Here is a 56,086-nt window from a genome sequence, read left to right as displayed (position 1 = left end):
GGGCGGTGGCGATGAGGGTGCGGGCGACGTGGTCGGCCTCGGGGCCGGGCGGCATCAGGCCGGACGCACGGTAGCTGCCGACCAGGTCGGCCCAGGCGGCCCGCATCGCGGTGTAGCCCTCGTCGAGGGCCGCGGCGAGGGCGGGGTTGCGCAGGGTCTCCGTCCAGACCTGGACGATCAGGCGGGCGAAGGCCTGGCGGTCGCCCTCGGGCGGGGCCTGGTCGAAGACGGCCCGCAGGACGCGGCCGAGCAGCACGTCCGGGGTAGGTGGCGGCACGGTCGCGGCGGCCTCGGCGAACGCGGCCCGGATCACGCCGAAGGCCTCCGTCGCGATGGCGGCGACGATCTCCTCCTTGCCCGCGAAGTAGCGGTAGACGGCCCCGGCGGACAGCTCGGACTCGCGCAGCACGTCCTGCATGGAGGTGGCGTGGAAGCCGTTGCGGGCGAAGCAGCGGGCGGCGCCGTCGAGGATCTGCCGGCGGCGGGCGTCGAGGTGTGCCTGGGATACGCGGGCCATGGGGTCCACCGTAAAACGAACGTTCATTCTTGACAAGCGCGACGGGCGGCCGGAGAGTGGGCCATGTAAAACGAACGATCCTTCTCTTTGAATCGAGGGGCTGCCATGTCCGCCTCCGCCGAGTCCGCCTCTCCCGGGGCCGCACCCGCCTCCCGCCGCCTCGTCGCCGTCTGGCTGCTGGTGCCGCTGCTGGCCGCGTTCGCCCTGTGGGCCTTCGCCTGGCCCGCCTCCCGCCTCGCCCCGCGCGACCTGCCGATCGGCGTCGCCGGACCGGCCGCCGCCACGGCCACCGTCGACCAGCGGCTGGCGGCGCACCCCGGCGCCTTCGAGATCCACCACTACACCGACGCGGCCGCCGCCCGGCACGCCGTCGAGGACCGCGAGGTCTACGGCGCCCTGGTCACCACCCCCGGCGGCCCCGAGCTGCTCACCGCCTCGGCCGCCGGCCCGACCGTGGCCCAGCTGCTGCGCACCGCCGCCGAGTCCGCCGCCCCGCCCGGCACCACCGTGCACGTCACGGACGTGGTGCCCGCCCCGGCCACCGACCCGCGCGGGGCGGTCTTCGGCGCCGGCCTGCTGCCGCTGGTGCTGGCCGGGGTGGCGACCGGCGCGGCGGTGACGGTGCTGCGGCTGCGCGGCGGCCGGGCGATCGCGGCGCTCGCCGGGGCCGCACTGCTCACCGGCCCGGTCGGCGCCGGGGTCGCCCACGGCTGGCTGGGCGCGCTGACCGGGGAGTGGTGGACCGAGGCCGGGGTGATCGGCCTGACGGTGCTCGCGGTCGGCGCCACCTCGGCCGGGACGGCGGCCCTGCTGGGCACGGCCGGCCTCGGGGTGGCCGGGCTGCTGATGGTGCTGATCGGCAACGCCTTCTCCGGCGTCGCCTCCGCGCCCGAACTGCTCCCCGCCCCGGCCGGCGTCCTCGGACAGCAGCTGCCCCCGGGCGCGGCCGGGACGCTGCTGCGGTCCGTCTCCTACTTCGACGGCGCCGGGGCGGCCGGCCCGCTGCTCACCCTCTCCCTCTGGGCCGGCCTCGGCCTCGCCGCCGTCGGCCTCACCGCCGCCCGCCGCAGCCGCCCGAGCGGGCAGCCGGACGAAGGGCGCGTCGGCGCGGCTGCCGTGCCGGTGTGACGGAACCCGGTCCGACCGTCAGATGCGGTACAGCGTGAAGGTGTCGACGGGCGTGCCGGCGAAGAGCAGGTCGATGCGTCCGTCGAGGACGTACACACTGCCCGCCGGGCCGGGGGTGAGCACGGTCGGCGCCGGGTCGGCCAGCGGGTGGACGGTGGCGCGGGCGGTGCGCCAGCCGTCCGGGGAGCAAAGTTCGACGCGGGTGGTGGCGCCGTTGCCGCCGAGGTGGTTGGTGATGCCCTGCAGGGTGCCGTCGGGGCGGAGCAGCAGTCCGTCGAGGCCGGTGAGGGCATCGGCCGGGCCGCCGACGGCGACGCGGGCGAGCTGCTCCGGGTGGTCGATCGGCAGCCGCCACAGGGTGCCGTCGTCGTACTTGCCGACCACCAGGGTGCGGCCCTGCCGGACGATGCCGTTGAGGCCGAAGCCTCCCTGCGGGGCGGCGAGCCGGCTGTCCCGGACGAGGATCCCGGCGGTGCCGTCGGGGGCGACCCGGTAGACGACCGGGGCGAAGGAGTCGGTGACGTAGGCGGTGCCGTCGGGGCCGACGACGAGGTCGTTGGCGAGGTGGGATCCGCCGTCGGCGGCGGTGGCGGCGAGGTCGGTGTAGAAGAGGCGCCGGCCGGTGGTGAGGTCGTAGGCGCCGATGCCGGCGACGTGCCCCGAGCCGCCGGGGGCGGTGCGCAGGGAGACGCCCGGGTCCCCGTTGGCGACGAGGACGCGGTTGCGGGCGGCGTCGACGTGGAGGCCGACGGTGGAGACGAGCACCGCGGGGTCGTCGACCAGGGTGGTGACGGAGCCGTCGGGGCGGACGGCGGAGACGGTGCCGTGGCGCAGGGAGCTCACCAGGAAGCGGCCGTGGGCGGCGTCCCAGGCGGCGCCCTCGGGGTGCAGGGTGTCGGCGCTCGCGGTGATCGCGGCGGTCCGGTGGTGGGCGGGTGCCGCGGCGGCGGGCAGGGCCGGTGCGGCGGCGATCGTGGCGGCGAGGGCGGTGAGCAGGAGGGCGCCGCGGGCGCGCTGGTTCATCTGTCGTCCCGTCAGGAGTGCTTGTTCGGACGGTGTCCAGCCTTCCGCCCGGTGCGGCGGCGCAGCAGTGCGTGGCGATACTGGTAGTCGGGCTACCAGGAGTCAGGGGGAGGATCCATGGCCGAGGGGGACGTGCGCCGGCAGGCGCTGTCGAACTTCCTGCGGACCCGCAGGGCGTCGCTGACGCCGGCGGACGTGGGCATCGCACCGGGGGTGCGCCGCCGGACGCCGGGGCTGCGGCGGGAGGAGCTGGCGCTGCTCGCCGGGGTGGGGGTGACCTGGTACACGTGGCTGGAGCAGGGCAGGGACATCAATCCCTCGCCGGAGGTGCTGGCGAGCCTGGCCCGGACGCTGCGGCTGGACGCGGCGGAGACGGCGTACCTGTTCCGGCTGGCGGGCGCGGGGCCGCACCCCGCGGACGCACGCGGGGCGGACGGTGCGGACGTGCCGGAGGCGCTGCTGCGGCTGGTCGACGCGCAGGAGCCGGCGCCGGCGTTCCTGATGGACGCAGACTGGGACATCCGGGTGTGGAACGCCGCGGCCGAGGCGATGTTCGGCTTCTCCGGGATGCCGCCCGGGGACCGCAACCTGGCCTGGACGGTGTTCGCGGACGACCGGATCCGCCGCCGCACGGTGGACTGGGAGCGGCACGCCCGCCGCACGCTGGCGGAGCTGCGGGCGGCGTACGGGGAGCGGGGCGGGTCGGGTTCGCCGGCGTCGCGGCGCCTCACGGAGGTGATCGGGCGGCTGCGGGCGTCGTTCCCGGAGGCGGACCGCTGGCTGGACGAGCACCGGGTGAGCGAGAAGACCGGCTGCGGGAAGGAGGTCCGGCACGAGGCGGTGGGCCTGCTGCGGCTGGACCAGGTGGTGCTGCGCGCACCGGGCGGCCTTCAGCTGGTGGTGGCCGCGCCGCGCGACGAGGAGACCCGCGAGCGCCTGCGGCGGCTCGTCCCGGTCCCCTCGTCGGCGGCAGCCGTCTGACCGGCCGTCAGCCCGAGCGGGCAGCGGCGGCGAGCTCGTCGGCGGTGGAGGGCATCGGGGTGGTGATGCCCGCCCAGGACCGGTCGGCGAAGTGCAGGTCGATCCGGCCGCGCTGCAGGACGCCGGTGGGGTTGCGGTGCAGCGCGACGGCCTGCCGGGGCGCCTCCCAGTGCAGGGCGTACTGCTCCTTGAGCTGCCACAGCTTGGAGTTGTCGACGACCACGAGGTGGCGCCGGTCGGTGACGGCGAAGGTGCCGCCGCCGTTGTTCTCCTCGCGCATGCGCAGCACGAACCGGCCGGCCTCGCCGTGCCAGCCGCCGCCCATGCCCTCGCCGTGCCAGACCGAGTCCGGTACGGCGTCCACGGCCCTGTCCTCGACCGCGCCGACGGCGGCGGAGACCGGGTTGACGACGGCGTAGGCGCGGCGCAGCACGTTGAACGGCTTGCCGAGCTTCTGCTCCAGTTCGCTGGGCCGCCGGGGCGGGAGGAGTCCGGCCGGCGGGTGCGGGATGCCGGGGGCGAGGTCGACGGAGGCTGCGCCGAGGAGCTGTTCGCCGGGCTGCAGGAAGGGCGTGACGATGTCGCGGTCGCGGTTGAGCACGGTGTCCTCCCGGTCAGCCGAAGGCTGCGTCGAAGCGGGCCTTGCGTTCCTCCGGGCTGAGCTCCGGCTCCTGGCGGGGCTGGGCGATGCCGGCGTGTTCGCGGGCGGCGGTGGAAGGGTGGGGGTTGCCGGCGATCCGGTCGTCGATCTCGTCGGCGACGATGCCGGCGCCGGACTGGACGGCCTGCTGGACGGTCTGGCCGACCGGGTCGCCGGTGAGGCCGATGCCGTGCAGCGCGGCCTTGCCGATCATCTTGGTGCCCTTCTTGGCGAGGTAGGCCGGGACGTCGATCGGCCGGTTCCAGGTCCAGGGCTTCTTGGGGTTGAGGTGGGGGCGCTTGGAGACCGCCTTGAGGGCCTTCATCGCCTCCTCGATCTTCTTGAGGGCGCGGGCCAGCTTGGCGACCAGGTTGGCGATCCGGGCGCTGGCGATGGTGCCCTCGGCGGCGGCCGCGGCGGCCTCCGCCGCGAGCGAGATGCCGGCCGTCACCACGCTGAAGGCGAGCGAGGCGGCGAGGGTGATGATCGCCCACTCGATGAGTTCGCGGATGACCGTCTCGACGAGGTCCTGGGCCATCCGGCTCTCGGCGGCGGCCTCGTCGAGGAGTTCGGCGGTGGCGTCCATGTCGTCCGCCTCGGCCTCCAGGGCCGTCTCGTACTCGGCGAGTTCCCGCAGGAACGCCTCGGCGGCCTCGCCCTGCCAGTCGTGGGCGAGGGCGGCGCGGTCGCGGCGCTGGTCGGCGACGACCTCGCGCAGTTCGACGGCCTGGCTGCGCCACAGCCGGGCGGCGGCCTCCAGGCCCTCGGGGTCACCGGTGACGAACTCCAGCGGCTCGGCGAGCGGTTCGACGATGGGACGCATGATCTCGTCGATCACGCTGCCCAGCGGGCTCATCCACTGGTTGATCTTGGTGTAGGCGTCGACGGCGCCGGACACGGGACCGGTCATCACAGCCCCCTGGCGATGGCGTTGAGGGACTCCGCGGTCTCGGCCTCGGCCTGCTCGTAGGAACGGGCGACGCCCTGGGCGTGCTCGTCGATCCGGGCCATGGTGTCGGCGGCCGAGGTGAGGTTCTCGACGGCGGCGTCGGCACGCTCGGCGTAGTCGCGGCCGGTCTGCTCGGCCTCGGGCAGCTTGCCGAAGGCGTCGGGCGCCAGCCGGTGGGCGCCGAGTTCGGCGCGGATGGCGCGCAGTCTCTCCGAACGGTCGGCGGAGGTGCGGGCGAATCGCCGCAGTGCCTCCGGATCGACGCGGTACTCCCCTGACACGACGTGTCCTCCCCCGTGCGGTGCGCCCGGTACGGCGCCGAATTGACGGAACCTCTGATCCAGGTCATGGAAAGCCCATGAACGGACAAAGAAGCTAACACACCTGTTCGCAGGAGGTCCGGAGGGTGATGTGAGGGTTCGTCGGCGATCCGGCGGATCCGGAAAGGCCGAAGGGGCGCCACCCGTGGCGGGTGGCGCCCCTTCGTGGTCGGTGGATCAGCCGACGTCGCGGCGCTGGCGGCCGGTGCCGTAGTTGGAACCGCTGCGCGAGCCCGAGCCGGGCTTGGCGCGGCCGGAGGACCGGCCGATGAACCCGGCCGCGGTGCGGCTGCCGGCGCCACCGCTGCCGCCGCCGATGCGCTGCTTGGGGCGGGGCTGGCGGGCGTTGCCGTTGGCGTCGACGTCCTTGGGCAGCGCGGAACGCTTGCCGGGGCGGCGGCGCGGTGCACCGGAGCGGGCGCCGGCGGGCTTGTCGCCGGTCTGCTCGGCGGACGCGGCGGGGGCGGCCGGCTCGGCCACGACGATGCTGACCGGCACGCCGCTGGGGGTGCGGGCCCCGGTGATGCGGCGCAGCTCGGCGTCGTCCGGGCGGACCTTGGTGACGGTGGGACGGATCCCGGCGGTGCCCATCAGCCGGTTGACCTCGCGGCGCTGCTCGGGCAGGACGAGGGTGACGACGGTGCCGGACTCGCCGGCGCGGGCGGTGCGGCCGCCGCGGTGCAGGTAGTCCTTGTGGTCGATCGGCGGGTCGACGTTGACGACCAGGTCGAGGCCGTCGATGTGGATGCCGCGGGCGGCGACGTTGGTGGCGATCAGCGCGGTGACCCGGCCGTCGCGGAACTGGTCGAGCACCCGGTTGCGCTGCGGCTGGGACTTGCCTCCGTGCAGGGCCGCGGCCCGCACGCCGCTGGCCAGCAGCTGCTTGGCGAGCCGGTCGGCACCGTGCTTGGTGTGCACGAACATGATCAGCCGGCCCTCGCGGGAGGCGATGTGCGCGGTGGTGGAGGCCTTGTCGGCGGGGTCGAGCTGGAGGACGTGGTGGTCCATGGTGCTGACCGCACCGGCCGACGGGTCGACGGAGTGGGTGACCGGGTCGTCGAGGAAGCGGCGGACGAGCCGGTCGATGTTGCGGTCGAGGGTGGCGGAGAACAGCATCCGCTGGCCACCCTCGGCGACCTGCTCCAGCAGCTTGCTGACCTGGGGCAGGAAGCCCATGTCGGCCATCTGGTCGGCCTCGTCGAGGACGGTCACGGCGACGTCGCCGAGGGCCACGTCCTGCCGGTTGATCAGGTCGTCGAGCCGGCCGGGGGTGGCGACCAGCACCTCGACGCCGCGGCGCACCTGGTTGGCCTGCCGGCCGATCGGCATGCCGCCGACGACGGTGGCGATCCGCAGCTGCAGCGCCTGCGCGTAGGGGCTGAGCGCCTCGGTGACCTGCTGGGCCAGCTCACGGGTGGGCACCAGGACGAGGGCGAGCGGGCGCCGGGCGGCGGCCCGCTTGCCGGCCGTGCGGGCGAGCAGCGGCAGGCCGAAGGCGAGGGTCTTGCCGGAGCCGGTGCGGCCGCGGCCGAGCACGTCGCGGCCGGCCAGCGAATCCGGCAGGGTCGCGGACTGGATCGGGAAGGGCTCGGTGACGCCCTGCCGCTCCAGCGCGGTGAGGAGCGCCTTCGGCATCTCGAGTTCGGCGAAGGTGGCCGCCGGCGGGCGGGCCGGGGTGCCCTCGACGACGGTGAAGTCCTGGCTCTCCGCGGGGCGTGCGGCGCGCGGTGCGCGCTGGACGCGGCGCTCGGCGCCGCCGCGGGGGGCGCCACCGCGCTGGGGGCGTCCGGCGCCCGGGGCCCGGCGGGAGGTACCGCGCTGCGGGCGTGCGTGATCGGTCATGCTGCTCCGTCCTGATCGGCCGGCGGGCACGGCGGTACCGTGCGCCCGGACCTTTGCGGGTCGGCCGTCAGGAGTGCATCAGGAGTGCATGCGGGGCCGCCCCGGCCGTTCGGCGGCAATGGGCGAGGGCCCGCACCCGCAGGTGCGGACCCTCACTCGTCAAGCGTGAGTCGGCTGGGCCGGACTCAGAGGGGGCGAATGTTCTCCGCCTGGGGGCCCTTCTGGCCCTGGGTGACGTCGAACTCGACCTTCTGGCCCTCGATGAGCTCACGGAAGCCCTGGGCGTTGATGTTCGAGTAGTGGGCGAAGACGTCGGCGCCGCCGCCGTCCTGCTCGATGAAGCCGTAGCCCTTTTCGCTGTTGAACCACTTCACGGTGCCGGTAGCCATAACCGTCTCCTCATTCTGGGGCATCAGGGGCCTGCACCTCGCAGACCCCGAGTAGCCGCGATCCCCATCCGGAGACAAAACACCGGATAAAAACAAATGCGCCTGGCGGTTGGAACCAGCAGGCGCACACGCACGTTCATGGGACCAAAACTGCAACTGCTTCGACTGTAGCACGGTGGCGCCTTCAATGATCGGGAGAGTTCTCCTCGTCACACCGCGGGCGCCCCGGGATTGAACGGCCCGCGAACGGGGCACGCACAGCCGATCGTGCGCCCCGCCCGCGGGTCCGTGCGGACCGTGCGATCAGATCCGGCCGGCCGGCTGCGGCTCCGCCTCGGGGACGGTGGGGCCGTCCCGGTCGGCGGCGTCCTGGTGGCCGGGCCACCAGGCCGCGCGGCCCAGCAGCGCGGTGATCGCCGGGGTGAAGAACATCGCCATCACGAAGGCCGAGATGATGATGCCGAAGGCGATCGAGAAGCCCATCTGGCTGAAGAGCGAGTTCCCGGCCAGCAGCATGGTGCCGAAGGTGGCCGCCAGGATGAAGCCCGCCGCGGCGACGGTCGGGCCGGCGTGCTCGACCGCCTGGCCGGCGGCCTCGCGGGGGCTGCGGCCCTCCTTCACCTCCTCGCGGAGGCGGGCGATCATCAGGATGTTGTAGTCGGTGCCGATCGCGACCACGAACAGGTAGATGAAGATCGGCAGCATGAACATCAGGCCCGGCTCGCCGCCGATCCTCTGGAAGATCAGCGAGGTGGCGCCGAGGGTGGCGCCGAAGCCGAGGCCGACCGAGGCCATCAGGTACCAGGGCGCGACCAGGCTGCGGAGCTGGAACGCCAGGATGAGCAGGATGAGCAGCGCGGCGACCGGGAAGACCAACTTGTAGTCGTGGGCCATCGCGGTGTTGATGTCCTTGAGGACCGACGTCTGGCCGCCGACCAGCACCTTGGTGCCGCTCGGGGCGGAGCCGTGGGCGGTCTCGCGCAGGCTGCCCATGGTGTCGATGGCCTTGTTGGTCGCGGGAGCGTCCTTGAGGACCACCGTGATGTCGGCGGTGAGCCCGTCCTTGCTAAGGCTCGTCCTGTCTGCGGGCACCGCGGCGACACCGGGGGTTCCGGCGAGCGCGGCGCGGTAGGTGTCCAGGCCGGCGGCGTCGAGCTTGGCACCGTTGGTGGAGGCCAGGTAGACGTGGCTCGGGTCGGCGGCGCCGGCCGAGAAGGCCTTCATCATCCGGTCCTGGACGACCATCGACTCCTTGGTCTTCGGCATCGAGCCGCTGGTGAGGTCGAAGGTGCCCTTGTAGCCGAGCGCGGCAACGGTCAGGGCGACCAGCACCAGACCGGACGCCAGTGCGGCGACCGCCGGCCGGCGCTGCACGCCGCCGCCGAGCGCGGCGAAGCGGGTGCCCTTGGACTGGCGCATCCAGTGCTCGGGGAAGTCGCCGACCGGGCGCGGGGCGCGGGCGCCGCGGACCAGCCAGGCCAGGTGGCGGCCGTCCCAGCGGAGCCACTCGACGACCCGGCGGAAGAGCACCCGCTCGGGGACGACCGAGAGCACGGCCGGGACGAGGGTGATCGAGGCGAGGGCGGTGACCGCCACGGCGATGGCCAGGGACGGGCCCAGCGCGGTGAACATGCCCAGGCTGGAGAGCACCAGGACGGCGAAGGCGACAACGACGGCGCCGGCGGCGGAGGCGATCGCCTCACCGACCCGGCCGACGGCGTTGACCACGGCCTCCTTGCGCTCGTCCCCGGCCCGCAGCCGCTCGCGGTAGCGGAACATCAGGAACAGGAAGTAGTCGGTGCCGACGCCGAAGAGCACCACGATGAGGATGGCGGACATCGAGTTGTCCGCCTTCAGGCCGAACAGCTTCCCCGCGTAGCCGATCAGACCGTTGGCCACCATCGAGTAGACGATGATCGACAGGATGGGCAGCAGCGCGACGGTCAGGCTGCGGAAGATCAGCCAGAGCGTGAGCAGGATGATCACGAAGGTGCCGACACCGATCAGGGCCTCGGCGAGCTTGGAGGAGTCCTGCTGGTCGAGGATGCTGGCGGCGGGGCCGCCGAGCAGCATCTTGACCGGGGTGTCGGCCGTCAGTTCGGCGCCCGCCTCACGCAGCGCCTTGGCCGCGTCCGCGGCCTCCGGCTTCTGCAGGACCTTCTTGTCGATGGCGATCATCGACATGCCGAAGGTGCCGTCCTTCGAGTAGGACTTGCCGACCGGCAGGACGGTCTCCACCGACGTGATGTGCTTGGCACCGAGGCCCTTGACGGTCTTCTCGGCGGTGGCCTTGTCGGCCTCGGTCAGCTTGCCGCCGTCCTTCCGCTCGAACACCGCGTAGGCGCCGGGCGAGAAGTTCGCCGGGAACGCCTCGGACTGGAGCTTGCCGGCCTGGACCGACTCGTAGTGCTTCGGGAGGAATTTGCTCTCGTCGGTCTGCGCGGTGATCGTCGGAGCGGTGGAGATGATCGCGACGGCCGCGATCAGCCACGCTCCGATCACCCACCAGGCCCGCCTGACGACGAAGTCTCCGATTCGGTGGAACATGCTCGTGATGCCTCCTGGGCATGGTTCACCGCAGCCCTCGGGGGACGGAAACCGGGCAACGGCAGGACCGGCCCGGGAGGAATCCCTAGCCGGTCGGCAGGCAAGTACGTGTGGAGGCATCCTATGCGATGCCACTAGCCGGTCGGCAGGTAACCCCGCCCGCGACGGGCACCCCTAGGGGGTACCGGCTGCCTCCCCGGACCATCCTGACCTGCGCCCGCGCCGTGCACCTCCTGCTCCGGGCGGATCCGCCTCCCCCTCAGGGTGGAGCCGAAGACCGACCCCGAGGAGGAGCGCGGGGTGGGGAAAACCCCACCCCGGCCCTCCGGGCAGGCCCAGGGTCGACTCACCCGCCAGCCGGATACTCCGTCAACTCCCCGCTTCCTAGGGTCGTTCCAGCAGCCGGGAACACCGGCACCAAGCTCCGGCGGACCGCACCCGCCGCTCTCCCTGGGGGACCCGTGACACCCAAGCTCGGCCTCGCCGCCGCCATGGGCGCGTGGAGCGCCGGACACCGCAAGACGGCGGTGTTCGGCTGGCTCCTGTTCGTCGTCCTGGCCGCCTTCCTCGGCGGCCTCCACGGCAGCACCAAGGTCACCGACTCCGAGATGATGCCGGGCGAGGTCGCCCGCGCCGCGAAGATCCTCGACGAGGCCGGCATCAAGACCCCGGCCGGCGAGACCGTGCTCGTCCAGAGCGCCGCGCTGACCGCCGACGACCCGGCCTTCCGCGCCGTCGTCGACGAGGCCGCCGCCGCGGTGCGGGCCACCGGCAAGGCCGCCGACCTGCGCAGCCCGTACGGGACCGGCGCCGTCTCGGCCGACCGGCACTCCGCGCTGCTGCAGTTCACCGTGGCCGGGGAGGACCGCGAGAAGGCCCTCGAGAACGTGCCGGCCGTGCTGGACGCGGTCGCCGGGGTGCAGGCGAAGCACAAGGACCTCACCGTCGAGGAGTTCGGCGAGGCCAGCTCCGGCAAGTGGTTCCAGGACCAGTTCTCGAACGACTTCCAGCGCGCCGAGTGGACGGCCGTCCCGCTGGCGCTGGGCATCCTGCTGATCGCCTTCGGCGCCCTGGTGGCCGCCGTGCTGCCGGTCGTCCTCGCGCTCACCGCCTTCATCGCCGCCGGCGGCCTGGTCGCCCTCTCCAGCGGCCTGCTGCACACCAGTGACGACGCCAGCTCGGTGATGCTGCTCGTCGGCCTCGCCGTCGGCGTCGACTACTGCCTGTTCTACCTGCGCCGCGAGCGCGAGGAGCGGGCCGCCGGACGCGACGCCGCCACCGCGCTCCAGGTCGCCGCCGCCACCTCCGGCCGGGCCGTGCTGGTCTCGGGCGTGACCGTGGTCGTCGCCATGGCCGGCCTCTTCCTCACCGGCATCGCCGACTTCCAGGCGATGTCCTTCGCCACCATCGTCGTGGTGATCACCGCCGTGCTCGGCTCGCTCACCGTGCTGCCCGCGCTGCTGTCGATGCTCGGCGACCGGGTCGACAAGGGCCGCCTCCCGCTGCTGCACAAGCTCCGCCGCAGCGACGCCGCAGCCGGCGGCCGGGTCTGGAACGCCCTGCTCACCCCGGTGCTGAACCGGCCGCTCGCCGCCACCGTCCTCGCCGGCGGCCTGCTGCTCGGCCTCGCCGCGCCGCTGCTCACCATGCACACCGCCAACCTGACCTTCCAGCAGCAGCTGCCCGAGGGCAACGCCCTGGTCTCCACCTCGCAGCGGATCGAGAAGGCCTTCCCCGGCAGCCCCGCCCCCGCCACGGTCGTCGTCAAGGCCCGCGCCGTCGACTCCCCCGAGATGAAGCAGGCCCTCGCCGACCTCAGGACCCGGGCGCTGGCCACCGGCAAGATGCACGAGCCGATCCAGGTGACGGTGCACGGCGCGCAGAACGTCGCCCTGGTCGACATCCCGCTCGTCGGCACCGGCAACGACACCGCCAGCACCGAGGCCCTGGAGGCGCTGCGGGGCGACGTGGTGGCGAACACGGTGCTCAAAGTGCCCGGAACCGAGGCCCCGGTCACGGGCAGCACCGCGGGCTCGCACGACTTCAACGAGCAGATGTCCCGCTCGATGCTCCCGGTCTTCGGCTTCGTCGTCGCCTTCGCCTTCCTGCTGATGCTCTGCTCGTTCCGCTCGCTCGGCATCGCGCTCACCGCGGTGGTGCTCAACCTGCTCTCGGTCGGCGCCGCGTACGGCGTGCTCGCCCTGGTCTTCCAGCACGGCGTCGGCGCCTCGCTGTTCGGCACCGCCGGGGTCGGCGCGGTGGAGTCCTGGGTGCCGCTGTTCCTGTTCGTGATCCTCTTCGGCCTGAGCATGGACTACCACGTGTTCGTGGTCTCCCGGATCAAGGAGGCGCACGACCGGGGCCTGGCCACCCGGGCCGCCGTCTCCTACGGCATCCGCTCCACCGCCGGCGTGGTCACCAGCGCCGCAGTGATCATGGTCGGGGTGTTCGCGGTCTTCGGCACGCTGTCCATGCAGTCGATGAAGCAGATGGGCGCCGGCCTCGCCGTCGCGGTGCTGATCGACGCCACCGTGATCCGCGCGGTGCTGCTGCCCGCCGTGATGAGCCTGCTCGGCGAGCGCAACTGGTACCTGCCGCGCTGGCTGAACTGGCTGCCGAACCTCTCGCACGGCGAGTCCTTCCCGCCGGTCACCCCGGCCGCCCCCGCCCCGGCCGGCCTGCACCTGCCGGACGGCCAGTCCGCCGGCGGCGCCCGGGTCTGACCGCCGGAGCACCACCGCCCCACGGCCGGGCCCCGCAGCACGCGGGGCCCGGCCGCCGTGCGCCAGGATGGTCCGGACCGCACCGAGGAGCCCGCCGTGACCGCCTTCGACGAAGCCCGCGCCCGTACCCTGCTGGCCGGCGCCTGCCGCACCGCCGGACTGCCCGCACCGGACGGCGCCCGGCTGCTCGCCCTCGGCGAGAACGCCGTGTTCGACCTCGGCTCCCCCGCGCTCGTCGCCAAGGTCGGCCGCAGCCCCGCGCTGCTCCCCCGGGCCGCCCGCGAACTGGCCGTCGCCGCCTGGCTGGACGCCGCCGGCATCCCGGTCGTCCGGCCCCGGCACCCCGAGCCCGTGACCGCCGGCGGACACCCGGTGACCTTCTGGCACCGGCTGCCCGCCCCCGTCCGCCCGGCGCGGACGGCCGACCTCGCGCCGCTGCTGCGCGCCCTGCACGCACTGCCCGCCCCCGAGGGCCTGCCGCTCGGCCCGCGCGACCTGCTCGCCCCGGTCGACGGATGGCTCGCCGCCGCGGCCGGTCACGTCGACCCGGCCGACACCGCCTTCCTGCGCGCCCGGAAGGAGAGCTTCGTCACGGCCGCGGCCGCGCTCACCCCCCACCTCACCCCCGGCCCGGTGCACGGCGACGCCCTCCCCCGCAACGTCCACGTCGGCCCCGACGGGCCCGTCCTGCTCGACCTGGAGAACGCCGGCCACGACCTGCGCGAGCACGACCTCGTCGTCCTGGCGCTCAGTCAGGACCGGTACGGGGTCCCGGAGGAGGAGTACCGGGCCTTCACCGCGGCCTACGGCTGGGACGTCCGGGACTGGGACGGATTCGCAGTGCTGCGCGGTGCGCGGGAGACGGCGAGCGCCTCCTGGGTCGCCCAGCACGTCCCCGGCAACCGAGCCGCGGCGGCCGAGTTCCGCCGCCGGGTGGACTCCTTGCGCAACGGGTCGGCCTCCGTACGCTGGTATCCGTTCTGAGACCCGACAACCGGGTCCGTTCGTACACGACGACGGAACCGGCGGTCCGCGCCTGACGTCGTCCCCGGCACACGCCCCCACCCGGGGTGGCCGGTACGACGTCAGGAGTCGTCACCATGCGGATGCCCAGCCCCCGATCCCGTCGCACCCTCGGCCTCGGCCTCGCCGCGCTGCTCGCCCCCACCGTGATCGCCGCCTGCGGTTCGGCCACCCATGCACGCACCGCGAGCGCCGACGGAGCGCGCACCACCGCCGCCGCCGTCACCCCGCGCGACACCGCCGCCACCAGCGGCTCGCCGTCCGCCACCGCGAGCCCCGCCACCCCGACCGTCCCGGCGCAGCGCTCCGCGCCGCCCTCGGCGAGCGCCTCCGCCACCACCGCGGCGCCGACCACCGCCGCGCCCGGCAGCGGCAGCGCGGCCCCCTCCGCGCCGAGCGCCTCCGCGAGCCCGTCCGGCCACACGCCGAGCGGCAGCCCGACCCGCAGCCACCTGGTGCTGCGGTCCACCGCGAGCGGCGGCCGCACCGTGGCGCTCACCTTCGACGACGGCCCGGGCCCGGCCACCCGTCCGATCCTCGACCTGCTGGCGCAGTACCACGCCAAGGCGACCTTCTGCATGGTCGGCAACGAGGTCGACCGCGACCCGGCGGCCGTGCGCATGGTCCTCGCCGGGGGTCACCGGCTGTGCGACCACACCGTCGACCACCCGCAGCCGCTGCACGGCCTCAGCCACGACCAGCAGGTGCACGAGATCGCCGACGCCGAGCAGACCATCCTGCGGGCCGCCGGTCCGGGCGCCGAGGTGCCGTGGTTCCGGGCCCCCGGCGGCGACTTCACCGCCGAGAACGAGCAGATCGCGGCCGACCACGGCATGCGCTCGCTCGGCTGGTCGGTCGACCCGCGGGACTGGGCCAGGCCCGGTGTCCCCGCGATCGTCGCCAACGTCCAGCAGCACCTGCGCCCCGGCGGGGTGGTGCTGATGCACGACGGCGGCGGCGACCGCAGCCAGACGATCGAGGCGCTGCGCCAGCTCCTGCCCTGGCTGGTCGCGCAGGGCTACACCTTCGACTTCCCGGCCGGCGGCTGATCCGGGGCCGGGACGGACGGACCGGGCCGCGGCGAGCCCGCCGCCGTCAGCCCGCCGCGGCCGCGGCGGGCCAGGGCACCACGGGCCAGGCCGGCTCGATCCTGGCCTGCGGGTCCGAGGTGCGGCGCAGGTACCGCTGGAACGAGGCGGCCTGCTCCGCGGCGGCCCGCACCTGGAGGGCGTGCAGATCGGCCGGCGTGACGCCGCCGACCGCGGGGAAGGCCTCGCCGAGCCGGCGGGCCACCCGGGCCGCGGCCACCGCGTCGGCCCCGGCCTGGTGCGCGCCGTCCAGCACCACCCCGTAGTGCTCGCAGAGCGCCTGCAGGTTGCGCTTGCCGCGGCGGTAGCGGTCGGCGTGCTTGTCGAGCACCAGCGGGTCGATGACCGGCGCGGGCGTGCCGCCGAGCCGCGCGGAGAGCGGGCTGACGCCGTGTCGGCGGCACTCGCGGTCGAGCAGCGACAGGTCGTAGCGCGCGTTCATGATGACCAGCGGGGTGCCGGAGCCGAGGGCCTCCGCTATGGCCCGGGTGATCTCCTCGACGGCGCCGGCCGCGGCCACCCCGCGCTCCCGCGCCTGCGCGGTGCCGATGCCGTGGATCGCGGTGGCCTGGGCCGGGATCGGTATGCCCGGGTCGACCAGCCAGTGCTGCTCCCGCGAGACGGTGCCGTCCGGCTCCAGCCGGACGAGGGCGGCGGTGACGATCCGGTCGTTCTCGATGTCGGTGCCGGTGGTCTCCAGGTCGAAGGCCAGCAGGCCGGCGGCCAGCCAGCTCATCGCGGGCCCCCGGCCGTGCGGTGGCCGTGGTGGGCGGGTGCGGTCGGCGTCCCCCTCCGGGTCGTCATCCGGCGCTCCTTCCGTCGCTCCTGCCGTGACGGGGACCATCATCGCCCGCACCAGTGACAGCCCCGCCGGTCGGGTCGTCCGGCGGGGCCGTCGGGGGGGTGCGGCGAGGCGGCCCGGCGGGGCTCCGGCGGACGGGTCGGGCGGTGCGTCAGGCGGTGCCGAGCAGGCCGCTGCCGAGCCAGCCGCTCTCGTCCGGCACGCCGGGCAGCACGAAGAAGTAGCCGCCGCCGGTGGGCGCGAGGAAGGCGGCCAGCGGCTCGCCGTTCAGCCGCTGCTGCACGGCCTCGAACTGCCGGGCGACGTCCTGCTGGTAGCAGCAGAACACCAGCCCCATGTCGAGGTCGCCGGCCCCGTCGACGCCGCGGTCGTAGTTGTAGCCGCGGCGCAGGATCCGCGAGTCGGCGGTGGCGGCGGTGCGCGGGTTGGCGAGCCGGATGTGCGCGTCGAGGGCGATCACCGCACCGGACGGGTCCTTGCCGTACGCCGGGCCGTCCTGCTCGGCGGTGCCGCCGAGCGGCGCGCCGCTGTCCCGGTGCCGGCCGACGATCCGCTCCTGGTCGGCCACCGGCAGGGCGTCCCAGGGTTCGACCCGCATCCGGATGATCCGCAGCACCTGGTAGGTGCCGCCCGCCGCCCAGGCCGGTTCGCCGCCGTCCGCGGCGACCCAGACCAGGCTGTCCATCACCCGGTCCGAACCGGTGTCGGGGTTGGCGATGCCGTCCTTGAAGCCCTGCAGGTTGCGCTGCGCGCCGTCCGGCCGGGCCGGGTTCTGGAACCCGTCGATCCGCCAGAGCGGGCGCAGCGCGCCGCGGGTGTGCCGGGTCAGGTCGCGCAGGGCGTGCAGCACGGTGTCCCGGTTGTCGGCGCAGATCTGCAGCGACAGGTCGCCGTGCAGCTCCGGGCCGAGGTCGTCGCCGGGGAAGGCCGGCATCGGGGTCAGGCGCAGCGGGCGGGCGGCCGCGAGGCCGAACCGGGCGTCGAAGAGCGAGGCGCCGACGCCGACGGTGACGGTCAGTCCGTCGGCGGGGACCTCCGTGCCCAGCAGGCAGGTGTCGGACGGCGGCTCGCCGGCGGCGGCCGGCGAGGGGGTGCCGCCTGCGGTCAGGAAGCGGATGCGGTCGGTCAGCGAGCGCATCAGCTGCTCCAGGGCCGGCCGGTCGGGGACGGTGACCTCGGCGGCGAGGAAGGCGGCGAAGCGCTGGGCGGGCGTGGTGACGCCGGCCTGGTGCGGGCCGTGGAAGGGGACGGCGTCACGTTCCACGGTTGCCGTGGCTGCCGCGGCGGCGGCGGGCCCGCCGGTGAGGACCGGTCCGGCGGCGACGGCGGCGCCGGCGGCGAGGGTGGCCTTGACGAAGCTGCGGCGGGCGGGGGCGGCAGCGGTGGGCTCGGTCATCGGGGCTCCGGAATCGAACTGCGGTGGGGGGAGCGCGGCAGCCGGCCGTCACGGCCGCTTCGCACACGCTCCAACGCTGCGGTGCACCGCCCCGGCCCGCACCCCGGACGATCCCCCCGATCCGCCGACCGGCCGCACCGACGGGTCGGCCCGCCGCCGGCGGCGGGCCGTCAGGACACCGCGCGGGAGTCGGCCCAGCTGCCCTCGAACTCCTCGCGGTAGACCTCCAGCAGCCCCGGCTCGGTGCCGCCGGGCTCCTGGCCCGCGCCGCCGCGCAGCACGATGGCGGGCGACTCGATGCCGCGGGCGCGCCGCAGGTAGGGCTGGACGATGCCGACGTCGCCGGAGCGGCGGCGGCCGCCGGTCTGGCCGCTCACCCGGGGGCCCTCGACCAGGTAGGCGGTGAAGCGGGGCATCTCGTCGAAGACCCGGATCTCGAAGCCGCCCGGGTCCCGCAGCCGGGCCCGGACCCGCCGCACGTGCATGATGTTCATCTCGACGGAGCGCCCGAGTTCGCCCCGGCCGAGGCCGAGTTCGCGCTCGCGTCGCCGTACCGCGCTGCTGGCCGGGTTGAGGAAGAGCAGGCGGACCCGGCAGCCCTCGCCGGCCAGCCGCACCAGGCGCTTGCCGGTGTAGTTCTGGCAGAGCATGCCGAGGCCGATGCCGACGGCGTCGAGCCGGCGGGCGCCGTCGAGCAGGTCCTCGACGGGGAGTTCGCGCTGCAGGCGGACCCGGTCGGCGTGCACGGCGACGACGTCGGCGTAGCGGCCGGCGACGAGTTCCTCGACGACGTCGGCGGGGACGCCGCCCGCGCCGCCGTCGAGCAGGCTGAGCAGCCGGGCGGCGGCCCGCTCGGTCTGGTCGAGGACGGTCTGCGAGAGGCTGCGGTTGCGGGAGACGACGTGCCGGGCCACCTCGAGTTCGTCGAGGGCGAGTTCGACCTCGCGGCGGTCGAGGACGTACGGCTCGAAGCAGGGCCAGTGCTGGACCATGAGTTCGCGCAGCTGCGGCAGGGTGAGGAAGACCAGCGGGTCGTCGTCGGCCGGGTCGAGCAGGTAGCCCTTGCGGCGGCTGACCTCGCGGACGGCGCCGGCCCGCAGCACCCACTCCTCGCCGACCGGTCCGGCGGCGGCGGTGACCCAGTCCTCGCCGTGGGCGGGGGCGTAGACGGGGCGCAGCGCCTCGTCGACGAGGGCGCGCAGGCGCTGTTCGACCAGGTTGAGCCAGACGTAGGCGCGGCCGGTGAGGCGGACGCGGCGGTAGGCGTGCTCCCATTCGAGGGCGGTCCAGCCGAGCGGGGTGCCGTCGCCGGAGGCCGGTCCGGCGGGCCGGCCGGGAGGGCTGGAGCGGATGACGACGGTCGGCGCCTCGCTGCGGCCCGGCTCCGGCCCGTCGAGGCCGTCGCCCCGGCCGTCGGCGGGGAACCCCATGCGCTACCTCACCTCTCGGCCGCCGCTCGTCGCGAGCGCCGGACCGTCCACTGACAGCGTCTCCACCATGGCGGCCTTGACAGAGCCTGTCTCCGCATGGGCCGGCGGTGCGCGCCGCCGGACGATCAAGGGTACTGCGCGCCCAGGGCGGGACGCAGCCTGTTGACGGCACAACAATTCGAGGGGAGGGCGGGCGGTGGCCCGAGCGCCGGGTTTTCGCGCCACGGACACCCGTTCGGGCGAACAACAGGTGAATGGGTTCGGTCGGCGGGCGGGGGTTGGGGAGTATGCGACATGTGCCGCACGTGTGCCGTGCGTCACGCCGAGGGCGGTCCGCACATGCCGGGGCCCGTCCCCGGGCAGATCCGAGGGAGCGCCAGTTCCCCCACGGAGCAAGGAAGTTGAGGTCCCTCATGCAGGTCTGGCCAGGGCAGCCCTACCCGCTCGGCGCCACGTACGACGGGGCCGGAACCAACTTCGCGGTGTTCTCGGAGAGCGCCGACCGGATCGAGCTGTGCCTGCTGGAGGAGGACGGCTCGGAGACGGCGATCGAGTTGCGGGAGACGGACGCCTTCGTGCGGCACGCCTACCTGCCGGGGGTCCAGCCGGGCCGGCGGTACGGCTTCCGGGTGCACGGCCCGTACAACCCGGGGCTGGGGCAGCGGCACAACAGCGCCAAGCTGCTGCTGGACCCGTACGCCAAGGCGATGAGCGGGGACATCGACTGGGACGAGTCGGTCTACGGCTACCACTTCGGCGCGCCGGAGCGCCGCAACGACCTGGACTCGGCGCCGCACACCATGCACTCGGTGGTGATCAACCCCTACTTCGACTGGGGCACCGACCGGCCGCCGCGCACCGACTACCACCGCACGGTGCTGTACGAGGCCCACGTGAAGGGGCTGACCCGGCTGCACCCGGAGATCCCGGAGGAGATCCGCGGCACCTACGCGGCGCTGGCGCACCCGGCGCTGATCGAGCACCTGGCGAAGCTGGGCGTCACCGCGATCGAGCTGATGCCGGTGCACCAGTTCGTCCGGGACCACCGGCTGCGGGACCTGGGGCTGTCGAACTACTGGGGCTACAACACCATCGGCTTCTTCGCGCCGCACGCCTCGTACTCCTCGACGGGGGACCGCGGGCAGCAGGTGCAGGAGTTCAAGTCGATGGTGAAGGCGCTGCACGCGGCGGGGATCGAGGTGATCCTCGACGTGGTCTACAACCACACCGCGGAGGGCAACCACCTGGGCCCGACGCTCTCCTTCCGCGGCCTGGACAACGCCTCGTACTACCGGCTGGCGAAGGACCGCCGGTTCTACGAGGACACCACCGGCACCGGCAACAGCCTGCTGATGCGCAGTCCGCACGTCCTCCAGATGATCATGGATTCGCTGCGGTACTGGGTCACCGAGATGCACGTGGACGGCTTCCGCTTCGACCTCGCGGCGACGCTGGCCCGGCAGTTCCACGAGGTCGACCGGCTGTCCTCGTTCTTCGACCTCGTCCAGCAGGACCCGGTGGTCTCGCAGGCCAAGCTGATCGCCGAGCCGTGGGACCTGGGCGAGGGCGGCTACCAGGTCGGCAACTTCCCGCCGCTGTGGACGGAGTGGAACGGCATGTACCGGGACACCGTCCGCGACCTGTGGCGCGGCGAGAACGCCGCCCTGGCCGAGTTCGGCTCCCGGCTGACGGGCTCCTCCGACCTCTACCAGGACGACGGCCGCCGGCCGATCGCCTCGATCAACTTCGTCACCTGCCACGACGGCTTCACCCTGCGCGACCTGGTCTCCTACAACGAGAAGCACAACGAGGCCAACCACGAGGGCAACCGGGACGGCGAGTCGCACAACCGCTCGTGGAACTGCGGCGCCGAGGGCGAGACGGAGGACGAGGCGGTGCTGGAGCTCAGAGCCCGCCAGCAGCGCAACTTCATCGCCACCCTGATGCTCTCCCAGGGCGTGCCGATGCTCGCGCACGGCGACGAGTTCGGCCGCACCCAGCAGGGCAACAACAACGCCTACTGCCAGGACAACGAGCTCACCTGGGTCGACTGGCCGAAGGGCGGCGCCGCCGCGCAGCTGCTGGAGTTCACCCAGGGCATGATCTGGCTGCGCCGCGACCACCCGGTCTTCCGCCGCCGCCGCTTCTTCCACGGCCGGCCGGTCTCCGGCACCCACGACGACCTCACCGACATCGCCTGGTTCACCCCCGGCGGCGAGGAGATGACCGACCAGGACTGGAAGACCAGCTACGCGAAGTCGCTGACGGTCTTCCTCAACGGCAACGCCATCTCCGAACCGGACCGCCGCGGCGGCAAGATCGTCGACGACTCCTTCCTGCTGCTGTTCAACGCGCACTCCGAACCGCTGGAGTTCACCGTCCCGGCCGGGCACGGCGAGGCCTGGCAGCTGGTCGTCGACACCGCGCAGCCCGTGCTGCCCGCCCGCGGGACGGGCACCCGGGTCAAGGCCGGCGACTCGCTCTGGCTCACCGACCGCTCGCTGATGGTGCTGCAGCGACCCGCGTGACGGCCGGGGCGCGGGGGACGGCCCGGGTGGGCCATTCGTGCCACCCGGGCCATAGCCGCGCCCGGGCCAGGGTAGGGATCACCCCATGACGTCCGCCGCCGCACACCCACCGACGGCCAGTTACCGGCTCCAGCTCCAGCCGGGCTTCACCCTGCGCGACGCCGCCCGCGCCGTGCCGTACCTGGCCGCACTCGGCGTCTCCCACCTGCACCTGTCCCCGCTGCTGGAGGCCGTCCCCGGCTCCACGCACGGCTACGACACGGTCGACCACAGCCGGATCAGCGAACAGCTCGGCGGTGAGGCGGCGCTGCGCGCCCTGGCGGACGAGGCCCACCGGCACGGGCTGCGGCTGATCGCCGACGTGGTGCCCAACCACATGGCGCTGCCCGTCCCCGAGCAGCTCAACCAGCCGCTCTGGCAGGTGCTCCGGGACGGCCCCGACTCCCGCTACGCCACCTGGTTCGACATCGACTGGACGGCGCAGCCCGGCCCCTCCGACGCGCCCGGCCGCGGCCGGCTGCTGCTGCCGCTGCTCGGCGACCGGATCGGCGCGGTACGGGACCAGCTGGTGGTGGACGGCGAGGTGCTGCGCTACCACGACCACGCCTTCCCGCTGCGTCCCGGCACCGCGCACCTGCCGCTGCCCGACCTCCTCGACCGCCAGTGGTACCGGCTGGCCTGGTGGCGGCTGGCCAGCAGCGAGCTGAACTACCGGCGGTTCTTCGCGATCAACGACCTGATCGCGGTGCGGGTCGAGGTCCCGGAGGTGTTCCGGGCCACCCACGAGGTGCTGCTGCGGCTGCACGGCGAGGGCGTGCTCGACGGCTTCCGGGTGGACCACCCCGACGGCCTCGCCGACCCGCGCGGCTACCTGCGGCGGCTCGCCGAGGCCACCGGCGGGGCGTACACCGTGGTGGAGAAGATCCTCATCGGCGACGAGAGGCTGCCCGCGGACTGGCCGTGCGCCGGCACCACCGGCTACGACGCGCTGCGCCGGATCGACGGGGTGCTCACCGACCACGCCGGTGCCGAGCGGCTGGTCGCCGCCTACCAGCGGGACGTCGCCGACCGGACGACCGCGGCCGAGGCCGCGCTGCGCGGCCGCGCCGAGCTCACCGTCCCGGACGGCGAGCTCGCGGCCGAGGTGGAGCGGCTGCTGAGGCTGGTGCGACGGATCGGCGCCGCCGACAGCGCGCTCGCCGACCACCCGCGGCCCGCGCTGCGGGACGCCCTGTGCGCCCTGCTCACCGAGCACCCGGTGTACCGGCCGTACGTGGTGCCCGGCGAGGAGCCCCCGCCGGAGGCCGTCGCGCACCTGGCGGGCGGCGCCGAGGGCACCGCGGACCGGCTGCTGCGCGACCTGGCCCTCGGCCGGCTCGGTCGCAGCCCGGAGAAGGACGAGTTCTGCCGCCGGTTCGCCCAGACCACCTCGGCGGTGGCCGCCAAGGGCGTGGAGGACACCGCCTTCTACCGCTGGAACGCGCTGGTCTCGCTGAACGAGGTCGGCGGCGACCCCGGCCGGCCCGGCCTCGGCCCGGGCGCCTTCCACCGCTGGTGCGCCGACCAGGAGCGGGATTGGCCCACCGGGATGACGGTGCTCTCCACCCACGATACCAAGCGCAGCGCGGACGCCCGGGCCCGGCTCGCGGTGCTCGCCGAGCTGCCCGACGCCTGGGCCGCCGAGTGCGCGGCCTGGACGGCCGCCGCCGGGCCCTGTCCGGACCGCAACACCGCCTGGCTGCTGTGGCAGACCCTGGTCGCGGCCTGGCCGATCGACGAGGAGCGGCTCGTCCAGGTGGTGCTGAAGTCCGCCCGGGAGGCGAAGCTGCGCACCTCCTGGACGGCCCCCGACGAGACCTTCGAACGGCTGCTGACGGCGTACGTGCGCGGAGCGCTCGCCAACGCCGGGCTCTGCCCCCGGATCGCCGGCTTCGTGCAGTTGCTCGCCCCGTACGCGCGGTCCAACACCCTCGCCTCGGCGCTGCTGCACCTGACCGTGCCCGGCGTGCCGGACCTGTACCAGGGCAGCGAGGAGCCGCTGCACACGCTGGTCGACCCGGACAACCGGGCGCCGGTGGACCTCGGGGCGCTGGCGGTGCGGCTGACCGACTCGGCGACCGACCGCGGCGCGGACCTCGCCCGCGAGAAGCTCCACCTCACCACCACCGCCCTGCACCTGCGGCGCAACGTGCCGCTCGGCCCGTACCGGCCGCTGGAGGCCACCGGCCGGACGGCGGCGCACCTGCTCGCCTTCTTCCGCGGCCCGCGGGTGATCACCGCGGTGACCCGGCTGCCGTACGGCCTGCAGCGGGCCGGCGGCTGGGGCGACACCGTGCTGGAGCTGCCCGAGGGCCGCTGGACGGACGAACTGACCGGGCGGCACTACGAGGCCGGCCCGCTGCCGGTCTCCTGGCTGCTGGAGCGCCACCCGGTCGCACTGCTCACGGAGGGCCGTTGACCACGTACCGCGTATGGGCACCCGAGGCGGACATGGTGGAGGTCGAGGTCGACGGACGGCCGCACCCGATGGCCCGCGAGGGCGACGGGACGAGCGGCTGGTGGCAGGGCGAGGCGCCGGGCGGCGACTACGGCTTCCGGCTGGACGGCGGCCGGGCGCTGCCCGACCCGCGCTCCCCCCGGCAGCCGGACGGCCCGGACGGGCTGAGCCGGGCCGTCGACCACACCGCCTTCCGCTGGTCCGACACCCCGTGGCGGGGCCGCCCGCTGCCCGGCAGCGTGCTGTACGAGCTGCACGTGGGCACCTTCACCCCCGCCGGGACCTTCGAGGCCGCGGCCGAACGGCTCGACCACCTCGTCGACCTGGGCGTGGACTTCGTCGAGCTGATGCCGGTCTGCCCGTTCCCCGGCCGGTACGGCTGGGGCTACGACGGGGTGTCCCTCTGGGCGGTGCACGAGCCGTACGGCGGCCCGGACGGCCTGAAGCGCTTCGTCGACGCGGCGCACCGCAAGGGCCTGGGCGTGGTCCTCGACGTGGTGCACAACCACCTCGGCCCGTCCGGCAACTACCTCCCGGTGTACGGGCCCTACTTCACCGACCGGCACCACACGCCGTGGGGCTCGGCGGTCAACCTGGACGCGCCCGGCTCCGACGAGGTGCGGCGCTACCTGATCGGCAGCGCGCTCGCCTGGCTGCGGGACTACCGGATGGACGGGCTGCGGCTGGACGCGGTGCACGCCCTCGCCGACGACCGGGCGCTGCACTTCCTGGAGGAACTCGCCGTCGAGGTCGAGAAACTGGCGGACGCCACCGGGCGCCCGCTGTTCCTGGTCGCCGAGTCCGACCTCAACGACCCGCGCACCACCGCCCCCCGGCAGGCCGGCGGCCTCGGCCTCACCGCCCAGTGGAGCGACGACTTCCACCACGCCCTGCACACCCTGCTGACCGGCGAGTCCGGCGGCTACTACGCCGACTTCGCGGCCGACCCGTACGCGGCCTGCGCCAAGGCACTGACCCGCGGGTTCTTCCACGACGGCAGCTGGTCGTCCTTCCGCGGCCGCTCGCACGGCCGGCCGTTCCCCACCGCGTACGGGCACCGGCTGCTCGGCTACGCCCAGACCCACGACCAGATCGGCAACCGGGCGGCCGGCGACCGGCTCTCGGCGACCCTCTCCCCCGGGCGGCTGGCCGCCGGTGCGGCGCTGGTCCTCACCTCGCCGTTCACCCCGATGCTGTTCATGGGCGAGGAGTGGGGGGCGAGCACCCCCTGGCAGTACTTCACCGACCACACCGACCCGGCCCTCGCCGAGGCCGTCCGGCAGGGCAGACGGCGGGAGTTCGCCGCGCACGGCTGGCAGCCCGAGGACGTGCCCGACCCGCAGGCCCGCTCCACCGTGCTCGGCTCCACCCTCACCTGGGCCGAACGCGTCCAGGAGCCGCACGCCGGCCTGCTCGACTGGTACCGGCGCCTGATCCGGCTGCGCCGCAACCACCCCGAACTCACCGACCCGGACCTCGGCGCCGTCCGGGTCGACCACGACGCCGCCGCGCAGTGGCTGGTCGTGCACCGCGGCCCGTTCCGGGTGGTCGTCCACCTCGGCACCGACGCCCCTCAGCGGATCGCCCTGGACCGGCCCTACACGCAGACCCTGGCCCTCTACGGCGACTGCTGGCCCGAGTCCGACGGCTCCGTGCACCTCGCCCCGGAGTCCACGGCGGTGGTCCGGGTCGGCTAGGGCTTGTCCGACGCCGCACGCCGATGCGACGCGAATCGTCGGACAAGCCCTAGGGTGTCGGCCGGAGCGTCGCGTCAGTCCGGCTTGCAGACGACGAAGCGCTTGTACGGGTGGCGGCCCGGGCGGTCGCCGATCTCGCGGCAGGCGGCCTGCAGCTCGTGCAGGTCGGCGGCGGAGAGCTCCAGCGGGGGCTCGTCCGGCTGGAAGGTCCAGCCGAGCGGGTAGTCGGTGCCCGGTTCGGTGGTCATCTCGATGTGGCAGCCGAGTACGTGGGTGACCTCGTGGGTGGCGGTGAACTCCACCAGGCGGTCGACGGTGCGCACGAAGGCCGGCCAGTCGTTGACGTACAGCCGGCCCGGGTAGACGGTGTCGCCGGTGAGCAGGAAGCCCGTCCGCGGGTCGTGGTAGGTGACCGAGGCCGCGTGGTGGCCCGGCGTGGCGAGGCACTCCAGCACCCGTCCGCCGAGGTCCAGCTCCCGGCTCTCCTCGCCCTCGAAGCCGAACCAGGCGAGCGCCTCGGCGGCCGGCACCAGCTCGGTGTCCGGCCGGTCGGCGAACTGGCCGTCGCCCGCCGTGTGGTCGCCGTGCCCGTGGCTGTGCAGCACCAGCAGCGGCAGGCCCGGGCTGCGGCTCTCGATCAGCTCGTCGACGGTGCGGCGCAGCGGCAGGTGCGCCGGGTCGGCCGTGGCGCCGGTGTCGATCAGCACGGCGCGTTCGGTGCCGAACAGCAGGTACAGGAACGGCGCCTCGTAGTGGACGGCCTTGTTCTGCCGCAGGATGTAGGTCGCTTCGTCGACCCGGTGGACCTGCAGGTCGGGGTCGGTGTTGTGCTTCGAGGACGTCGATCCGTGGATCCAGCGGACGTCCAGCGGTGTGCGGTGCTGGGTGTTCATGGCATCCCCCTTCGCCCGCGAAGTTATCAGGGTCCTGGCCCGTCAGCGGAGGAAGGCGGTGATCCGGGTGCGCAGGCCGGCCGCGTCGAGGCCGTGGGCGGCGAGGTGCTCGGGGATCGAGCCGTAGTGGCGGTGCTCCTCGCGCGGGACGCCGAGGCCGAGGACGCGGTGCGGCAGGTCGGCGAGGGCGTCGTGGGCGGCGGTCGCGGAGGTGCCGGCGAGGTAGGGCTCGACGAGGACGACGTCGGCCCGGTCGCCGGCGGCGGCCCGCAGTCCGGCGGCGTCGAAGGGACGGACGGTGGCCGCGTACAGGACGGTGAGGTCGAGGCCCTCGGTGGCCGCCAGGACGGCGTCGAGCATCGGGCCGACGGCGACGACCGTGCCGCGGCGGCCGGTCCGGACGGGCAGCAGCCGCCCGGGTTCGACGGGGCGGGCGGTGTCGTTGCGGTGGGCGGAGAGCCGAAGGTAGACGAGGCTGTCGCCGTCGGCGGCGGCGTGCCGCAGCAGGGTCTCCGCCTCGTCCGGGTGGCCGGGCACGTGGACCGTCCAGCCGGGCAGGGTGTCCAGCAGGGCGACGTCCCCGGGCGCCATGTGGGTGCGGCCGCCGGCCGGCCAGTCGTACGAGCCGGCGGCGCTGACCAGGACGGCGCCGACGCCCTGGTGGACGAGGTCGAGCTTGACCTGCTCCCAGGGCCGTTCGATCAGGAAGCTGGCGAAGGTGTGGGCGATCGGGCGCAGTCCGGTGAGGGCGAGTCCGGCGGTGACGCCGATCTGCAGTTGCTCGCGGATGCCGACGTTGACCACCCGGTCGGGGTGGCGGGCGGCCGCCGGGCGGAAGGAGTCGGCGCCGATGTCGGCGAGCACCAGGGCGAGCCGCGGGTCGTGGTCGAGGAGTTCGGTGGTGACGGCGGCGAAGCGCTCGCGCATGGTCTCCATGGCAGGGGCCTTTCTCGGGGCGGAGGTGTCCGGGCTCGGGTCGGGTTCTCGGGTTCGGCTGTCGGGTTCAGTGCTTGGGTTCGACGCGGGCGACGACGGCGTGCGGGCGGCCGGGGTGCGGGGCGGTGAACGCGGCGTGCAGGGCCTCGTGGTCGCGGCCGTCCACGGTGGCGGTGGACCAGCCCTCGGCGGCGAAGCGGGCCTCGATGCCGCCGCGCCGGCCGTGGGTGGCGGAGGAGTTGTCGATCACCACGGTGTGCAGCCGGTCCAGGCCGACGGCGCCGGCGAAGGCGATCGCCTCGTGGTTGCTGCCCTCGTCCAGTTCGGCGTCGCCGACCAGCACCCAGACCGCCGGGTCGGTCAGGCCCTGGGCGCGCAGGCCGAGCGCGGTGCCGGCGGCGAGCGGCAGGCCGTGGCCGAGCGAGCCGGAGGCGATCTCGGCGCCGGGCACCAGCAGCCGGTCCGGGTGGTGGCCGAGCGGGGAGTGGTAGCCGCCGAAGCCCGGCAGGACGGCCTCGTCGAGGAAGCCCTTGGCGGTGAGGACGGCGTAGTAGGCCATCGGGCCGTGGCCCTTGGAGAGCAGGAAGCGGTCGCGGGCCGGGTCGTCGGCGGTGTCGGACGTGACCCGCAGCACGCGGTCGTAGAGCACCCAGAGGGCGTCCAGGGTGGAGGTGGCGGCGGGGCCGTGCTTCTCGTCGCCGGTCATCAGGGCCATCAGGGCGGGCAGGTCGGCGAAGCCGTACGGCCGCCGGCCCGTGGTTGCGGTGGTCATGCCGACCAGCGTGCAAGGTGAAGTCGACTTCAGGTCAAGCGGCTATCCTCGGCCGCATGGGACCGACCCGCCACGACCTGCTGACCATCGGCCAGCTCTCCGCCCGCAGCGGCCTCGCCACCTCCGCGCTGCGCTACTACGAGCGGATGGGGCTGATCCACGCCGAGCGGACGGCCGGCAACCAGCGCCGCTACGCCCGGGCCACCCTGCGGCGGGTCGCCTTCGTCCGGGCGGCGCAGCGGGTCGGCCTCTCGCTGGAGGAGGCCCGCACCGCCCTGGACCGACTGCCCGAGGACCGGGCGCCGAGCACCGTCGAGTGGGGCGAGGCGGCTGCCACCTGGCACGAGCGGATCGACCGGCAGATCGAGGAACTCCAGCTGCTGAAGCGCAAGTTGACCGGCTGCATCGGCTGCGGCTGCCTGTCGCTGTCGCGCTGTGCGCTGTACAACGCGGACGACCGGGCGGCGGCGGCCGGCCCGGGCGCGCGGTACCTGCTGGGCGACACCCCGGTGCGGGACGCGGCCGAGGGGGCCTGACGGCACGTCGCTCCCGGTACGCACCACCGCCGCGACGGCCCGACCGGATCGGGCGTTCGGCCGCTGGAGGCACCTGCCGCCCGTCTATGCTGCCCCGGTGAGAGTCGAACGGCTGCGGGGAGACGGGTCATGACCGAGCATCAGGACATACCGCTGGACTGGATGTCCGACAGCGGCGAACCGCACGCACCGGTGGACCTGCGCCCGGAGGTCCCGCACCCGGCCCGCATGTACGACTACTACCTGGGCGGCAAGGACAACTTCCCGGCGGACCGGGAGGCGGCCGAGAAGGTGCTCGCGCTGAGTCCGCTGGTGCGGCTCAGCGCGCTGGCCAACCGGGCGTTCCTGCAACGGGCGGTGCGCCACCTGGCCGAGGCCGGGGTGCGGCAGTTCCTCGACGTCGGCACCGGCATCCCGACCGCGGGCAACACCCACCAGACCGCGCAGCTGGTGCACCCGGACGCCCGGGTGGCGTACGTGGACAACGACCCGATCGTGCTGGTGCACAGCCGGGCGCTGCTGGCCGGCTCCAGCCGCGGCACGGTGACCGTCACCCAGGCCGACCTGCGCGACCCGGAGAAGATCCTGGCCGACCCGCAGGTGCGCGAGCTGCTGGACCTGGGGCGGCCGGTGGCGCTGCTGCTGTTCGCGGTGCTGCACTTCGTGGACGACGCCGACGACCCGTACGGCATCGTGCGGACGCTGGTCGACGCGCTGCCGCCGGGCAGCCACCTGGCGCTCTCGCACGGCACCGGGGACTTCGTGCCGGCGTCCGAGGCCGAGAAGGGCCCGGCGATCTACCGCAACGCCACCGCGCAGCTGAGCATGCGCACCAAGGAGCAGGTGCTGAGGTTCTTCGACGGGCTGGAGCTGCTGGAGCCCGGCCTGGTGACGGCCCCGCTGTGGCGGCCGGACACCGCGCCCTCGGCGACCGACGCCGAGGTGGGCATCTGGGCGGGCGTGGGTCGCAAGCCCTGAGCCGCCCGCACCGCCGCCGCCCGCCGGCGCCCGCACCCCCCTGGTGACTTTGGGGGAACGGGCGCCGCACGGCGGCTACTTGACGGATCCGGCCATCGCGCCCTGCACGAAGTAGCGCTGGCAGGAGAAGAAGACGGCGACCGGCACCAACAGCGACAGGAAGGCGCCGGGGGCGAGCACGTCCAGGTTGCTGCCGAACTGCCGCATCTGGGACTGCAGCAGAACGGTGAGCGGCTGCGAGTCGCTGCCCGCGAAGACCAGCGCCACCAGCATGTCGTTCCAGACCCAGAGGAACTGGAAGATCGCCAGTGAGGCGAGGGCGGGCAGCGCGAGCGGCAGCGCGAGCCGGCGGAAGACCCGCCACTCGCCGCAGCCGTCGATCCTGGCGGCCTCCATGATCTCCTGCGGGATCTCCAGGAACTGGTTGCGCAGCAGGAAGACGGCGAACGGCAGGCCGTAGGCGACGTGGAACAGCACCACGCCGGGCACGGTGCCGAACAGGCCGACCGCGCCGAGCAGCCGGGCGACCGGCACCAGGCCGATCTGCACGGGCACCACCAGCAGGCAGACGACGACCAGGAACAGCCAGTCCCGGCCGGGGAATTCGAGCCAGGCGAAGGCGTAGCCGGCGAGCGCCGCGAGCACGACGGTGAGCGCGGTGGCGGGCACCGAGATCAGCACGGTGTTCCAGAACGCGCCGAGCACCTCGCCGCCGCCGAGCAGGGCGGTGTAGTTGTCGAGGGTGAGCCGGGCGGGGTGGGCGAGCACCGTCCACCAGCCGGAGGCGGCGCTGTCCTCCTTGGGCCGCAGCGAGGTGAGCAGCAGGCCGACGGTGGGCATCAGCCAGAGCGCGGCGGCGACGAGCAGCACCGCCTGGACGGCGCCGCCGCGGGTGCGGGCGGCGATCCGGGCGGCGAGGCGGGGCCGCGGCCGGGTGGACCCGGCGGTGCTGCCGGGGGCGGGCCGGGTGAGCAGCTGGGTCATCGGGTGCTCCTGCGGAAGCGGCGGACGTTGAGGACCATGGCGGGCACCACGAGCAGCAGCAGGAGCACGCCGAGGGCGCTGCCGAGGCCCTGGTCGTTGCCGCCGCCGAAGGAGACCAGCCACAGGCGCAGGGCGAGCACGCCGGCATCCTGCTGGACGGGGCCGGGGGCGACGACGAAGACCAGGTCGAAGATCTTCATCACGTTGATGACCATGGTCACCAGGACGACGCCGAGCACGGGGGCGAGCTGCGGCACGGTGATCCGGCGGAAGATCTGCCACTCCCCCGCGCCGTCCATCCGGGCGGCCTCCAGGGTCTCCCGCGGCAGGTTGGCGAGGCCGCCGGCGATGACGACCATCGCGAAACCGGCCCAGATCCACAGGTAGGCGCCGACGATCGCCGGGGTGACCAGGCCGGGGCCGAGCCAGGCGAGGCCGCGGTAGGGGGCGGCGAAGTTCGACGCGGGCAGTTCGACGGTGCCGCCCGGGTGCCCGGGGAAGGCGAAGGAGCCGTCGGCGGCGGTGGTCGCGGTCGCGACCTGCCGCTGCCCGTCGAGCAGGCGGATGGTGACGCCGGGCAGGCCGCGTTCGCCGGGGTCGACCGTGCCGGGGGTGCCGCCGCCGGGGGTGACGTCGAGCCAGACGGTGCCGTGCACGCCGTCGCCTGACGCCGGTGCGGCCGCGGGCTTCGCCGCGGCGGGCAGGGTGGCGGGCTTGAGTCCGACGAGCGGCACGGCGACGGCGCTGCCGGGTGCGGCCGGGACGGCGCGCACCGCGCCGTCGGCGGCTGCGGCGGGCCCGCCGGGGCGGGGCCGGGCGCCGGGGTAGGAGGGGTCGGGGTCGAAGGTGTCGTGGACGGCGACCGCGGCGGCGTTCAGCACGCCGCGGGCCGGGTCCTGCTCGTAGACCAGCCGGAAGGTGATGCCGGCGGCGAGGAAGGAGATCGCCATCGGCATGAACACCAGCAGCCGGAAGGCGGTGCCCCAGCGGACCTTCTCGGTGAGCACGGCGAAGACCAGGCCGAGGCCGGTGACCAGCGCGGGCGCGACGGCGACCCAGATCGCGCTGTTGCGCAGCGCGGTGAGGGTGGCGTCGTCGGTGAACGCGGTGCGGTAGTTGCCGAGCCCGACGAAGCCGGTGCCGGGCGCGTCGTAGAGGCTGCGGACCACGGACCAGCCGATGGGGTACAGCACCAGTGCGCCGAGCAGGGCGAGGGCGGGCAGCAGGAAGAGGGGGGCCGGGCCCCGGCGCCGCAGGGCGGCGCCGGAGCTCCGGGGTCGGGTGGGCGTCCTCATGGGGACGTCAGCCCTTGTACGCGGCGGCCGCGGCGGCTTCCAGCCGCTGGGCGGTGCCGTTGACGTCGGACGGGTTCGCCAGGAAGTCCTGGAGGAGCTTCCACTCGCCGCTGCCCTGGGTGCCGCCGAAGGCGGCGGGGGCCTGGTCGGAGAGGTCGAAGCGGAAGCCGTCGGCGGCGGCGATCAGCGACTCGGCGGTCTGCCGGGTGGTGTCGTCCGGGTAGGCGGCGGGCTTGACGGCCTTGTTGGGCGAGAGGAACCCTCCGGCGCCGGCCCAGACCTCGCCGGCCTCGGGGCCCGCGAGGAACTCCAGCAGCTGCTGGGCGGCGTCCTTGTGCTTGGCGTCCTTGAGGACGACGGCCGCGTCGCCGCCGCCGACCACCGGCGCCTTGCCCGTGCCGACGGCCGGGAAGGGGAAGAACTTCGCGTCCTCGCCGACCTTCTTCTTCAGCTCGCCGGAGACGACGGCGCCGACGAAGTCGCCCTCGTAGACCATCGCGGCGGTCGGCTTGTCGCCGAACACGGCCTGGACGGACTCGGGGAAGTCGGTCTGCAGGGCGCCCTTGCCGCCGCCGGCGACGAGCTGCGGGTCGCCGAAGACCTTGCCGAGGGTGGTGAGGGCGGCGACCACGGTCGGATCGGTCCAGGGGATCCGGTGCTTGGCGAGCTTGTCGTAGTTCTCCGGGCCGGCCTGGGAGAGGTAGATGTTCTCGAACCAGTCGGTGAGCGGCCAGCCGGCCTCGCCGGCGACGGAGAAGGCCGGCAGGCCGCTGTCGGAGACGGCGTGGCCGGCGGCGAGCAGCTGGTCGAAGGTGGTGGGCGGCTTGACGCCGGCGGTGTCCAGGGCGGCGGGGCTGTACCAGACGGTCGACTTGTGGGCGGCCTTGAAGTACAGGCCGTAGAGCTTGCCGTCGACGGTGCCGTAGTCGGCCCAGATCTTGGCGAAGTCGCGGTGCAGGCTGTCGGCGACGGCGGGGGCGAGCGGCTCCAGCCAGCCCTTGCGGGCGAACTGCTGGAGGACGCCGAGCTGCGGCATCATCACGACGTCCGGCGGGTCGCCGCCCTCGATCTTGCTGCCGACCAGGGTGGAGACGTTGTCGCCGGTGGAGATGTAGACGGTCCTGGCACCGGTCTTCGCGGTGAAGGCGTCCAGCACCTTCTGGAAGTTCTTCTGCTCGACGCCCGTCCAGGCGGCGGCGACGCTGACGGTCTGTCCGTCGAGGGGCTTGGCGGAGGCCTTGTCGGCGGCGGTGCCGCCGCTGCCGCAGGCGGTGGCCGTGGCGGCCAGGCCGAGGGTGGCCGTCAGGGCGACGGCCGCTCGCAGGGATCGCATGGTGGTGTCCTCTCGGTCGGCGGTCCCGGCCGGGGCCGGGTGCCGTTCGGGGGTGGGGCCGGCCGTGGGCGGCCGGGCTGCCGGTGGAGGAGTGCCGTGGGGTGCCCGCCCCGCCGGGCCGCGGATGCGTGGCGCGGTGGTCGGCGGAGCGGGCGCGGCCGCGGGTGGATGGGCGGCCGGTGCCGCGCGGGGAGGCAGGTCGCGCGGACGTCTCGGGGTGGCCCGCCCCGCGGGCGGGAGGGTGTCGCGGGGCGGGCCGGTGGCCGCCGCGCCGGAGTCGTCCGGGGCGGCCGGGCCGCGTGTGTGGGCGCGCGGCCGGTTCAGGGGTGCGGCAGAGCGTTGTTGGCTGGACGTCAGAGCGTGGCCGCGCCGGCCGTCCACCAGGCGGCGGTGCCGGCGGGGAGGGTGCAGGGCGGGCAGGGTCCGCTGGCGAGCAGCGGTTCGCCGTCGACGGGGGCGAGGGCCGGCTCGTCACCGAAGTTGACGGCGCACAGCAGGCCGTCGCCGCGGACGAAGGCGAGCACGCCGGGCGGGGTGTCGATCCAGCGCAGGGTGCCCTCGCCGAGCTGCGGCAGGACGCGCCGCAGGTGCAGCGCCTCGCGGTAGAGGTGCCAGGCGGAGCCGGTGTCGGCGAGTGCGCGTTCGGCGGTGTGGGCGGCGAAGTGGGCGGGCTGCGGCAACCAGGGCTCCTTGCCGCCGTCGGGGGCGAAGCCGAACGGCGGCTCGTGCCCGGACCAGGGCATCGGGATGCGGCAGCCGTCCCGGATGCCGGTGCGGCTGCCGGTGCGGTGGTAGATCGGGTCGGTGAGCACCTCGTCGGGCAGGTCGTCGACCTCGGGGAGGCCGAGTTCCTCGCCCTGGTAGAGGTAGGCGGCGCCGGGCAGGGCGAGCATCAGCAGGGCGGCGGCGCGGGCGCGGGCGGCGCCGGCCAGCGGGTCGGTGGCGCCGAAGCGGCTGGTGGTGCGGACCTGGTCGTGGTTGTTGAGCACCCAGGTGACGGTGGATCCGGTGGCGGCGATGTCGTGCACGGCGGCGTCGATGACCCGGTGCCAGTGGGCGGCGTCCCAGGGGGCGTGCAGCAGGTGGAAGAAGAACGCCTGGTGGAGTTCGTCGGGGCGCAGGTAGGCGGCCTGTTCGGCGGCGGTGGGTACGGAGGCCTCGCCGACGAGCAGGCGCTGCCTGCCGTCGCGGGCGGTGTACTCCTCGCAGACGGCGCGCCAGCGGCGCCAGATGCCGTGCACCTCGGGCTGGTTCCAGGCGAGCGGGTTGACCGAGTCGCGGGTGCGCTCGTCGGCCTCCGGGTCGGGCGAGTCGGGCAGGTCGGGGTGCTTGAACAGGCCGGCGGCGACGTCGATCCGGAAGCCGTCGGCGCCGCGGTCGAGCCAGAAGCGCAGGATCCGCTCGAACTCCGAGGCGACTTCGGGGCGGCGCCAGTTGAGGTCGGGCTGCTCGGGGGTGAACAGGTGCAGGTACCACTGGCCCCAGCCGCCGTCGGCCTCGCGGATCCGCGTCCAGGCGGGGCCGCCGAACATCGCCCGCCAGTTGTTGGGCGGCAGTTCGCCGCTCTCGCCGCGGCCGTCGGCGAAGTGGAAGAACGCCCGCTCGGGGCTGCCGGGTGCGGCGCGCAGCGCGGCCTCGAACCACGGGTGCTCGCGGGAGCAGTGGTTGGGCACGATGTCGAGGATCAGCCGCAGGCCCAGCAGCCGGCAGTCCTCGGCGAGCAGGTCGAAGTCGTCGAGGGTGCCGAACAGCGGGTCGACGGCGCAGTGGTCGGCGACGTCGTAGCCGTGGTCGTGCTGCGGGGAGGCGTAGAACGGGTTGAGCCAGACGCCGTCCACGCCGAGGCGCTTGAGGTACGGGAGTCGGGCGCGGACGCCGGCCAGGTCGCCGATGCCGTCGCCGTCGGAGTCCTGGAAGCTGCGCAGGTAGACCTGGTAGACGACCGCGTCCCGCCACCAGGGGCGGTCGGGGCCGACCGCCGGCGGGGCGGTGAGCAGGGCGTGGGCGGGCACGGCCGGTGGATCGCCCGGGGTGGGGGACGTGAGCATTCGTCACCTTCAGGAAGGACACGGCGGGGCAGCGCCGCAGAGGTCGCACAGGGTCCCGCATGCGCCGTCCGGGCCGCGGGGATACATGCATGTTAGGTAGCTCGACAGGTGCCGTCCAGAGCACATTCACCGACCATATGCAGACAGAGCTCATCAAATGCATACAAAAGAAGGGGCTCGAATACTTAACAAGTAAGTATCCGAGCCCCTGGCGGGCTGCTTCCGGAGGTCAGCCGGAGATCGACTTCAGGTCCGCGGCCATCCGCGCCACCGCCTCGTCCGCGCTGCTGCGGCCGAGCAGCGCCTCGTACGCCGCCGCGCTCACCGCGAGGCTCACCTGCTGGTACTCCGGCGAGGCCGGCCGGCGCACCGCGCCCTCCAGGGCCTGCCGCACCACCGGCAGGTACGGGTGGCGCCGCACCAACTCCGGGTCGGTGTACAGGTCCGCCCGCACCGGCGGCAGACCGCCCTCGGTGAGCACCCGGCGCTGCACGTCCCGCCCGGTCAGGAAGCGGATCAGGTCCCGGGCCGTCCGCCCGTGCCGGGAGCGGGAGTTGACCGCCAGGTCGGAGCCGCCGAGCACCGAGGTGCCCGGACCGTCCGGGCCGGGCAGCGGCACCACGCCGAACTTCCCGGCCACCGCCGAACCCGGCCCCTGGGCCTGCGGGTACACGTACGGCCAGCAGCGCAGGAACAGCAGCCGGCCGTCCTGGAACGCCTGCCGGGACTCCTCCTCGCGGTAGCCGAGCGCCGCCCGCGGGATCCAGCCCTCCCGCACCCCGCGCGCCAGGAACTCCAGTCCCGCGCGGGCCTGCGGGGTGTCCACCGCCACCGCGCCGCGGTCGTCCAGCAGCCGCCCGCCCGCCGAGCCGACCGCCTCCGCGACGTTCACCGTCAGCCCCTCGTACGGCAGCAGCTGACCCGCGTAGCCGTCCAGGCCGTGCCGCGGCGCCACCTCGCGGGCGAGCCGCTCCAGCTCCGCCCAGGTGCGCGGCGGCTGCACGCCCTCCGCGGCCAGCACGTCACTGCGGTAGTACAGCAGCCCGACGTTGGTGGTGAACGGCACCGCGTGCAGCCGGTCCCGCCACCGCCCGGTGCCGACCGCCGACGGCAGCAGACCGGCCGGTGCCATCCCGGCGTCCAGCGGCGCGATCCAGCCCTTCTCGGCGAACTCGGCCGTCCACACCACGTCCAGGTTGACCACGTCGAAGCGGTCGCTGCCGCGGGCCAGGCCCTCCGCCAGCTGCGCCCGGACCTCGTCCGCCGCGTCCGGCAGCTCCACCAGCGTCGCCCGCTCGCCGGGGTGCCCGGTGTTCCAGCTGTCCAGCAGTCCCTGCAGGTAGCCGGCCCGGTCCCGGCCGGTGACCAGGGTGACCGGCCCGGTGCCGGACGCGTCCGGGTCGTCGGGGTCCTCGGGCAGCGAGCAGCCGCCCGCCAGCAGCACGCCGGCCAGCGCCCCCGCCAACTTCCCCAGACTCCGACGGCGCACCGTACCGACCTCCACTCCGCCCGCCGATGGGCGGGACCGCCCGCCTCGCGTACCGTGTGACCGGGCCGAACCAGCCGGGCCGCGTCGCGGACGACAAGCCAATGACGACAGAGTATGCCCGGGCGAACGAAGGGAGGGGAGGGTCCGAGTGCGGCTACCGCTGCTCGCGCTGCTCGCCAAGGAGCCGGCGCACGGCTACGAGCTGAAGCAGGCCCTTGAGCAGACCTTCGGCGCGGCGTACCCTCGTGCGAACATCGGCCAGGTCTACGTCACCCTCGGACGTCTGGAGAAGGCCGGCCTCATCGAAGGCCAGGACGTCGCGCAGGACGGCAAACCCGACAAGCGCGTCTACGCCATCACCGACACCGGCCGCCAGGAGGTGGCCAAGTGGCTCAGCGAGCCCTCCGAGGGACCGCGGGTCCGCGACGAGTTCTTCCTCAAACTCGTGCTGGCCCCCGAGACGCAGCTGGCCGACCGGCTGACGCTGATCAACAACCAGCGCCGGCACTATCTCAACGTCATGCGCGGCCTGAACCGGATGGCCGCCGAGGAACGCGGCAACCAGGTCTCCCAGTTGCTCATCGAGGGCGCCGTCCTGCACCTGCAGGCCGACCTCGACTGGCTGGAGAGATGCCAGGAGGAGCTCACGTGACAGGCCAGGACACCGCCGTCCCGGTGTTGCGCGCCACCGGACTCGTCAAGACCCACCGGGCCGCCCGCGGCGGCGCCGAGGTCAGGGCCGTCCGGGGCGTCGACCTCACCGTCGGACGCGGCGACTTCGTCGCCGTCACCGGTCCCTCGGGCGCCGGCAAGTCCACCCTGCTGCACCTGCTCGCCGGGCTGCGCCGCCCCGACGCCGGCGAGATCCACCTCGACGGCCGGCGCGTCGACACCCTCCGCGAGGCCGACTGGGCCGTGCTGCGCCGCCGCCGGATCGGCATCGTCTTCCAGACCGGCAACCTGGTCTCCGACCTCACCGTCGCCGACAACGTCGAACTGCCCGCCCTGCTCGCCGGCCACAGCGCCCGCACCGCCCGCGAACGCCGCGAGGAACTCCTCGCCGACCTCGGCCTCGCCGACCGCGCCGACGCCGCCCCCGGCGACCTCTCCGGCGGCGAACGCCAGCGCGCCGCCCTCGCCCGCGCCCTCGTCAACGACCCCGACCTGCTCTTCGCCGACGAGCCGACCGGCAGCCTCGACAGCCGCAGCGCCCGCGAGGTCCTCGCCCTGCTCACCCGCCACCACGCCAAGGGCCGCACCATCGTCCTCGTCACCCACGACGCCCGGGTCGCCGGCAGCGCCGACCGCGTGGTCAGCCTCTTCGACGGCCTGATCACCGACGACACCCGGATCGACGACACCCCGCCCGCCCGCGGCGTCCGCGACGTCCTCGACCTCGGCGGCTGAGCCGGTGCGCGCCGCCCTCCGCTGGATCCGCGCGGACCTCGCCTCCCACCGGCTGCCCGCGCTGCTCGTCGTGCTCGCCACCGCCGGCGTCTCCGCCGCGCTGCTGCTCGCCGGCGCCCTGCTCAACAACGTCACCGGACCCTGGCAGCGGCAGTTCGCCCGCGCCGACGGCGCCCACGTGTGGATCGAGACCCGCACCGACCACGCCGACACCGCCCTCGCCAGGCTGCCCGGCATCACCGCCGTCGGCGGCCCGTACGACACCACCGCCGCCACCCTCACAGGCCGCAACGGGCGGCCCGTCACCGGACCCGAACTGCCGCTCTCGCTGCGCGCCACCGACCCCGGCCCGCCCCCCGTCTCCGCCCCGCTGCCCGTCGCCGGCGACCGGCTCGACGCCGCCCGCCCCGACGGCATCGTCCTGGAACACTCCCTCGCCTCCGCCGCCTGGGCCCGCCCCGGCGACCGGCTCACCCTGCGCGGGCCCGACGGGCGCAGCCACACCCTCACCGTCCTCGGCATCGCCGACAGCCCCGACCGCGCCCGCTACCCCGACCTGCGGCCCGGACTCGCCTGGGTGCTGCCCGGCACCCTCGACACCGTCCAGCCCACCGCCGCCCTGCGCGGCCACGCCGTCGGCCTGCGCCTCGCCCACCCCGCCGACGCCGACTACACCGCCCAGCGCGCCGTCACCACCCTCGGCGGCGACGTCACCCGCGTCGCCACCTGGACCGACGCCCGCGACTCCCACGAACGCGAGAGCCGACCCGCCGGCCTGCTGCTCGGCCTGTGCGGCCTCGCCGCCCTCGCCGCCGCGGCCCTCGCCGTCGCCGGCGCCGCCGCCGGCCGGATCAGCTCCCGCCTCGGCGACATCGCCACCCTCAAGGCCCTCGGCTTCACCCCCGCCGGCATCGCCCGGATGTTCGTCGCCCAGCACCTGCTGCTCGCCGCCGCCGGACTGCTGATCGGCGGCGCCGGCGCCCTCGCCGCAGCCGCCCTGCTGCCCGCCCTCGCCCCCGACCCCGGCGTCACCGCCACCCCCTGGGCACTCGCCCGCGCCGTCTTCGGCAGCGGACCGCTCGCCCTGCTCGCCGCCCCCGCCTGCCTGGTCACCGTCGCCGCCGCCTCCGCCCTGCCCGCCCTGCGGGCCGCCCGGATCCCCGCCGTCCCGCCCGCCGAGGGCGAACCCGCCCAGGACCGGCCGCCCCGCCCCGCCCGGCTCGCCCTGCTGCGCCGGCTGCCGCCCGCCCTCGTCCTCGGCGTGCGCGGCGCCGTCCGCGGCCGCGGCCGCACCGCCACCGCCGCCCTGCGGATCGCCGTCCCCGTCCTCGCCTGCACCCTCGCCCTCACCGCCTGGTCCACCCTCGACGGACTCGGCCGCACCGCCACCGCCGGCTCGGCCACCGCCCTCACCGTCCGCGCCGCCGGACCGGACGACCCGCTGCCCGCCGCCCTCGCCGCCGACCCCGCCGTCTCCGGCGTCCACCCCGGCGCCGACCGCGAGGCCCTCGCCCCCGGCCAGTCCGCCACCGTCACCCTGCGCGCCCTCGGCACCACCGACCGCCCCTACCCGTTCGACGTCGTCGAGGGCCGGCCCGTCCGTGCCACCGGCGAAGCCGTCGCCGGACAGGGCGCCCTCGACCTCCTCGGCATCCGGGTGGGCCAGTGGGCCCGCGTCACCACCGACGGCACCCCGCGGATCCTGCACGTCGTCGGCCGCGTCGTCGAACCCGACCGCGGCGGACGCATCGTCTCCACCGGCCTCGACACCCTCGCCGACGCCACCACCACCGACCCCCGGCCCGACTACTGGACGCTCACCCTCCGGCCCGGCGCCGACGCCGACCGGGTCTCCGCCGCCCTGGCCGCCGCCTTCCCCGGCCGCCTCGACGTCCGGCCCACCACCGCACCCTTCGCCGGACTCGCCACCGTCCGCGCCGCCGTCGTCGGCCTGGTCGCCCTGCTCGCCCTCATCACCCTCGCCGAACTCCTCACCGTCGCCGCGGTCGCGCTGCGCGCCCACCGCCGCGACCTCGCCCTGCTGCGCACCATCGGCCTCACCCCGCGGCAGGCGATGGCCCTCGTCGTCACCCGCTGCGCCACCGTCGCCCTCCTCGGCGGCCTGCTCGGCGCCGCCCTCGGCGTACCGCTCGCCCTCGCCCTGATCGACGCCCAGGGCGCCGCGACCGGCGTCGGCGCCGGACTCGCCCACCCACCCTCCGCCGCCGCCCTCACCACCCTGGTCACCGCAGCCGTCCTCACCGCGGCAGCCGCGGCCGCCCTCCCCGCCCTCCGAGCCGCCCGCGAACCCGCCGGCGAAGTCCTCCACCGCATCTGAACTGCGATCCCTCTCCACGGAGGGCAGCCACATCAGGGGCGTGTGGGGTGAGCCTCCGCAGTTCCCCGCCACCTGGGGCGAGCCCTCCCCGCGCCCCTGGGTGGGTCCTCCCCGTCAGGCTTCCCAGAGGTCTGCGAAGAGCTGGTCGAGCCGGTCGTCGCCGATGGGCGGTTCGGGGAGCGGGTGGGCGGCAGGGGCGCGGAAGCCGTCCAGCAGCAGGGCGAGGTGGCGCCGCCACAACCCCGGCCGCAGGCCGTCCGCCGCGGGCACCGCCCGGCACAGCGGTCCGAGCAGGAACAGCAGGTCCGTCGCGACGACGTCGCCCCGCATCGTGCCCTGTTCCTGCGCCCGGGCGACCAGGATCCCGACGGTCGCGGCGTTGCGGCGGCTCATGTCGGCGAGCACCGGGACGGTCGGAATGGCCATCGTCACCAGGTCGTTGATGCCGCGGCTGGTGGCGACGAGTTCGAAGATCCGGGTGAAGTAGCCTTCGACGGCCGTCCAGGCGTCCTCGGCCGCGAGGGCTTCCTCGCCGGCCTCCGCGAGGACGGCGGCCGCGGGGCGGAAGACCTCGCCGATCAGGTCCTCGCGGGTCGGGAAGTGCCGGTAGAGGGTGGCGTTGCCGACCCCGGCGCGGCGGGCGATGACGTCGAGCGGGGCGTCGAGGCCGAGTTCGGCGAAGACGTCCGCGGCGGCCGCCGCCAGTGCCTCCCGATTGCGCCGTGCGTCCCGCCGCTGCGGCGCCGGCCGCTCCCCGTCTGCCACGCGCACACCTTAGCCGTCCCTGGATGCCTCCGAAGATCTCGGAAAGAATCCTGTCGCGGGATGTCGAGGCACCGGCGACCCGCTCCGACTGAAGGGTGAGAGCGCGCCACGGGGCGCGCCGGACGGAGGGCACCCCGAGATGAAGTACGTCGCGATGATCTACGGCAACCAGGCCAAGTGGGAGTCCTTCCCGGCCGAGGCGTGGCCGGAGGCGATCGCCAAACAGGAGGCGTTCAACCGGAAGTACCGCGAGAGCGGCGAGCTGCTCGGCGCGTACGGCCTCGCGGACGCGGCCGCCGCGCAGCTCGTCCGCCGCGAGGCCGGTGCGCCGGCGGTCACCGACGGCCCGTACCTGGAGACCAAGGAGTACCTGGCGAGCTTCTACCTGCTGGACTGCGAGAGCCTGGAGCGGGCGCAGCGGATCGCCGCCGACATGCCGTTCGCCGATGTCGACCCGGTGGAGCTGTGGCCGGTCCTGCACGAGTCCCCGGCGTTCCGGTGAGTGGTGGGTCGGGGGCGGTCGAGGGCCTGCTGCGCGAGCTGGCGCCGCAGGTCCTGGCCGCGCTCGTCCGCCGCCACGGCACCTTCGACCCCTGCGAGGACGCGGTGCAGGAGGCGCTGCTGGCAGCGGCCGTGCAGTGGCCGCGCGACGGGGTGCCGGACAGCCCGCGGGCCTGGCTGGTGACGGTCGCCTCCCGCCGCCTGGTCGACCAGGTGCGCAGCGAGGTGGCGCGCCGCCGCCGCGAGGACGCACTGGCGCTGGCCACCCCGCAGTCCGCGCTGCTCGCGCACGCCGCGGACGAGCTCCCGGAGTCGGAGCGGGACGACTCGCTGACGCTGCTGTTCCTGTGCTGCCGGCCGGAGTTGTCCGCGCCGAGCCGGATCGCGTTGACGCTGCGCGCGGTCGGCGGCCTGACGACGGCCCAGATCGCCGCGGCGTTCCTGGTGCCGGAGGCGACGATGGCGCAGCGGATCAGCCGGGCGAAGCAGGCGGTGCGGGCGGCGGGCGGGACGCCGGCGCTGCCGGAGGGGGCGGAGGCCGCCGAGCGGCTGGCCGAGGTGCGGCAGGTGCTGTACCTGGTGTTCAACGAGGGCCACACCGCCACGGCGGGCCCGGACCTGACGGCTCCGGAGCTGTCGGCGGAGGCGGTCCGGCTCACCAGGCTGCTGCACCGCCTGGTGCCGGAGGACGCCGAGACGGCCGGACTGCTGGCGCTGATGCTGCTCACCGACGCCCGTCGGCCGGCCCGGACGACGGCGGGCGGCGAGTTGGTGCCGCTGGCGGAGCAGGACCGCGGCCGGTGGGACGGCCGGCTGGTCGCCGAGGGCGTCGAGCTGATCAGCCGGACGCTGCCGCTGGGGCGGGTCGGGCCGTACCAGGTGCAGGCGGCCATCGCGGCGGTGCACGCGGAGGCGGGGAGCACGGAGGCCACCGACTGGCCGCAGGTCCTGGTGCTGTACGAGCTGCTGGAGCGGTTCGGGCCCAACCCGATGGTCACCCTGAACCGGGCGGTCGCGGTGGCGATGGTGCACGGCCCGGCGGCGGGCCTCGCGCTGGTGGAGCCGCTCCGCGCGGACCGGCGGACGGCCCGTCACCACCGGGTGCTCGCCACCCGCGCACACCTGCTGGAACTGCTGGGCGAGCGGGAGGCCGCCGCGCAGGCGTACCGCGAGGCCGCGGCCCGGTCGACCGCCGCCCCGGAACGCCGCCACCTGGCGGCCCGCGCCCGCCGGCTGGATCCGCGGCCGTGACTCCTAGGCGGTGAGCTGCTCCCAGACCTGGTGGACGCGGGCGGTGAGGTCCTCCAGCGAGCCGCTGTTGTCGATGACGATGTCGGCGACGGCGAGCCGGTCCTCGCGGGTGGCCTGGGCGGCCATCCGGGCCTCGGCCTCGTCCGCGGCCATGCCGCGCAGCCGTACCAGCCGGTCGAGCCGGATACCGTCGGGCACGTCGACGACCAGGACCTGCTGGTAGAGCGGGGCGAGGCCGTTCTCGGCGAGCAGCGGGACGTCGTGCACGACGACGTCCTCGGGTCCGGCGGCGGCCTCGAGTTCGGCGGAGCGGGCGCGTACCAGGGGGTGGACGATCGCGTTGAGCGCGGCGAGCCGCTCGGGGTGGCCGAAGACGAGCCGGCCGAGGGCGGGCCGGTCGAGCGAGCCGTCCGGCTGCAGGACCTCGGGGCCGAACTCGGCGACGACGGCGCGCAGTCCGTCCGTCCCGGGGGCCACCACCTCGCGGGCGATCAGGTCGGAGTCCACGATGACCGCGCCGAGTGCGGCGAGTTGCCGGGACACCTCGCTCTTGCCCGCGCCGATCCCGCCCGTCAGTCCGATCCTCAGCATGGCGCCCAGGCTACCGCCCGGTCACCCGGGGCCGCAGGGCGCTCCCCCGCCGATCGTCCGCCCGCTTCCCCGGCCGGTCGCCGCCGGGCGAACGCGGGTCGAACATCCGGCGGCGTCCTGGCGAAATACCGGCCCCGGGGGCTGCGGAGCGGCAGCTCGCCGGTCCGCGAGTGGTTAGGGTGCCGGGGATCGTCCACCCGAGAGGAGCACCGATGTCCCCCACCTGGCCCGCCGGTCCGAGGCGGGTGCTGGTCGTCGGCATCGACGGCGTCCGGCTCGACCTGCTGCCGTCGCTGCACACCCCGCACCTGGACGCGGTGGCCGGGGCCGGATTCCTCGCCGCGGTGCAGGTGGACGAGGCGACGCCGACGATGTCCGGGCCGTGCTGGGCGACGGTGGTGACCGGTGTCGGGGTGGCCAAGCACGGCGTGTTCGGCAACCACTTCGGCGGCAACCGGCTGGACGTCTTCCCGGACTTCACCACCCGGCTGGCGGCCGTGCACCGGCGCCGGACCTTCGCGGCGGGCGGCTGGGAGCCGCTGTTCCTGGCCCGCAGCGGCGGCCCGCTGTTCGCGGCGCCCGGCCGGCTGGCGTACATCGCTCCGCTGGAGGACACCCCGGAGGCGTGGGAGGTCTGCGACGAGCGGGTGACCGCCGAGGCCGAGTACGTGCTGGGGCGCAGCGACGACGATCCGCAGGCCTCGTTCGTCTACCTGGGGGCGGTCGACGAGACGGCGCACTTCCTCGGCTGCGGCGAGGAGTACCGGCGTTCGGTGGAGACCGCGGACGCCCGGCTGGGCCGGCTGCTGGCGGCGGTCCGCGGCCGGGCCGGGTACGCCGAGGAGGAGTGGACGGTGATCGTGGTGACCGACCACGGGCACCTCGACGGCGGCGGCCACGGCGGCCGCACCGACCTGGAGCGCACGGCGTGGATCGCGGCCTGCGGCCCGGGGATCGTGCCGGGCGGGCCGGTGCTGCCGCTGCACCACACCGATGTGGCGGCGCACGTGTACGCCGCGCTGGAGATCGTGCCGGACCCGCACTGGACGCTGGACGGCCGCCCGTTCACGCCGGCGGCCCTGCCGGTCGCGGCGGCCTGACGGCCGGTCACCGGGCCTTCCCGGGCCACCGCGCCGGCGCCGGCCACAGGAGCGGTACCGGTCACAGGGCCGACACCAGGTGGGCCGAGACGACCACGTTGCCCTGGTAGCCGGTGGCGCGGGTGTAGCCGCCACCGCAGGTGACGACGCGCACCTCGGGCCGGGCGGTGGCGCGGTAGACCCGGTCGGCGGGGAAGCCGGCCTTGGGCAGCACCTCGACGGTGTCGACCGCGAAGCGGGCGGTGCTGCCGTCGGCGCGCAGCACGTCGAGGGTGTTGCCGCGGTGCAGCGAGCCGAGCGCCCAGAAGACGGCGGGTCCGCGCTCGGTGTCGACGTGGCCGACCAGCAGGGCGTTCCCGGCGGCCCCGGGGGCGGTGCCGAGCCGGTACCAGCCGGCCAGGTTCCGGTCGCCGACGGGCGGCACCTGGACTCCGCCGGCGGCGTCGAGGCCGACACCGGTGACGGGGGCGTCGACGCCGATCGCCGGGATGCGCAGCCGGGTGGGCAGGGAGAAGGGCATCGCGGCCGGTCCCGACCCGGCCGGGGCCGTCCCGGCCGCCGCCGTCGGTGTGGCGGCGGGCCGGGCGTCGGCCGCGGTGGGTGCGGGCGGGGCCTGGGTGCGGGTGCCGTCGTGCACCAGCCAGGCGCCGGCGGTGGCGGCGGCCGTGGCCGCGGCGAGGGCCGTACGGGCCCTGCGGGTCGGGGGTCGTCGCACCGTCGGCGCCTCCTTCGGCGGGCCGTCCGGTCAGGCCCGGGCGGCGTGCCGGCGGCGCAGGACGAAGGCGCCGCCGGCGAGGCCGGCCGCGAGTAGGGCCCCGCCGGCGGCAGTCTCGGCCGGGTCCGCCCCGAGGACTCCGCCGCCGCCTCCGGCGAGGGAGGGTCCCTTGGGGACGGACGCGGTGGTGGTCGGGAAGAGCTCGGGGCCGCAGGTGACGGCGGCGGAGGCACCGCCGACGGTCACCTCGACGGTGTCGGCGCTCTTGGTGAGCACCTTCGTCCCGGCGACGGTGGTGAAACTGGTGCCCGGCGCGCCGGGGACGTGCTCGCCCCGGGCGTCGACGACGCGGACCTCGCCGACACCGGCGCAGGCCACGACGTCGCCGTTCACCAGCTCCAGGCTGCCGCCCTCGGTGCGGCCCTTGAACGGTGTGGCGGCGCCGCCGTCCGCGTACGCGGCGCCCGCACCGGCGGTGAGCATGGCCAGTACTCCGCAGGCCACGGCGGCGGCCGCACCCGCCCTCGTCCCGATCGACATCCGTCCTCCTTGCCCGTGGAACCGCGACGGTTCCGCGGCTCCCTGGCCCCACAGGGTCCCGGACCAGAGACGGACATACCACCGCCAATCGGGTGTTTATGACGACAACTCACATAATCCGCTTACGAATTGACAGGTTTCCGGCAGCCAGGCCGGACCGGCCGCGGCGCCGCGGGTCACCCGAGGTCGAGCTGCTCCCCCGCGGCGAGCTGCGCGAACGCGGCACCCGTCCCCGGCCCGCCCTCGCCGAGCAGCCGGCCGTGCACCATCTGCCCGATGTCGCTGAGCACGGCCTCGTGGATCGCCAGCGCCCGCCCCGGGCCGGCCTCCCGGACGTAGTCGATCAGCTCCGAGACCTTGGTCCAGGGCCCGGCGATCGGCAGCAGCAGGGTGTCCACCGGGTGCGGCGGCAGGGTCAGCGCGTCGCCGGGGTGGAACAGCCGCCCGTCGAGCAGGAAGCCGATGTTGCCGACACGCGGGACGTCGGGGTGGATGACGGCGTGCCACTCGCCGTGCACACTCACGCCGAGGCCGTCGATGTCGAAGGCGTCGCCCTCGCCGACCACGGCGACCCGCGCGCCGATGCCCTCCAGCTGCACGGCCACCGCGCGGTTGGTCCAGATCCGCAGGCCCGGGTCGGCCTCGACGGCGGCCCGCAGCCGGTCCTCGGCGAAGTGGTCCATGTGTTCGTGGGTGATCAGGACGGCGTCCGCGCCGCGGGTGGCGTCGGCCTCGGTGAACGCTCCGGGGTCGATGACGACGGTGGTGCCCTGGTGTTCGATGCGGACGCAGGCGTGTCCGAGCTTCGTCAGTCGCATGCGGAAAATATTACAGCAATGCTGCACAGTTTGGCTGCAGGAAGTTCTCGGTAGCATGATCCCCATGGACGAGGTCGACCCCCTGGAGCTGGCCGCCGAGCTGCGCACCGCCATCGGCACCCTGGTGCGCACCCTCCGCCCCGGCGACGAACTGCCGCAGAACCAGGCCGCCGTCCTCGGCTGGCTGGTCCGCGAGGGCCCGCGCACCACCAGCGAACTGGCCGCCCTGCAGCGGGTGCGGCACCAGTCGATGGCCCGCACGGTCGCCCTGCTCGGCGAGGCCGGCCTGGTCGAGCAGCGCCCGCACGAGACCGACGGCCGCAAACTGATGATCACCGCCACCGAGGCCGGCACCGCCGCGCTGCACGCCCAGCGCGCCCGCCGCGAGGGCACCATCGCGACCGCCCTCACCGAACGCCTCACCCCCGAGGAACGCCGACTCCTCCATCAAGCCGTCCCCCTCCTGCGCCGCCTGGCGTGAAGGGCAACCACCCAGGGGCGCGGGGAGGGCCACCCCAGGGGCGCGGGGTGGGCGGGCGACCCAGGGGCGCGGGGAACTGCGCAATCGGGATGCGGGCCGCCGTACGAACCAGGGCGCGCCCCTAGCGGGTACCCCCTCACCCGGACGGGCGCATGCCGCAGGGCCCGCCTTCGCGTTGGGCAGGCCGCCCGCATCCGCGCTTTTGAAGGGACGCCCCCATGACCCCCGTCCGCACCGCCCTGGTCCTCGCCGCAGCCGTCTGCGGTCTGCTGCTGGGCACCGCGGGGGCCGCCTCCGCGTGCGGTCCGCTGGACGTCGCCGCCGGGCTGGCCCCGGGCTTCGGCAACGCCTGCGTCAACCGCTGACCGGACGGCCCCGCCGGGGCCGCGCTCAGCGGGCCAGCGCGACCTGCTCGGCCTCCACCTCGGCCCCGACCTGCTCCGCCTCGGCGCGCTGTCCGGGCAGCACCGCCCGTGCGCCGAGCGGCGGCAGCTCCACGTGCTCGCTGAGGCCGATCTTGCGGTGCAGCCTGCGCAGCGGCGCGGGCGCCCACCAGTTGAACTCGCCGGCCAGGCTCATCGCGGCCGGCACCAGCAGGCACCGCACCAGGGTGGCGTCCACCGCGACGGCCACCGCCAGGGCGATGCCCATCTGCTTGACCATGAGCATCTGCCCGGCGGCGAACCCGGCGAAGACGATCACCATCAGCAGCGCCGCCGAGGTGATGATCTTGCCGCTGCGCTGCAGTCCGAGCTGGACGGACCGGGTGCAGCCGTGCCCCTGGTCGTACAGCTCCTTGATCCGGGAGAGCAGGAAGACCTCGTAGTCCATCGAGAGGCCGAAGGCGAAGGCGAAGACCAGCACCGGGACGAAGGTCTCCAGCCCGCCCGAGGGGGTGAAGCCGAGCAGGCCGCTGAACCAGCCGTGCTGGAAGACCATGGTCAGCGCGCCGAGCGAGGCGCCCAGCGACAGCAGGTTCATCAGCAGCGCCTTGACCGGCATCACCACCGAACCGGTCATCAGGAACAGCAGCACCAGGGTGCCGAAGGCGACCAGGCCGAGCGCCCAGGGCCCGCGGGTGGCGACCTCGTGCTGGAAGTCGGCGACCGAGGCGGCGTCGCCGGTGACGTAGGTGGTGAGCCCGCCGCGGTGGTCCCGCAGCTCGCCGACGACCTTCTTGGCCCGGGCGCCCTGCGGGTCGCCCTTCACCAGCACGTCGACGGTGGTGAGGCCGTCGCCGACCGGGGTGACCGCGCGGACGCCGGCGACGCCCGGCAGCCCGGCGACCACGTCGTCGGCGTACGCCTGGGCGGTCTTCTGGTCGCTCTTCACGACCACGGTGATCGGGGCGGCCGCCTGGTCGGGGAAGCGCTGCGCGACGGTGTCGGCGACCTGCCGGGAGGCGAAGGACTTGGGCAGCACGTCGGCGCCGGAGCTGCGCGGGTGGGCACCCAGGAAGGGTGCGCCGGCGGCGGTCAGCAGGGCCACGCAGATCAGCATCACCGGCAGCGCGCGCTTCTGGACGCGCCGCACCGTCCGCGAGAAGAAGCCCTCGTCGGGCACGGGCTCGGTCGGCGCCTTGATCCTCCGGCCGACGAAGCCCAGCAGTGCCGGGACGAGGGTGAGGGCGGCCGCGGCCGCGATCACCACGACGCTCACGCCGGCCACGCCGACCGCACGGAACACCGGGCTGGTGAAGACGAACAGGCCGGACAGGGCGACCGCGACGGTCAGGCCGGAGAAGGCGACGGTGCGCCCGGCGGTGGCCGCGGTGCGCTCCACGGCCTGCGCGACGGTGGCGCCGTGGCCGCGCTCCTCCCGGAAGCGGTTGACCATCAGCAGCGCGTAGTCGATGGACAGTCCGAGGCCGAGCACGGTGGCGATCGGCAGGACGCTGGTGTCGATGTCCATGATCCGGCTGAAGCCGAACATGGCGAGCAGCGCGCCGCCGACCGAGGCGATCGCGCCGATGCCCGGCAGGCCGGCCGCGGCGAGACCGCCGAAGACCAGCACCATGACGATCAGGGTGAGCGGCAGGGTGACGATCTCGCCGAAGCGGGTGTCCTTCTCGGTCTGCGACTTGACCTCCTGCTCCAGCACGAGGTCGCCGCCGACGGTCACGTGGGTGCCGGCCGCGTCGACGGCGTCGAGGCGCTCGGTCACGGCGTCCAGCTGCGCCGGGGTCGAGGCGTCGGCCATCCGTACGGCGACCAGGCTCGCCCGGCCGTCCGCGGCGGCCATGCCGGGGGTGCCGGAGTACGCGTCGGCCACCGAGACCACACCGGGCAGGTGGGAGATCTCGGCGGTGGCGGCGGTGACCGCGGCCCGTACCTTCTCGTCGGCGACCGGCGCGCCGTCCACCACGGCGGTGACGGTGCCCTTGACCGGGTCGGCGGCCTGGACGGCGGCGGTGCCGCGGGCGGCCTCGGAGCCGCCGGAGCCGCCGCCGGCGACCGTCCCCTCGAAGACCCGCCCGCCGATCAGCACGCCGGCCGCGAGGACGAACGCCCAGAAGGCGAGTACCCAGCGGCGGTGGCGGAAGCACGCCCGGCCGAGGGCCGCGAGTCGCCCGCCGACCCAGTGGTCGGCGGGCGCGGGCAGGACGGCGGGCGAAGGCGATGCGGCAGCGAGGGGATTGCGCATGAAGGAGCCTTTCGGGCAGTTCCCCTCAATGTAGGCGCAAAGTCTGATTCGTCCTATAGAGGGACGATGAGCCTCATCTCACAATTCCTGTGACGTAAACGACACATAAGAAATACCGGACAACAAAGACGGAACCCCCGCCCGGTCGACACCGGGCGGGGGTTCCGCCTCCTACTGCTCAGCCCTCAGGCTGCGCGCACTGCGATCAGCTCTGGCCGCCGGCCAGCTTCTCGCGGAGCGCGGCGAGCGCCTCGTCCGAAGCGAGAGCGCCGGAGCCCTCGTCGCTGCTGGAGGAGTACGAGCCGCCACCGGAGACCGGGGCCTCCTCGCCGGCCTCGGCGGCAGCGGCGGCGTCGGCCTCACGGCTCTTGATGACCTGGGCCTGGTGCTGCTCGAAGCGGGCCTGGGCCTCGGCGTACTGCCGCTCCCACTCCTCGCGCTGCTTCTCGAAGCCGGGCAGCCAGTCGTTCGCCTCGGGGTCGAAGCCCTCCGGGTAGATGTAGTTGCCCTGGTCGTCGTAGGACGCGGCCATGCCGTACAGGGTCGGGTCGAACTCGACCGACGCCGGGTCGGCACCGAGGGACTCGTTGGCCTGCTTCAGCGAGAGGCTGATGCGACGACGCTCGAGGTCGATGTCGATGACCTTGACGAAGATCTCGTCGCCGACCTGGACGACCTGCTCCGGGATCTCGACGTGGCGCTCGGCCAGCTCGGAGATGTGGACCAGGCCCTCGATGCCCTCGTCCACGCGGACGAACGCACCGAACGGAACCAGCTTGGTGACCTTGCCGGGGACGACCTGGCCGATCTGGTGGGTCCGGGCGAACTGCTGCCACGGGTCCTCCTGGGTCGCCTTCAGCGACAGGGAGACGCGCTCGCGGTCCATGTCCACGTCGAGGACCTCGACGGTGACCTCCTGGCCGACCTCGACGACCTCGGACGGGTGGTCGATGTGCTTCCAGGACAGCTCGGAGACGTGCACCAGGCCGTCGACGCCGCCCAGGTCCACGAAGGCACCGAAGTTGACGATCGAGGAGACGACGCCGGAGCGCACCTGGCCCTTCTGGAGGGTGGTGAGGAAGGTCTGGCGGACCTCGCTCTGGGTCTGCTCCAGCCAGGCACGGCGGGACAGGACCACGTTGTTGCGGTTCTTGTCCAGCTCGATGATCTTGGCCTCGAGCTCCTTGCCGACGTACGGCTGGAGGTCGCGGACACGGCGCATCTCGACCAGCGAGGCCGGGAGGAAGCCGCGGAGGCCGATGTCGAGGATGAGACCACCCTTGACGACCTCGATGACGGTACCGGTGACGATGCCGTCCTCTTCCTTGATCTTCTCGATCGTGCCCCAGGCGCGCTCGTACTGGGCGCGCTTCTTGGACAGGATGAGACGACCCTCCTTGTCCTCCTTCTGGAGGACCAGGGCCTCGATGTTGTCGCCCACGGAGACAACCTCGTGGGGGTCGACGTCGTGCTTGATCGAGAGCTCGCGGGACGGGATGACACCCTCGGTCTTGTAACCGATGTCGAGGAGCACCTCGTCACGGTCGACCTTCACGATGACGCCCTCAACGATGTCGCCGTCGTTGAAGTACTTGATGGTCTCGTCGATCGCCGCGAGGAACGCGTCCGCGTCGCCGATGTCGTTGACCGCAACCTGCGGGGTGGTGCTGACAGAGGTGTCGGTGGGGCTCGTCATTAGGAAAAGGGCTCCGGTACGGACATGAAGTCGTAGGTAATGCCACGCGGAGGGCCCGTATCGCTCCCACCGAAAGCCGGACAGCCAAGAACACGGCGCACCGACCCCCATGAGAAATCCTGAAGGACAGGTGTCCGTCTTGCAGACCGTGGGGTCTTCGACAGATGCGAGCGCGACCTGCTCCGTCCGAGGCGCGCAGGCCCGCAGCGCAACTTGTAGCATACGGGGACAGCCTGGCACGGTCAACGCGAAGGGCGTCGAGACCGGTGGAGGCCGGGATGGATCAGGCCATATCCTCCAACAGCGCGCCAGAACGGCGGCTGTCGCAGGGGACGTCCCCGGATGCCACCACCCCGACCCGGTCCCGTACGGAGCCGGTTCACGGCAGCGGCGCTTCCGCAACCGACACCCTACGCGACGGGCCCAGCATCGTGACCAGCACCCCCGACCACCCCGCCGACGACGACCGCGGCCACCGCGAGCACGGCGGCCACGGCGAGGAGGACGACGCCGTCCGGCGCACGGCCGACCCCGGCGAGTCCAGCCGGGCCAGCCGCCACTGGTGGGACCGCAACGCCGACGAGTACCAGGACGAGCACGGCGCCTTCCTCGGCGACGACCGCTTCACCTGGTGCCCCGAGGGCCTCGACGAGTCCGACGCCCGGCTGCTCGGCGACCCCGCCGCGCTGAAGGGCCTCGACGTGCTGGAGATCGGCGCCGGCGCCGCCCAGTGCTCCCGCTGGCTCGCCGCCCGCGGCGCCCGCCCGGTCGCCCTCGACATCTCCTTCCGCCAGCTGCAGCACTCCCGGCGGATCGACCTCGTCCGCGGCGGCGACCCGGTCGCCGTCGTCCAGGCCGACGCCGCGGTGCTGCCCTTCGCCGACGGCTCCTTCGACCTCGCCTGCTCCGCCTACGGCGCGGTGCCCTTCTCCGCCGACACCGCCGCACTGATGCGCGAGGTCCACCGGGTGCTGCGGCCCGGCGCCCGCTGGGTCTTCTCGGTGACCCACCCGATCCGCTGGGCCTTCCCCGACGAGCCCGGCGTCGAGGGCCTCACCGCCACCGCCTCCTACTTCGACCGCACCCCCTACGTCGAGCAGGACGAGCAGGGCCGCGCCACCTACGTCGAGCACCACCGCACCCTCGGCGACCGGGTCCGCGAGCTCACCGCCGCCGGCTTCCGGCTGCTCGACCTCGTCGAACCGGAGTGGCCCGAGGGCCACGACCAGGAGTGGGGCGGCTGGTCGCCGCTGCGCGGCCGGCTGATCCCCGGCACCGCGATCTTCGTCGCGCAGCGGGGCTGACCGCCGGTGCGCCCCGCAGGCCTCGAACTGCCCGTCCGCACCGCCGTCCCCCCACTGCAGCGCGCCCTCGCCGGGCACGGCGCCGCGGTGCTCGCCGCACCGCCCGGCTCCGGCAAGACCACCCTCGTCCCGCTGGCCCTCGCCGGGCTCGCCGACGGCCTGCCCGGGCCCGCCCGCCGCGTCCTGGTCGCCGAACCCCGCCGGCTCGCCGTGCGCGCCGCGGCCCGCCGGATGGCCTGGCTGCTCGGCGGCGCCGTCGGCGAGCAGGTCGGCCTCACCGTCCGCGGCGAGCGGCGGGTCGGGCCGCGGACGGTGGTCGAGGTGGTCACCACCGGCGTCCTGCTGCAGCGGCTGCAGCGCGACCCGGAGCTGCCGGGCGTCGACGCGGTCGTCCTCGACGAGTGCCACGAGCGGCACCTGGACGCCGACACCGCGCTCGCCTTCCTGCTCGACGTCCGGGCGGCGCTGCGGCCGGAGCTGCAGCTGGTCTGCGCCTCCGCGACCTCCGACACCGCGGCCTGGGCGGAGCTGCTCGGCGGCGCACCGGTGGTCGAGGCGCACGGGCTGTCCCACCCCGTCGAGGTGGCGTGGGCTCCCCCGCCGCGCGCCGTCCGGCCGCCGCACGGCACCCGGACGGATCCGCTGCTGCTCGACCACGTCGCGGCCACCGTCCGCCGGGCGCTCGCCGAACGCGAGGGCGACGTGCTCTGCTTCCTGCCCGGCGTCGGCGAGATCGCCCGGGTCGCCGGGCTGCTCGGCACCGGCGTCGAGGTGCTGCAGCTGCACGGCCAGGCGCCGCAGGCCGTCCAGGACGCGGCGCTCGCCCCGGGCGCCCGGCGGCGCGTGGTGCTCGCCACCTCCGTGGCCGAGTCCTCGCTGACGGTGCCCGGCGTGCGCACCGTCGTCGACTCGGGTCTCGCCCGGGAGCCGCGCACCGACCACGCCCGCGGTCTCGGCGGGCTGGTCACCGTCCGGGTCTCGCTGGCCGCCGCCAGGCAGCGCGCCGGCCGGGCCGGCCGCGAGGCCCCCGGCACCGTCTACCGCTGCTGGGCCGAGGTCGAGGACGCCCGCGCGCAGCCCTTCCCGACCCCGGAGATCGCCCTCGCCGACCTGACCGGCTTCGCCCTGCAGGCCTCCTGCTGGGGCGACCCGGACGCCCGCGGCCTCGCCCTGCCCGGCCCGCCGCCGGCCGGCGCCATGGCCGCCGCCCGGGACACCCTGCGGGCGCTCGGCGCCGTGGACGCCGACGGGCGGGCCACCGACCGCGGCCGCCGGATCGCCCGCACCGGGCTGCACCCCCGGCTCGCCCGGGCCCTCCTGGACGGCACCGGCCTGGTGGGCGCCCGCCGTGCCGCGGAGCTCGTCGCCCTGCTCTCCGAGGAGCCGCCGCGCGCCCTCGGAGACGACCTGCTCGCCGTCTGGCGGAGCGTCCGCGGTGCCGACGACCCGTACGCGCGCCGCTGGCGGGACGAGACCCGGCGGCTGCGGCAGGACGGCTCCGGGCCCGGCGGGGAGGGTGCCGTGTCCGACGAGGTCGCGGCCGGACTGGTCGTCGCGCTCGCCCACCCGGAGCGGATCGCCCGTGCCCGCGGCGGCGACCGCGGCTACCTGATGGCCTCCGGCACCGCCGCCGAGCTCGGCCCCGGCTCGCTGCTCTCCGGCGCCGGCTGGCTCGCGGTTGCGGTGGCCGACCGGCCGGCGGGCTCTCCCTCGGCCCGGGTGCGGCGGGCCGTCGCGCTCGACGAGGCCACCGCCCGGCGGGCCGGCGCCGCCCTGGTCACCGAACGCGAGGAGGTGCACTGGTCCGCCCGCGAGGGCGACGTCACCGCCCGGCGGGTCGCCCGGCTCGGCGCGGTGGAGCTCACCGCGGCGCCGCTCACCGACCCGGACCCGGTGCCGGTGCGGGCCGCCCTGCTGGACGGGCTCGCCCGGGAGGGCGTCCTCGCCCTGCTGTCCTGGCCGCCGACCGCGGACGGACTGCGGGAGCGGCTGGCCTTCCTGCACCGCGTGCTCGGCGACCCGTGGCCGGACGTCTCCGAGCAGGCCCTGCTGGAACGGGCCGCCGACTGGCTGGAGCCGGAGCTCTCCCGGGCCCGGCGGCGGGCCGACCTCGGCCGGATCGACACCGCCGCCGCCCTGCAGCGGCTGCTGCCCTGGGCGGGCGGCGAGGCCGGGCGGCTGGACGAGCTGGCGCCCGAGCGGATCGCGGTCCCGAGCGGGTCGAGGATCCGGGTGGACTACTCCGGGGAGCGGCCCGTCCTCGCCGTGAAGCTCCAGGAGCTGTTCGGCTGGCAGGCGGCGCCGGCGCTGGCCGGCGGGCGCGTCCCGCTCACCGTTCACCTGCTCTCCCCCGCCGGCCGCCCGGCCGCGGTCACCGGCGACCTCGCCTCGTTCTGGCGGGACGGCTACCGGGCCGTCCGCGCCGACCTCCGCGGCCGCTATCCCCGCCATCCCTGGCCGGAGGACCCCACCACCGCCGAGCCCACCCGGCGGGCCAACCCGCGCAAGTGACCCCTCACGGGGTGCGGGGCAGCGGGGTGCCGGTCTTCACCGGGTCGCAGGTCATGATCTCGCCGGCGGGGTTGGTGGCGCAGGCGCCGTTGTGGGTGGTGCTGCCGCCGTCGTTCTGCGGGTCGTCGGTGCGGGGGCTGGTCTGCCACCGGGGCGTCGCGGTCGCCCGGCGGGTGGGAGGGACCGCCCGGGTCGCCCGGGCCCGGGTCGCCTCCGGCGATGCGGCGCGGGCGGGGTCCGCGGACGGGGATGCCGTCGGAGTCGGCGCCGCAGCGGCCGCGCCCGGCGACGGGACGGTCGCGCCCGGCGACGGGGTCGGCGGGGCCGTGACGGTCGGCACCGGCCGGGCCGCCGGTGGGTGCTCCGACCCGCCGGGCAGCGCCCGGGCGCTGCCACCGACCGCCAGCAGCGCCACGCCCGCGCCGGCGCCGATCCATGCCCGGCGCCGGCCGCTCCGCACGGCTCTCCCGTCCTCGTCCATCTCCGCACCCCTCTGCGATCTTGAATCGTGGCGCGGATTCTAGTGCCGCGTCAGGCAACCTTCGCCCGTCAAGGAGCGGCGTCCGGTGCGTGCTGTCGGCGTGCCGGACGGAAGTCCTCGTACTGGACGTACTCGGACTTCCGTCCGGTGCGGCGAGAGT

The 56,086-nt window shown here is 74.8% G+C and carries 47 protein-coding genes (1 of these 47 cut by a window edge); 20 read left to right on the top strand and 27 right to left on the bottom strand.

What is annotated here, in order from left to right; all coding sequences use genetic code 11:
• A protein-coding gene (locus AB0442_RS20430) for a TetR/AcrR family transcriptional regulator (RefSeq protein WP_366164347.1) crosses the window boundary here: on the bottom strand, positions 1-517 show its 5' portion. 113 nt of this gene lie to the left of the window's left edge; only the first 517 of its 630 coding nucleotides appear in the window; the start codon lies at positions 515-517; its stop codon lies beyond the left edge, outside the window.
• 105 nt (positions 518-622) lie between these two features.
• On the opposite strand from AB0442_RS20430, the gene AB0442_RS20425 reads away from it, so the two are divergent.
• Positions 623-1,645 carry an ABC transporter permease gene (locus AB0442_RS20425; RefSeq protein ID WP_366164346.1) on the top strand — a complete coding sequence of 341 codons (1,023 nt, stop codon included), beginning with the start codon at positions 623-625 and terminating at the stop codon, positions 1,643-1,645.
• Between the two features lie 18 nt (positions 1,646-1,663).
• Here the strand turns inward: AB0442_RS20425 and AB0442_RS20420 are convergent, their stop codons facing one another.
• The gene (locus tag AB0442_RS20420) at positions 1,664-2,668 is read right to left on the bottom strand and encodes a hypothetical protein (RefSeq protein ID WP_366164345.1); all 1,005 of its coding nucleotides are present in this window, start codon (positions 2,666-2,668) and stop codon (positions 1,664-1,666) included.
• Positions 2,669-2,785: 117 nt separating this feature from the next.
• Here AB0442_RS20420 and AB0442_RS20415 point away from each other — a divergent pair, with 117 nt between their 5' ends.
• Positions 2,786-3,649, top strand: a complete 864-nt coding sequence (locus tag AB0442_RS20415) for a helix-turn-helix transcriptional regulator (RefSeq protein WP_366164344.1) — start codon at positions 2,786-2,788, stop codon at positions 3,647-3,649.
• Positions 3,650-3,656: 7 nt separating this feature from the next.
• On the opposite strand, the gene AB0442_RS20410 is transcribed toward AB0442_RS20415, so the two are convergent.
• The 6 genes from AB0442_RS20410 to AB0442_RS20385 form a co-directional block, all read right to left on the bottom strand.
• Positions 3,657-4,250: a hypothetical protein gene (locus tag AB0442_RS20410; RefSeq protein ID WP_366164343.1), complete on the bottom strand. Its 594-nt coding sequence runs from the start codon at positions 4,248-4,250 to the stop codon at positions 3,657-3,659.
• Positions 4,251-4,263: 13 nt separating this feature from the next.
• Entirely contained in the window at positions 4,264-5,199 is a 936-nt protein-coding gene (locus AB0442_RS20405; RefSeq protein ID WP_363540358.1) for a WXG100 family type VII secretion target, read from the bottom strand.
• The gene (locus AB0442_RS20400) at positions 5,199-5,519 is read right to left on the bottom strand and encodes a hypothetical protein (protein WP_344624521.1); all 321 of its coding nucleotides are present in this window, start codon (positions 5,517-5,519) and stop codon (positions 5,199-5,201) included. The genes AB0442_RS20405 and AB0442_RS20400 overlap by 1 nt, the downstream gene beginning before the upstream one ends.
• A gap of 216 nt (positions 5,520-5,735) precedes the next feature.
• Complete coding sequence (locus AB0442_RS20395) at positions 5,736-7,400, bottom strand: DEAD/DEAH box helicase (RefSeq protein ID WP_366164342.1); 1,665 nt, start codon at positions 7,398-7,400, stop codon at positions 5,736-5,738.
• A gap of 185 nt (positions 7,401-7,585) precedes the next feature.
• Positions 7,586-7,789: a cold-shock protein gene (locus tag AB0442_RS20390; protein ID WP_263105940.1), complete on the bottom strand. Its 204-nt coding sequence runs from the start codon at positions 7,787-7,789 to the stop codon at positions 7,586-7,588.
• A gap of 303 nt (positions 7,790-8,092) precedes the next feature.
• Positions 8,093-10,336: an MMPL family transporter gene (locus AB0442_RS20385; protein ID WP_366164341.1), complete on the bottom strand. Its 2,244-nt coding sequence runs from the start codon at positions 10,334-10,336 to the stop codon at positions 8,093-8,095.
• Positions 10,337-10,827: 491 nt separating this feature from the next.
• On the opposite strand from AB0442_RS20385, the gene AB0442_RS20380 reads away from it, so the two are divergent.
• The 3 genes from AB0442_RS20380 (at position 10,828) to AB0442_RS20370 (ending at position 15,131) form a co-directional block, all read left to right on the top strand.
• Complete coding sequence (locus AB0442_RS20380) at positions 10,828-13,059, top strand: MMPL family transporter (protein ID WP_366164368.1); 2,232 nt, start codon at positions 10,828-10,830, stop codon at positions 13,057-13,059.
• A gap of 96 nt (positions 13,060-13,155) precedes the next feature.
• On the top strand, positions 13,156-14,043 hold the full coding sequence (locus AB0442_RS20375; protein WP_366164340.1) for an aminoglycoside phosphotransferase family protein: 888 nt from the start codon (positions 13,156-13,158) through the stop codon (positions 14,041-14,043).
• A gap of 116 nt (positions 14,044-14,159) precedes the next feature.
• Entirely contained in the window at positions 14,160-15,131 is a 972-nt protein-coding gene (locus tag AB0442_RS20370) for a polysaccharide deacetylase family protein (protein WP_366164339.1), read from the top strand.
• Between the two features lie 46 nt (positions 15,132-15,177).
• Here the strand turns inward: AB0442_RS20370 and AB0442_RS20365 are convergent, their stop codons facing one another.
• The 3 genes from AB0442_RS20365 to AB0442_RS20355 form a co-directional block, all read right to left on the bottom strand.
• Entirely contained in the window at positions 15,178-15,906 is a 729-nt protein-coding gene (locus AB0442_RS20365; RefSeq protein ID WP_366164338.1) for an exonuclease domain-containing protein, read from the bottom strand.
• Between the two features lie 217 nt (positions 15,907-16,123).
• Positions 16,124-17,368 (bottom strand): iron uptake transporter deferrochelatase/peroxidase subunit, encoded by a 1,245-nt coding sequence (gene efeB / locus AB0442_RS20360; RefSeq protein WP_366164337.1) that lies wholly within the window; start codon positions 17,366-17,368, stop codon positions 16,124-16,126.
• A 170-nt stretch (positions 17,369-17,538) separates the two neighbouring features.
• Positions 17,539-18,798, bottom strand: coding sequence for an SAV2148 family HEPN domain-containing protein (locus tag AB0442_RS20355; RefSeq protein WP_366164336.1), 1,260 nt, complete (start codon positions 18,796-18,798; stop codon positions 17,539-17,541).
• Between the two features lie 413 nt (positions 18,799-19,211).
• Here AB0442_RS20355 and glgX point away from each other — a divergent pair, with 413 nt between their 5' ends.
• The 3 genes from glgX (at position 19,212) to treZ (ending at position 25,520) form a co-directional block, all read left to right on the top strand.
• Positions 19,212-21,326 (top strand): glycogen debranching protein GlgX, encoded by a 2,115-nt coding sequence (gene glgX, locus AB0442_RS20350; RefSeq protein ID WP_366164335.1) that lies wholly within the window; start codon positions 19,212-19,214, stop codon positions 21,324-21,326.
• Positions 21,327-21,411: 85 nt separating this feature from the next.
• Positions 21,412-23,784, top strand: a complete 2,373-nt coding sequence (gene treY / locus AB0442_RS20345; protein WP_366164334.1) for a malto-oligosyltrehalose synthase — start codon at positions 21,412-21,414, stop codon at positions 23,782-23,784.
• A complete protein-coding gene (gene treZ / locus AB0442_RS20340; RefSeq protein WP_366164333.1) occupies positions 23,781-25,520 on the top strand; it encodes a malto-oligosyltrehalose trehalohydrolase in 1,740 nt (579 codons plus the stop codon). The genes treY and treZ overlap by 4 nt, the downstream gene beginning before the upstream one ends.
• 74 nt (positions 25,521-25,594) lie before the next feature.
• Here treZ and AB0442_RS20335 read toward each other — a convergent pair whose 3' ends face one another.
• The 3 genes from AB0442_RS20335 to AB0442_RS20325 form a co-directional block, all read right to left on the bottom strand.
• Positions 25,595-26,413, bottom strand: a complete 819-nt coding sequence (locus tag AB0442_RS20335; RefSeq protein WP_366164332.1) for an MBL fold metallo-hydrolase — start codon at positions 26,411-26,413, stop codon at positions 25,595-25,597.
• Positions 26,414-26,455: 42 nt separating this feature from the next.
• Positions 26,456-27,349: a transketolase C-terminal domain-containing protein gene (locus AB0442_RS20330; RefSeq protein ID WP_366164331.1), complete on the bottom strand. Its 894-nt coding sequence runs from the start codon at positions 27,347-27,349 to the stop codon at positions 26,456-26,458.
• Positions 27,350-27,416: 67 nt separating this feature from the next.
• Entirely contained in the window at positions 27,417-28,121 is a 705-nt protein-coding gene (locus AB0442_RS20325; RefSeq protein WP_366164330.1) for a transketolase, read from the bottom strand.
• Positions 28,122-28,177: 56 nt separating this feature from the next.
• Between AB0442_RS20325 and soxR the strand changes: the two genes are divergently transcribed.
• Both soxR and AB0442_RS20315 read left to right on the top strand, forming a co-directional pair.
• Positions 28,178-28,657, top strand: coding sequence for a redox-sensitive transcriptional activator SoxR (soxR, locus tag AB0442_RS20320; protein WP_366164329.1), 480 nt, complete (start codon positions 28,178-28,180; stop codon positions 28,655-28,657).
• 129 nt (positions 28,658-28,786) lie between these two features.
• Positions 28,787-29,635: an SAM-dependent methyltransferase gene (locus AB0442_RS20315; RefSeq protein ID WP_366164328.1), complete on the top strand. Its 849-nt coding sequence runs from the start codon at positions 28,787-28,789 to the stop codon at positions 29,633-29,635.
• A gap of 75 nt (positions 29,636-29,710) precedes the next feature.
• Here the strand turns inward: AB0442_RS20315 and AB0442_RS20310 are convergent, their stop codons facing one another.
• The 5 genes from AB0442_RS20310 to AB0442_RS20290 all read right to left on the bottom strand — a co-directional run bounded on the left by AB0442_RS20310 (position 29,711) and on the right by AB0442_RS20290 (position 36,739).
• Entirely contained in the window at positions 29,711-30,619 is a 909-nt protein-coding gene (locus tag AB0442_RS20310) for a carbohydrate ABC transporter permease (RefSeq protein ID WP_344622458.1), read from the bottom strand.
• Positions 30,616-31,914: an ABC transporter permease subunit gene (locus tag AB0442_RS20305; RefSeq protein WP_366164327.1), complete on the bottom strand. Its 1,299-nt coding sequence runs from the start codon at positions 31,912-31,914 to the stop codon at positions 30,616-30,618. The genes AB0442_RS20310 and AB0442_RS20305 overlap by 4 nt, the downstream gene beginning before the upstream one ends.
• Positions 31,915-31,921: 7 nt before the next feature.
• Positions 31,922-33,247 (bottom strand): extracellular solute-binding protein, encoded by a 1,326-nt coding sequence (locus tag AB0442_RS20300; protein WP_366164326.1) that lies wholly within the window; start codon positions 33,245-33,247, stop codon positions 31,922-31,924.
• A gap of 353 nt (positions 33,248-33,600) precedes the next feature.
• Positions 33,601-35,295, bottom strand: coding sequence for a glycoside hydrolase family 13 protein (locus AB0442_RS20295; RefSeq protein WP_366164325.1), 1,695 nt, complete (start codon positions 35,293-35,295; stop codon positions 33,601-33,603).
• A 229-nt stretch (positions 35,296-35,524) separates the two neighbouring features.
• Entirely contained in the window at positions 35,525-36,739 is a 1,215-nt protein-coding gene (locus AB0442_RS20290; RefSeq protein WP_366164367.1) for an ABC transporter substrate-binding protein, read from the bottom strand.
• Between the two features lie 193 nt (positions 36,740-36,932).
• Between AB0442_RS20290 and AB0442_RS20285 the strand changes: the two genes are divergently transcribed.
• The 3 genes from AB0442_RS20285 to AB0442_RS20275 are packed head-to-tail and all read left to right on the top strand — an operon-like array spanning position 36,933 to position 40,529.
• Positions 36,933-37,436 (top strand): PadR family transcriptional regulator, encoded by a 504-nt coding sequence (locus tag AB0442_RS20285; protein ID WP_366164324.1) that lies wholly within the window; start codon positions 36,933-36,935, stop codon positions 37,434-37,436.
• Complete coding sequence (locus AB0442_RS20280) at positions 37,415-38,191, top strand: ABC transporter ATP-binding protein (protein ID WP_366164323.1); 777 nt, start codon at positions 37,415-37,417, stop codon at positions 38,189-38,191. Before AB0442_RS20285 ends, AB0442_RS20280 begins: the two co-directional genes overlap by 22 nt.
• A gap of 4 nt (positions 38,192-38,195) precedes the next feature.
• Positions 38,196-40,529, top strand: a complete 2,334-nt coding sequence (locus tag AB0442_RS20275; protein WP_366164322.1) for an FtsX-like permease family protein — start codon at positions 38,196-38,198, stop codon at positions 40,527-40,529.
• A 114-nt stretch (positions 40,530-40,643) separates the two neighbouring features.
• Here AB0442_RS20275 and AB0442_RS20270 read toward each other — a convergent pair whose 3' ends face one another.
• Positions 40,644-41,294 carry a helix-turn-helix domain-containing protein gene (locus AB0442_RS20270; protein WP_366164321.1) on the bottom strand — a complete coding sequence of 217 codons (651 nt, stop codon included), beginning with the start codon at positions 41,292-41,294 and terminating at the stop codon, positions 40,644-40,646.
• A 139-nt stretch (positions 41,295-41,433) separates the two neighbouring features.
• On the opposite strand from AB0442_RS20270, the gene AB0442_RS20265 reads away from it, so the two are divergent.
• Both AB0442_RS20265 and AB0442_RS20260 read left to right on the top strand, forming a co-directional pair.
• Positions 41,434-41,796, top strand: a complete 363-nt coding sequence (locus AB0442_RS20265) for a YciI family protein (protein WP_363540382.1) — start codon at positions 41,434-41,436, stop codon at positions 41,794-41,796.
• Positions 41,793-43,046, top strand: coding sequence for a DUF6596 domain-containing protein (locus AB0442_RS20260; RefSeq protein ID WP_366164320.1), 1,254 nt, complete (start codon positions 41,793-41,795; stop codon positions 43,044-43,046). Before AB0442_RS20265 ends, AB0442_RS20260 begins: the two co-directional genes overlap by 4 nt.
• A 3-nt stretch (positions 43,047-43,049) precedes the next feature.
• Here AB0442_RS20260 and coaE read toward each other — a convergent pair whose 3' ends face one another.
• Entirely contained in the window at positions 43,050-43,637 is a 588-nt protein-coding gene (gene coaE, locus AB0442_RS20255) for a dephospho-CoA kinase (protein WP_344622468.1), read from the bottom strand.
• A 212-nt stretch (positions 43,638-43,849) separates the two neighbouring features.
• On the opposite strand from coaE, the gene AB0442_RS20250 reads away from it, so the two are divergent.
• On the top strand, positions 43,850-44,737 hold the full coding sequence (locus AB0442_RS20250) for an alkaline phosphatase family protein (RefSeq protein ID WP_366164319.1): 888 nt from the start codon (positions 43,850-43,852) through the stop codon (positions 44,735-44,737).
• Positions 44,738-44,798: 61 nt separating this feature from the next.
• Here AB0442_RS20250 and AB0442_RS20245 read toward each other — a convergent pair whose 3' ends face one another.
• From AB0442_RS20245 to AB0442_RS20235, 3 genes are all read right to left on the bottom strand, one after another.
• Positions 44,799-45,452: a class F sortase gene (locus AB0442_RS20245; RefSeq protein ID WP_366164318.1), complete on the bottom strand. Its 654-nt coding sequence runs from the start codon at positions 45,450-45,452 to the stop codon at positions 44,799-44,801.
• Positions 45,453-45,482: 30 nt separating this feature from the next.
• A complete protein-coding gene (locus tag AB0442_RS20240; protein ID WP_366164317.1) occupies positions 45,483-45,992 on the bottom strand; it encodes a hypothetical protein in 510 nt (169 codons plus the stop codon).
• Positions 45,993-46,168: 176 nt separating this feature from the next.
• Positions 46,169-46,810, bottom strand: a complete 642-nt coding sequence (locus AB0442_RS20235) for an MBL fold metallo-hydrolase (protein WP_366164316.1) — start codon at positions 46,808-46,810, stop codon at positions 46,169-46,171.
• 64 nt (positions 46,811-46,874) lie between these two features.
• On the opposite strand from AB0442_RS20235, the gene AB0442_RS20230 reads away from it, so the two are divergent.
• Positions 46,875-47,291, top strand: coding sequence for a MarR family transcriptional regulator (locus AB0442_RS20230; protein ID WP_366164315.1), 417 nt, complete (start codon positions 46,875-46,877; stop codon positions 47,289-47,291).
• 218 nt (positions 47,292-47,509) lie between these two features.
• Positions 47,510-47,656, top strand: coding sequence for a hypothetical protein (locus AB0442_RS20225; RefSeq protein WP_159400795.1), 147 nt, complete (start codon positions 47,510-47,512; stop codon positions 47,654-47,656).
• Positions 47,657-47,681: 25 nt separating this feature from the next.
• Here the strand turns inward: AB0442_RS20225 and AB0442_RS20220 are convergent, their stop codons facing one another.
• Entirely contained in the window at positions 47,682-49,934 is a 2,253-nt protein-coding gene (locus tag AB0442_RS20220) for an MMPL family transporter (RefSeq protein ID WP_366164314.1), read from the bottom strand.
• Between the two features lie 205 nt (positions 49,935-50,139).
• Positions 50,140-51,630: a 30S ribosomal protein S1 gene (gene rpsA / locus AB0442_RS20215; protein WP_095876832.1), complete on the bottom strand. Its 1,491-nt coding sequence runs from the start codon at positions 51,628-51,630 to the stop codon at positions 50,140-50,142.
• A 431-nt stretch (positions 51,631-52,061) separates the two neighbouring features.
• On the opposite strand from rpsA, the gene AB0442_RS20210 reads away from it, so the two are divergent.
• Together AB0442_RS20210 and hrpB are read left to right on the top strand one after the other, a co-directional pair.
• Complete coding sequence (locus tag AB0442_RS20210; protein WP_363540390.1) at positions 52,062-52,934, top strand: class I SAM-dependent methyltransferase; 873 nt, start codon at positions 52,062-52,064, stop codon at positions 52,932-52,934.
• Between the two features lie 6 nt (positions 52,935-52,940).
• Positions 52,941-55,445, top strand: a complete 2,505-nt coding sequence (hrpB, locus tag AB0442_RS20205; RefSeq protein ID WP_366164313.1) for an ATP-dependent helicase HrpB — start codon at positions 52,941-52,943, stop codon at positions 55,443-55,445.
• A 4-nt stretch (positions 55,446-55,449) separates the two neighbouring features.
• Here hrpB and AB0442_RS20200 read toward each other — a convergent pair whose 3' ends face one another.
• The gene (locus AB0442_RS20200; protein ID WP_366164312.1) at positions 55,450-55,926 is read right to left on the bottom strand and encodes a hypothetical protein; all 477 of its coding nucleotides are present in this window, start codon (positions 55,924-55,926) and stop codon (positions 55,450-55,452) included.
• Positions 55,927-56,086: the final 160 nt, after the last annotated feature.

It is taken from the genome of Kitasatospora sp. NPDC085895 (assembly GCF_040702125.1).
GTDB lineage: Bacteria > Actinomycetota > Actinomycetes > Streptomycetales > Streptomycetaceae > Kitasatospora > Kitasatospora arboriphila.
Note: the sequence above shows the minus strand (reverse complement) of the source record. Positions and strands in the feature narration are given on the sequence as shown.

Coding starts and splice junctions, on each gene's coding strand:
- AB0442_RS20300 (WP_366164326.1), bottom strand. CDS start 33,247: ATGCGATCCCTGCGAGCGGCCGTCGCCCTGACGGCCACCCTCGGCCTG.
- AB0442_RS20385 (WP_366164341.1), bottom strand. CDS start 10,336: ATGTTCCACCGAATCGGAGACTTCGTCGTCAGGCGGGCCTGGTGGGTG.
- AB0442_RS20315 (WP_366164328.1), top strand. CDS start 28,787: ATGACCGAGCATCAGGACATACCGCTGGACTGGATGTCCGACAGCGGC.
- coaE (WP_344622468.1), bottom strand. CDS start 43,637: ATGCTGAGGATCGGACTGACGGGCGGGATCGGCGCGGGCAAGAGCGAG.
- AB0442_RS20370 (WP_366164339.1), top strand. CDS start 14,160: ATGCGGATGCCCAGCCCCCGATCCCGTCGCACCCTCGGCCTCGGCCTC.
- AB0442_RS20335 (WP_366164332.1), bottom strand. CDS start 26,413: ATGAACACCCAGCACCGCACACCGCTGGACGTCCGCTGGATCCACGGA.
- AB0442_RS20240 (WP_366164317.1), bottom strand. CDS start 45,992: ATGTCGATCGGGACGAGGGCGGGTGCGGCCGCCGCCGTGGCCTGCGGA.
- AB0442_RS20325 (WP_366164330.1), bottom strand. CDS start 28,121: ATGACCACCGCAACCACGGGCCGGCGGCCGTACGGCTTCGCCGACCTG.
- AB0442_RS20355 (WP_366164336.1), bottom strand. CDS start 18,798: ATGGGGTTCCCCGCCGACGGCCGGGGCGACGGCCTCGACGGGCCGGAG.
- efeB (WP_366164337.1), bottom strand. CDS start 17,368: ATGACCGAGCCCACCGCTGCCGCCCCCGCCCGCCGCAGCTTCGTCAAG.
- AB0442_RS20280 (WP_366164323.1), top strand. CDS start 37,415: ATGCCAGGAGGAGCTCACGTGACAGGCCAGGACACCGCCGTCCCGGTG.
- AB0442_RS20220 (WP_366164314.1), bottom strand. CDS start 49,934: ATGCGCAATCCCCTCGCTGCCGCATCGCCTTCGCCCGCCGTCCTGCCC.
- AB0442_RS20295 (WP_366164325.1), bottom strand. CDS start 35,295: ATGCTCACGTCCCCCACCCCGGGCGATCCACCGGCCGTGCCCGCCCAC.
- AB0442_RS20265 (WP_363540382.1), top strand. CDS start 41,434: ATGAAGTACGTCGCGATGATCTACGGCAACCAGGCCAAGTGGGAGTCC.
- AB0442_RS20390 (WP_263105940.1), bottom strand. CDS start 7,789: ATGGCTACCGGCACCGTGAAGTGGTTCAACAGCGAAAAGGGCTACGGC.
- AB0442_RS20305 (WP_366164327.1), bottom strand. CDS start 31,914: ATGAGGACGCCCACCCGACCCCGGAGCTCCGGCGCCGCCCTGCGGCGC.
- AB0442_RS20380 (WP_366164368.1), top strand. CDS start 10,828: ATGGGCGCGTGGAGCGCCGGACACCGCAAGACGGCGGTGTTCGGCTGG.
- AB0442_RS20310 (WP_344622458.1), bottom strand. CDS start 30,619: ATGACCCAGCTGCTCACCCGGCCCGCCCCCGGCAGCACCGCCGGGTCC.
- AB0442_RS20225 (WP_159400795.1), top strand. CDS start 47,510: ATGACCCCCGTCCGCACCGCCCTGGTCCTCGCCGCAGCCGTCTGCGGT.
- AB0442_RS20250 (WP_366164319.1), top strand. CDS start 43,850: ATGTCCCCCACCTGGCCCGCCGGTCCGAGGCGGGTGCTGGTCGTCGGC.
- AB0442_RS20405 (WP_363540358.1), bottom strand. CDS start 5,199: ATGACCGGTCCCGTGTCCGGCGCCGTCGACGCCTACACCAAGATCAAC.
- rpsA (WP_095876832.1), bottom strand. CDS start 51,630: ATGACGAGCCCCACCGACACCTCTGTCAGCACCACCCCGCAGGTTGCG.
- AB0442_RS20395 (WP_366164342.1), bottom strand. CDS start 7,400: ATGACCGATCACGCACGCCCGCAGCGCGGTACCTCCCGCCGGGCCCCG.
- AB0442_RS20415 (WP_366164344.1), top strand. CDS start 2,786: ATGGCCGAGGGGGACGTGCGCCGGCAGGCGCTGTCGAACTTCCTGCGG.
- soxR (WP_366164329.1), top strand. CDS start 28,178: ATGGGACCGACCCGCCACGACCTGCTGACCATCGGCCAGCTCTCCGCC.
- treY (WP_366164334.1), top strand. CDS start 21,412: ATGACGTCCGCCGCCGCACACCCACCGACGGCCAGTTACCGGCTCCAG.
- glgX (WP_366164335.1), top strand. CDS start 19,212: ATGCAGGTCTGGCCAGGGCAGCCCTACCCGCTCGGCGCCACGTACGAC.
- AB0442_RS20200 (WP_366164312.1), bottom strand. CDS start 55,926: ATGGACGAGGACGGGAGAGCCGTGCGGAGCGGCCGGCGCCGGGCATGG.
- AB0442_RS20365 (WP_366164338.1), bottom strand. CDS start 15,906: ATGAGCTGGCTGGCCGCCGGCCTGCTGGCCTTCGACCTGGAGACCACC.
- AB0442_RS20235 (WP_366164316.1), bottom strand. CDS start 46,810: ATGCGACTGACGAAGCTCGGACACGCCTGCGTCCGCATCGAACACCAG.
- AB0442_RS20420 (WP_366164345.1), bottom strand. CDS start 2,668: ATGAACCAGCGCGCCCGCGGCGCCCTCCTGCTCACCGCCCTCGCCGCC.
- AB0442_RS20230 (WP_366164315.1), top strand. CDS start 46,875: ATGGACGAGGTCGACCCCCTGGAGCTGGCCGCCGAGCTGCGCACCGCC.
- AB0442_RS20425 (WP_366164346.1), top strand. CDS start 623: ATGTCCGCCTCCGCCGAGTCCGCCTCTCCCGGGGCCGCACCCGCCTCC.
- AB0442_RS20330 (WP_366164331.1), bottom strand. CDS start 27,349: ATGGAGACCATGCGCGAGCGCTTCGCCGCCGTCACCACCGAACTCCTC.